The 56,871-nt window shown below is 66.3% G+C and carries 52 protein-coding genes and 1 pseudogene (2 of these 53 running past the window's edge); 28 read left to right on the forward strand and 25 right to left on the reverse strand.

What is annotated here, in order from left to right; genetic code table 11:
- The 5 genes from KQ910_RS23050 to KQ910_RS23070 all read right to left on the reverse strand — a co-directional run.
- Nucleotides 1–152 carry the 5' portion of a GNAT family N-acetyltransferase gene (locus KQ910_RS23050; RefSeq protein WP_216965637.1) on the reverse strand. It extends 1,027 nt beyond the left edge of the window, so only the first 152 of its 1,179 coding nucleotides appear in the window; its start codon is at nt 150–152; its stop codon lies off the left edge, out of view.
- A gap of 54 nt (nt 153–206) precedes the next feature.
- Nucleotides 207–3,320: an efflux RND transporter permease subunit gene (locus KQ910_RS23055; RefSeq protein WP_216965638.1), complete on the reverse strand. Its 3,114-nt coding sequence runs from the start codon at nt 3,318–3,320 to the stop codon at nt 207–209.
- A 10-nt stretch (nt 3,321–3,330) separates the two neighbouring features.
- Entirely contained in the window at nt 3,331–4,461 is a 1,131-nt protein-coding gene (locus KQ910_RS23060; protein WP_216965639.1) for an efflux RND transporter periplasmic adaptor subunit, read from the reverse strand.
- The gene (locus tag KQ910_RS23065; RefSeq protein WP_216965642.1) at nt 4,458–5,105 is read right to left on the reverse strand and encodes a TetR/AcrR family transcriptional regulator; all 648 of its coding nucleotides are present in this window, start codon (nt 5,103–5,105) and stop codon (nt 4,458–4,460) included. Before KQ910_RS23065 ends, KQ910_RS23060 begins: the two co-directional genes overlap by 4 nt.
- Before the next feature lie 385 nt (nt 5,106–5,490).
- Nucleotides 5,491–9,186 (reverse strand): vitamin B12-dependent ribonucleotide reductase, encoded by a 3,696-nt coding sequence (locus KQ910_RS23070; protein ID WP_216965644.1) that lies wholly within the window; start codon nt 9,184–9,186, stop codon nt 5,491–5,493.
- Between the two features lie 298 nt (nt 9,187–9,484).
- On the opposite strand from KQ910_RS23070, the gene KQ910_RS23075 reads away from it, so the two are divergent.
- From KQ910_RS23075 to KQ910_RS23090, 4 genes are read left to right on the forward strand one after another with little or no spacing between them, the layout of a single operon-like run.
- Nucleotides 9,485–9,835 carry an NADH:ubiquinone oxidoreductase subunit NDUFA12 gene (locus KQ910_RS23075; protein WP_216965646.1) on the forward strand — a complete coding sequence of 117 codons (351 nt, stop codon included), beginning with the start codon at nt 9,485–9,487 and terminating at the stop codon, nt 9,833–9,835.
- 26 nt (nt 9,836–9,861) lie between these two features.
- Entirely contained in the window at nt 9,862–10,311 is a 450-nt protein-coding gene (gene mlaD, locus KQ910_RS23080; protein ID WP_216965649.1) for an outer membrane lipid asymmetry maintenance protein MlaD, read from the forward strand.
- Nucleotides 10,311–10,538 (forward strand): TetR family transcriptional regulator C-terminal domain-containing protein, encoded by a 228-nt coding sequence (locus tag KQ910_RS23085; protein ID WP_216965651.1) that lies wholly within the window; start codon nt 10,311–10,313, stop codon nt 10,536–10,538. The genes mlaD and KQ910_RS23085 overlap by 1 nt, the downstream gene beginning before the upstream one ends.
- 2 nt (nt 10,539–10,540) lie before the next feature.
- Nucleotides 10,541–10,996 carry a DUF2155 domain-containing protein gene (locus KQ910_RS23090; RefSeq protein ID WP_216965653.1) on the forward strand — a complete coding sequence of 152 codons (456 nt, stop codon included), beginning with the start codon at nt 10,541–10,543 and terminating at the stop codon, nt 10,994–10,996.
- Here KQ910_RS23090 and aat read toward each other — a convergent pair.
- From aat to KQ910_RS23115, 5 genes are all read right to left on the reverse strand, one after another.
- Nucleotides 10,933–11,583, reverse strand: a complete 651-nt coding sequence (aat, locus tag KQ910_RS23095; RefSeq protein WP_216965655.1) for a leucyl/phenylalanyl-tRNA--protein transferase — start codon at nt 11,581–11,583, stop codon at nt 10,933–10,935. The two genes, KQ910_RS23090 and aat, sit on opposite strands and share 64 nt — an antisense overlap.
- A 7-nt stretch (nt 11,584–11,590) precedes the next feature.
- Nucleotides 11,591–12,934, reverse strand: coding sequence for an acetyl-CoA carboxylase biotin carboxylase subunit (gene accC / locus KQ910_RS23100; RefSeq protein WP_216965864.1), 1,344 nt, complete (start codon nt 12,932–12,934; stop codon nt 11,591–11,593).
- Nucleotides 12,935–12,948: 14 nt separating this feature from the next.
- Nucleotides 12,949–13,419, reverse strand: coding sequence for an acetyl-CoA carboxylase biotin carboxyl carrier protein (accB, locus tag KQ910_RS23105; protein WP_216965657.1), 471 nt, complete (start codon nt 13,417–13,419; stop codon nt 12,949–12,951).
- 22 nt (nt 13,420–13,441) lie between these two features.
- Nucleotides 13,442–13,912: a type II 3-dehydroquinate dehydratase gene (gene aroQ, locus KQ910_RS23110; RefSeq protein WP_255560301.1), complete on the reverse strand. Its 471-nt coding sequence runs from the start codon at nt 13,910–13,912 to the stop codon at nt 13,442–13,444.
- Nucleotides 13,913–13,977: 65 nt separating this feature from the next.
- Entirely contained in the window at nt 13,978–14,439 is a 462-nt protein-coding gene (locus KQ910_RS23115; RefSeq protein WP_216965659.1) for a MarR family winged helix-turn-helix transcriptional regulator, read from the reverse strand.
- Nucleotides 14,440–14,479: 40 nt separating this feature from the next.
- Between KQ910_RS23115 and hppD the strand changes: the two genes are divergently transcribed.
- The 5 genes from hppD (at nt 14,480) to KQ910_RS23140 (ending at nt 20,018) form a co-directional block, all read left to right on the forward strand.
- Entirely contained in the window at nt 14,480–15,571 is a 1,092-nt protein-coding gene (gene hppD / locus KQ910_RS23120; RefSeq protein WP_216965661.1) for a 4-hydroxyphenylpyruvate dioxygenase, read from the forward strand.
- A gap of 154 nt (nt 15,572–15,725) precedes the next feature.
- Nucleotides 15,726–16,874, forward strand: coding sequence for a homogentisate 1,2-dioxygenase (locus KQ910_RS23125; RefSeq protein ID WP_216965664.1), 1,149 nt, complete (start codon nt 15,726–15,728; stop codon nt 16,872–16,874).
- An 11-nt stretch (nt 16,875–16,885) separates the two neighbouring features.
- Entirely contained in the window at nt 16,886–17,878 is a 993-nt protein-coding gene (locus tag KQ910_RS23130) for a fumarylacetoacetate hydrolase family protein (protein ID WP_216965665.1), read from the forward strand.
- 29 nt (nt 17,879–17,907) lie between these two features.
- Nucleotides 17,908–18,549 carry a maleylacetoacetate isomerase gene (gene maiA / locus KQ910_RS23135; RefSeq protein WP_216965667.1) on the forward strand — a complete coding sequence of 214 codons (642 nt, stop codon included), beginning with the start codon at nt 17,908–17,910 and terminating at the stop codon, nt 18,547–18,549.
- Nucleotides 18,546–20,018, forward strand: a complete 1,473-nt coding sequence (locus KQ910_RS23140; RefSeq protein ID WP_216965670.1) for an aq_1923 C-terminal domain — start codon at nt 18,546–18,548, stop codon at nt 20,016–20,018. Before maiA ends, KQ910_RS23140 begins: the two co-directional genes overlap by 4 nt.
- On the opposite strand, the gene KQ910_RS23145 is transcribed toward KQ910_RS23140, so the two are convergent.
- Both KQ910_RS23145 and KQ910_RS23150 read right to left on the reverse strand, forming a co-directional pair.
- Nucleotides 20,015–20,791, reverse strand: a complete 777-nt coding sequence (locus KQ910_RS23145; RefSeq protein ID WP_216965672.1) for a DsbA family protein — start codon at nt 20,789–20,791, stop codon at nt 20,015–20,017. The two genes, KQ910_RS23140 and KQ910_RS23145, sit on opposite strands and share 4 nt — an antisense overlap.
- A 21-nt stretch (nt 20,792–20,812) precedes the next feature.
- Entirely contained in the window at nt 20,813–22,186 is a 1,374-nt protein-coding gene (locus tag KQ910_RS23150) for a M48 family metalloprotease (protein WP_216965674.1), read from the reverse strand.
- Here KQ910_RS23150 and KQ910_RS23155 point away from each other — a divergent pair.
- The 3 genes from KQ910_RS23155 to KQ910_RS23165 are packed head-to-tail and all read left to right on the forward strand — an operon-like array spanning nt 22,173 to nt 25,696.
- Nucleotides 22,173–23,549, forward strand: a complete 1,377-nt coding sequence (locus KQ910_RS23155; RefSeq protein WP_216965676.1) for a gamma-glutamyltransferase — start codon at nt 22,173–22,175, stop codon at nt 23,547–23,549. The genes KQ910_RS23150 and KQ910_RS23155 overlap by 14 nt on opposite strands.
- A 6-nt stretch (nt 23,550–23,555) precedes the next feature.
- On the forward strand, nt 23,556–24,707 hold the full coding sequence (locus KQ910_RS23160) for a pyridoxal phosphate-dependent aminotransferase (RefSeq protein WP_216965678.1): 1,152 nt from the start codon (nt 23,556–23,558) through the stop codon (nt 24,705–24,707).
- Nucleotides 24,704–25,696 (forward strand): DUF3298 domain-containing protein, encoded by a 993-nt coding sequence (locus KQ910_RS23165; RefSeq protein WP_216965680.1) that lies wholly within the window; start codon nt 24,704–24,706, stop codon nt 25,694–25,696. The genes KQ910_RS23160 and KQ910_RS23165 overlap by 4 nt, the downstream gene beginning before the upstream one ends.
- A gap of 7 nt (nt 25,697–25,703) precedes the next feature.
- Here the strand turns inward: KQ910_RS23165 and KQ910_RS23170 are convergent, their stop codons facing one another.
- On the reverse strand, nt 25,704–26,180 hold the full coding sequence (locus tag KQ910_RS23170; protein WP_216965682.1) for a YybH family protein: 477 nt from the start codon (nt 26,178–26,180) through the stop codon (nt 25,704–25,706).
- Between the two features lie 49 nt (nt 26,181–26,229).
- On the opposite strand from KQ910_RS23170, the gene KQ910_RS23175 reads away from it, so the two are divergent.
- The 3 genes from KQ910_RS23175 (at nt 26,230) to modA (ending at nt 29,434) form a co-directional block, all read left to right on the forward strand.
- On the forward strand, nt 26,230–27,414 hold the full coding sequence (locus KQ910_RS23175) for an acyl-CoA dehydrogenase family protein (protein ID WP_439653334.1): 1,185 nt from the start codon (nt 26,230–26,232) through the stop codon (nt 27,412–27,414).
- 12 nt (nt 27,415–27,426) lie between these two features.
- Nucleotides 27,427–28,482: an acyl-CoA dehydrogenase family protein gene (locus KQ910_RS23180; protein ID WP_216965684.1), complete on the forward strand. Its 1,056-nt coding sequence runs from the start codon at nt 27,427–27,429 to the stop codon at nt 28,480–28,482.
- A gap of 157 nt (nt 28,483–28,639) precedes the next feature.
- Nucleotides 28,640–29,434 (forward strand): molybdate ABC transporter substrate-binding protein, encoded by a 795-nt coding sequence (gene modA, locus KQ910_RS23185; RefSeq protein WP_216965686.1) that lies wholly within the window; start codon nt 28,640–28,642, stop codon nt 29,432–29,434.
- An 86-nt stretch (nt 29,435–29,520) separates the two neighbouring features.
- On the opposite strand, the gene KQ910_RS23190 is transcribed toward modA, so the two are convergent.
- Nucleotides 29,521–29,868 (reverse strand): winged helix-turn-helix domain-containing protein, encoded by a 348-nt coding sequence (locus tag KQ910_RS23190; protein ID WP_229600857.1) that lies wholly within the window; start codon nt 29,866–29,868, stop codon nt 29,521–29,523.
- Nucleotides 29,869–29,960: 92 nt separating this feature from the next.
- Entirely contained in the window at nt 29,961–31,301 is a 1,341-nt protein-coding gene (locus tag KQ910_RS23195; protein WP_216965689.1) for an FAD/NAD(P)-binding protein, read from the reverse strand.
- Between the two features lie 150 nt (nt 31,302–31,451).
- Here KQ910_RS23195 and KQ910_RS23205 point away from each other — a divergent pair.
- Nucleotides 31,452–32,447, forward strand: a pseudogene (locus KQ910_RS23205) (aldo/keto reductase).
- A 15-nt stretch (nt 32,448–32,462) separates the two neighbouring features.
- Here KQ910_RS23205 and KQ910_RS23210 read toward each other — a convergent pair.
- Nucleotides 32,463–33,422, reverse strand: a complete 960-nt coding sequence (locus KQ910_RS23210) for a Bug family tripartite tricarboxylate transporter substrate binding protein (RefSeq protein WP_216965695.1) — start codon at nt 33,420–33,422, stop codon at nt 32,463–32,465.
- 14 nt (nt 33,423–33,436) lie between these two features.
- Complete coding sequence (locus tag KQ910_RS23215) at nt 33,437–36,328, reverse strand: Rne/Rng family ribonuclease (RefSeq protein ID WP_216965697.1); 2,892 nt, start codon at nt 36,326–36,328, stop codon at nt 33,437–33,439.
- 479 nt (nt 36,329–36,807) lie between these two features.
- On the opposite strand from KQ910_RS23215, the gene KQ910_RS23220 reads away from it, so the two are divergent.
- The 10 genes from KQ910_RS23220 to KQ910_RS23265 all read left to right on the forward strand — a co-directional run bounded on the left by KQ910_RS23220 (nt 36,808) and on the right by KQ910_RS23265 (nt 47,168).
- A complete protein-coding gene (locus KQ910_RS23220; protein ID WP_216965699.1) occupies nt 36,808–37,641 on the forward strand; it encodes an N-acetylmuramoyl-L-alanine amidase family protein in 834 nt (277 codons plus the stop codon).
- Between the two features lie 55 nt (nt 37,642–37,696).
- Complete coding sequence (locus tag KQ910_RS23225; protein ID WP_216965701.1) at nt 37,697–40,150, forward strand: penicillin-binding protein 1A; 2,454 nt, start codon at nt 37,697–37,699, stop codon at nt 40,148–40,150.
- A 21-nt stretch (nt 40,151–40,171) separates the two neighbouring features.
- Nucleotides 40,172–41,294, forward strand: a protein-coding gene (gene prfB / locus KQ910_RS23230; protein ID WP_216965703.1) for a peptide chain release factor 2 whose coding sequence is annotated in 2 segments (ribosomal slippage) — nt 40,172–40,240 and nt 40,242–41,294 — 1,122 coding nt in all. Because the reading frame shifts where the segments join, the coding sequence is not laid out codon by codon here.
- Nucleotides 41,295–41,307: 13 nt separating this feature from the next.
- Nucleotides 41,308–41,517, forward strand: coding sequence for a hypothetical protein (locus KQ910_RS23235; protein WP_216965705.1), 210 nt, complete (start codon nt 41,308–41,310; stop codon nt 41,515–41,517).
- A gap of 55 nt (nt 41,518–41,572) precedes the next feature.
- Nucleotides 41,573–42,877, forward strand: coding sequence for an NtaA/DmoA family FMN-dependent monooxygenase (locus KQ910_RS23240; RefSeq protein WP_229600858.1), 1,305 nt, complete (start codon nt 41,573–41,575; stop codon nt 42,875–42,877).
- Between the two features lie 77 nt (nt 42,878–42,954).
- Complete coding sequence (locus KQ910_RS23245; RefSeq protein WP_216965709.1) at nt 42,955–44,112, forward strand: MFS transporter; 1,158 nt, start codon at nt 42,955–42,957, stop codon at nt 44,110–44,112.
- A gap of 118 nt (nt 44,113–44,230) precedes the next feature.
- Nucleotides 44,231–45,226 carry a Bug family tripartite tricarboxylate transporter substrate binding protein gene (locus tag KQ910_RS23250; RefSeq protein ID WP_216965711.1) on the forward strand — a complete coding sequence of 332 codons (996 nt, stop codon included), beginning with the start codon at nt 44,231–44,233 and terminating at the stop codon, nt 45,224–45,226.
- Nucleotides 45,227–45,259: 33 nt separating this feature from the next.
- Nucleotides 45,260–46,207, forward strand: coding sequence for a hypothetical protein (locus KQ910_RS23255; protein WP_216965713.1), 948 nt, complete (start codon nt 45,260–45,262; stop codon nt 46,205–46,207).
- Nucleotides 46,208–46,215: 8 nt separating this feature from the next.
- The gene (locus KQ910_RS23260) at nt 46,216–46,455 is read left to right on the forward strand and encodes a hypothetical protein (protein WP_216965715.1); all 240 of its coding nucleotides are present in this window, start codon (nt 46,216–46,218) and stop codon (nt 46,453–46,455) included.
- On the forward strand, nt 46,452–47,168 hold the full coding sequence (locus tag KQ910_RS23265) for a DUF7168 domain-containing protein (protein ID WP_216965717.1): 717 nt from the start codon (nt 46,452–46,454) through the stop codon (nt 47,166–47,168). Before KQ910_RS23260 ends, KQ910_RS23265 begins: the two co-directional genes overlap by 4 nt.
- A gap of 85 nt (nt 47,169–47,253) precedes the next feature.
- Here KQ910_RS23265 and KQ910_RS23270 read toward each other — a convergent pair whose 3' ends face one another.
- The 7 genes from KQ910_RS23270 to KQ910_RS23300 form a co-directional block, all read right to left on the reverse strand.
- The gene (locus KQ910_RS23270; RefSeq protein WP_216965719.1) at nt 47,254–48,870 is read right to left on the reverse strand and encodes a GMC family oxidoreductase; all 1,617 of its coding nucleotides are present in this window, start codon (nt 48,868–48,870) and stop codon (nt 47,254–47,256) included.
- A 42-nt stretch (nt 48,871–48,912) separates the two neighbouring features.
- A complete protein-coding gene (locus KQ910_RS23275) occupies nt 48,913–49,629 on the reverse strand; it encodes an ABC transporter ATP-binding protein (RefSeq protein WP_216965721.1) in 717 nt (238 codons plus the stop codon).
- Between the two features lie 3 nt (nt 49,630–49,632).
- Nucleotides 49,633–50,391, reverse strand: a complete 759-nt coding sequence (locus KQ910_RS23280; protein ID WP_216965724.1) for an ABC transporter ATP-binding protein — start codon at nt 50,389–50,391, stop codon at nt 49,633–49,635.
- The gene (locus KQ910_RS23285) at nt 50,384–51,337 is read right to left on the reverse strand and encodes a branched-chain amino acid ABC transporter permease (RefSeq protein ID WP_216965726.1); all 954 of its coding nucleotides are present in this window, start codon (nt 51,335–51,337) and stop codon (nt 50,384–50,386) included. The genes KQ910_RS23280 and KQ910_RS23285 overlap by 8 nt, the downstream gene beginning before the upstream one ends.
- A gap of 4 nt (nt 51,338–51,341) precedes the next feature.
- Nucleotides 51,342–52,229 carry a branched-chain amino acid ABC transporter permease gene (locus KQ910_RS23290; RefSeq protein WP_216965728.1) on the reverse strand — a complete coding sequence of 296 codons (888 nt, stop codon included), beginning with the start codon at nt 52,227–52,229 and terminating at the stop codon, nt 51,342–51,344.
- Between the two features lie 64 nt (nt 52,230–52,293).
- Nucleotides 52,294–53,430 carry an ABC transporter substrate-binding protein gene (locus tag KQ910_RS23295; RefSeq protein ID WP_216965730.1) on the reverse strand — a complete coding sequence of 379 codons (1,137 nt, stop codon included), beginning with the start codon at nt 53,428–53,430 and terminating at the stop codon, nt 52,294–52,296.
- A gap of 48 nt (nt 53,431–53,478) precedes the next feature.
- Entirely contained in the window at nt 53,479–54,723 is a 1,245-nt protein-coding gene (locus tag KQ910_RS23300) for an acyl-CoA dehydrogenase family protein (protein ID WP_216965732.1), read from the reverse strand.
- A 155-nt stretch (nt 54,724–54,878) separates the two neighbouring features.
- On the opposite strand from KQ910_RS23300, the gene KQ910_RS23305 reads away from it, so the two are divergent.
- Nucleotides 54,879–55,325 (forward strand): VOC family protein, encoded by a 447-nt coding sequence (locus KQ910_RS23305; RefSeq protein ID WP_216965734.1) that lies wholly within the window; start codon nt 54,879–54,881, stop codon nt 55,323–55,325.
- Here the strand turns inward: KQ910_RS23305 and KQ910_RS23310 are convergent.
- A complete protein-coding gene (locus KQ910_RS23310; RefSeq protein ID WP_216965736.1) occupies nt 55,322–56,020 on the reverse strand; it encodes a TetR family transcriptional regulator in 699 nt (232 codons plus the stop codon). The two genes, KQ910_RS23305 and KQ910_RS23310, sit on opposite strands and share 4 nt — an antisense overlap.
- Before the next feature lie 100 nt (nt 56,021–56,120).
- Between KQ910_RS23310 and KQ910_RS23315 the strand changes: the two genes are divergently transcribed.
- Nucleotides 56,121–56,871, forward strand: the 5' portion of a protein-coding gene (locus tag KQ910_RS23315) for an aldo/keto reductase (RefSeq protein ID WP_216965738.1). 224 nt of this gene lie beyond the right edge of the window; 751 of the gene's 975 nt are visible here — the first part of the coding sequence; it begins with the start codon at nt 56,121–56,123; the stop codon falls past the right edge of the window.

Consider the following 56,871-nt stretch of genomic DNA (forward strand, 5'->3'; position numbering starts at 1 on the left):
TTCGAATCCTCCAGCGCCTTCAGGAAGCGATGGCTGAGGAATGGATTGCCCGCCGATCCCGGGGCGAGGGCGCAGGCATCCCATTGGTCTGCGTCGACCGCGGCGAGCGAATCAACGACGCGCAGACCGACCGTCGGGGTGTCATCCGGCATGTCCCCAGCATAGCGCAAATCATGCCAGTACGATGATTATTCGCTCCTGAGATTCTACTCGGCAGGCTTGTGCGTGCGGGCGACCTCGTCTGGCGAACGGCTGAAGCGCGCCTTGGCCCAGAGGCTCAGCCGGTCGATATAGACCAGCACGACCGGCACCACGACCAGGGTCAGCAGCGTCGAGCTGATCAGGCCGCCGATGACGGCATGCGCCATCGGTGCGCGCTGGGTGGCGCCTTCGCCCAGGCCCAGCGCCAGCGGCATCATGCCGAACACCATGGCCAGCGTGGTCATCAGGATGGGCCGCAGGCGGATCGAGCCGGCCTCGAGTAGGGCCTCGTTGACCGGCGTGCCGCGCTCGCGGGACTGATTGAAGAAGTCGACCAGCAGGATGGCGTTCTTGGTGACCAGGCCCATCAGCATGATGAAGCCGATGGCCGAGAAGATGTTCAGCGTCGTGCCGGCGATCAGCAAGCCGAGGAATACACCGATCAGCGACATCGGCAGCGACATCATGATGGCGATCGGCTGCAGGAAGCTGCCGAACTGCGACGCGAGGATCAGGTAGATCAGGATGACGGCCATCAGCAGCGCCTGGCCGGCATAGGCGGCGCTCTCGGCGATGTCCTTGGTCGAGCCGCCGAACACGAAGCGGTAGCCGGGCGGCAACTTGATCTCGGTCAGGATCTTCTGCAGGTCACCCGAAACCTCGCCGGCCGACCGGCCATGGACGTTGGCGGTGATCTGGACCTCGCGATTGAGGTCGCGGCGGTTGATCTGCGAGGCGCCCACATCGGTCACGACATCGGCGATCTGCGCGATATGGACCATGCGCGGCAGGCCATTGGGCTCCGTGCCGGCGGTGAACCAGACGCGATGCAGGTCCGCGACGCCGGTGCGGTCTTCGGTCGGCAGGCGGACCATGACCATGTAGTTCTCGCCGTCGGGCGCCCGCCACAGGCTGGTCTCATCGCCGGCGAAAAGGGGACGCAGCGACTGCGCAACGGCAGCGCTTCCAAGGCCGAGGTCGGACGCTGCGTCGCGGCGCAGGCGCACTGACAGGATCGGCTTGGCGGCCTTGAGGTTACGGTCGAGGTCGACCACGCCGCGGATGGCGGCGGCCCGCTTCATGACGTCCTGTGAGAGGGCGTCGAGCGTGTTGGTGTCGGGACCCTGCAGCGAAAGCTGGAGCTGTTTCTGGATGCCGCCGCCCGGCCCGCCGGGGATGTTGATGGAGACGAGGATGCCGGGAATGTTGGCCAGGCGCTCGCGGATCGGCTGGGCAAGCTGATCGGGGGAGCGCTTGCGGTCCTTCAGCGGCTTAAGCTTGAGATAGAGGCTGCCCTGGTTCTTGCCGTTGGCGTAGCCGGTGTTGACCGTGCCGTAGGTGTAATCGATCTCCGGAAACTCGCGCAGCGCGGCGTCGACCTGGCGCAGCTTGGCCTCGGTATATTCCAGCGAGGAGCCGACCGGCGTCTCGATGCTCACGACCTGTTCGCCGAGATCGGCCTGCGGTACGAACTCGAAGCCGATGTACTTCGGCAGCGCGAAGCTGCCGACGAAAGTGCCCAGCGCGATCAGCAGGGTGAATTTGGGCCAGCGCAGCGCCCAGCCCAGGACCACGCGATAGACGCCGTTGGCCTTCTCCTGCGCGCCGTTGACGATGCGGGCGAAGCGGCCATTGCCGTGGGCCTGCGGATCGTACCAGACCGACGACAGCATCGGGTCGAGGGTGAAGGACACGAACAGCGAGATCAGCACGGCGGCCGAGACCATCACGCCGAACTGGAAGAAGAACCGGCCGATGATGCCGCCCATGAAGGCCACCGGCAGGAACACCGCCACGATGCAGAAGGTGGTGGCGAGGACGGCCAGGCCGATCTCGTTGGTGCCGTCGATGGCGGCCTGGCGGTGCGTCTTGCCGAAGCCGATGTGGCGCATGATGTTCTCGCGCACCACGATGGCGTCGTCGATCAGGATGCCGATCGCGAGGCTGAGCGCCATCAGGGTCAGCACGTTGAGCGTGAAGCCGAAGGCGGCCATCACCATGAACGCACCGAACACCGAGATCGGCAAGGCGAGGCCGGTGATGACGGTGCTGCGCCATGAATGCAGGAACAGGAAGACGATGGCGATGGTCAGCAGACCGCCCTCGACCATCGTCTGCTGGACGTTGTTGACCGAGTTCTGGATGCCGCGCGAGCTGTCGCGGACGATTTCCAGCTTCACGTCGGCGGGCAGGGACGATTGCAGCTCGGCCACGGCGCGACGGACGCCGCGCGCCACCTCGATCGTGTTGGATCCCTGGGTCTTGACCACGTCGATGGCGAGCGCCCGCTCGCCGTTCAGCATGGCGACGTTCTCCAGCTCCTGCTGGCCGTCGACCACGTTTGCTACCTGGCGCAGATAGACGGGGGCCTGGCCGCGGCGGGCCACGATCAGGTCGGCGAAATCGCCCGGCTCGGCGACGCGGCCCGTGACCTCGATGACGCGGTCGTCGTTGCCGCGCTGGACGTTGCCGGCGGGGAAGTTCTGGTTCTCGTCCTTGATTGCCCGCATTATGTCGTTCACGCCGACGCGAAGAGCGTGCATGCGACCGGGATCGAGTTCGATGTTGATCTGGCGCTTGAGGCCGCCGGCGATGGTTGCCCGGCCGACGTCGCGCACAGTCTGCAGGCGCTTGATGATGATCTGGTCGGCCAACGTCGTCAGGTCGCGAACCGAACGGACGTCGGAGCGTACCGCGATCGACACGATCGGCTGGTCGTCCGGATTGAATCGCTGGATCAGCGGTTCCTTGATCTCGGGCCGGAAGGACGCCCGGACCATCTGGACCTTCTCGCGGACGTCCTGCATCGCGACAGCCGAGGGCACCGACAGCTCGAACTCGGCGATGACGATCGACCGGCCCTCGAGCGAGCGCGAGGTCAGCGTCTTGAGGCCGGCGATGGCGTTGACCGATTCCTCGATCTTGCGGCTGATCTCGCTCTCGACCGTTTCCGGCGACGCGCCGGGATAGTCGGTCGTGACCACGACGATGGGGAAATCGACGTTGGGGAACTGGTCGATGCCGAGTTGGCGGTAGGAGAACAGGCCCATCACGAGCAACGCCACCATCATCATGGTGGCGAAGACCGGATTGTCGACCGCGATCTGGGTGAGCTTCATGGTCGGCGTCCTAGCGGGTCTCGACGATCTTGACCGGTTGCCCGGCCTTCAGGCCGGGCAGGGGAGCGGAGACCACCGTCATGCCCGATTCCAGGCCTTTCACCTCGACCAGTTCGCCGCGCGACCAGGTGCGCACGGCTCCGACCGGCTTGCGTACCAGCACGCCGTTCTCGACCACCAGGACATAGTCGCCCTGGTCGTCCTTGCGCATCGCCGACGCGGGCACCGCCAGGGCGTGGCCCTTCTCCTGCACGGTGACGCTGCCGGTGCCGAACAGGCCGCCGCGTAGCGCCTCGTGGCGGTCGGTGATCTCGACATAGACGGGGATCGAGCGCGAGCCGGCCTGAGTGGTCGGGCTGATGCGGGTGATCTTGCCGCTGAAGATACGGTCGCCAAAGCCTTCGAGCGTCACGTTGGCGACCTGCCCGACCTTCATGCGGATCACGTCGGCTGCCGGCATCTGGGCCGCGATCTCGACGTGACTGGTGTCGAGCAGCGCCAGGATCTTGCCGTCGATCGGCAGAGACTCGCCCTGGTTGGCAATGCGCTCGCCGACCACGCCGTCGAAAGGCGCCTTCACCTCGGCATCCGCCAGGTTCTTCCGGGCGACATCGAGCTGGGCCTCGCCGACGGCCACCATGGAGGCGCGGTTCTCGGCGGTGGCGCGCGCCTGGTCGGCGGCGGACTGCGAGACGATGTTGCGATTGGCGAGCGTCTCCTTGTCGGATCGGTCGCGGGCGGTCCAGCGGGCATCGGCGCGCGCGGCCTCGAGCGCCGACTGCCGCTCGTTCAACTTGGCCTGCAGCTCGGTCGTTTCGAATCGCGCCAGCACCTGGCCCTCCGTGACACGGTCGCCCTCGCGGACGAGCACCTCGGCAAGCCGGCCCGCGACACGGCCCTTGACGATGGTCTGGTCGATCGGCTGGGTGGTGCCGGTGAAACGGACGACGTCGAGAAGGCCGCGCGGCTTGATCGTGTGGACTTCGGCGGGGATCAGCTCGAGGGCGCGTTCCGGCGCCTTCGCGACGGTGGCGCCATTGCCGGCGGGCGGCGATAGCTTGCCGCTCTTCCAGGCGAACGCGCCGCCACCCAGCGCCAGCACCGCAACGACGGCGACGAGTATCTTGCCCTTGGTCTTCATGACCGTAGTCCTTTGATAACGAAATCGAGGTAGGCGGCGTAGTACTGGTCGCTGTCGACCTTGCCGGGATCGAAAGGCGCCAGCGAACGCTTCCATACGGAGAACATGGCGAGCGGCTGGACGACGATGATGGCCGTGGCCTCGAGGTCGGCGAGGGGGCGGAACTCGCCATTGTCTACGCCACGGCGAAGCGTGCGGGCGAAGAGATCGCGGCCGCGTACGTCGAAGCTCGTGCAGTAGAAGCGCGCCACGTCGGGGAAGTTGCCGGCCTCCGCCAGGATCAGCTTCACGACGCCGCCGGCCGGGCTTTCCTCGAAGGCGCGGAAGCCGGCGACCAGCTGGCGCAGCAGCTCCTCGCTCGTGCCCTCGAACTGGTCGATCATCTCGGTCGCCACGGCCAGGGGACCGGCGATGGCTTCGGTGATGACCGCCTTGAAGAGCTCTTCCTTGTTCTTGAAGTAGAGGTAGGGGAGGCCCTTGCTGACCGAGGCGGCCTTGGCGACATCTTCCAGCTTGGTCGCCGCGAAGCCGCGCGTAACGAACAGATCCAGCGCTGCCCGGGCGATCTCGGAGGCGCGATCCTCCGGCCGCCGAACTCGGCCTGGAGCGGCAGGAGCCGTATTGACTGACCGGTCAGTATCCATGATCCGCCATGTAATGCGGAACCCGGACAGCTTCAAGCCGGAAAGAAAAAAGTCCGGCAGACCTGAGGTCGCCGGACGCTTTGGTAGTTTCGCCTTTCCGCCTCCATGAACGAAGGCGTCGGATCGGCTTGATGCTCGTCTTCTATAATGTGGCCTCCGGTGGGGCCCCCAGAAGGGGGCACCCACACGGAAGCCGAAAGGCGTTGGTTAGAGGGGTCAAAGTGAACTTTGACCTACGCCCTTTCCTGATTACTGCTTCTTCTTCTTAGCAGCCTTCTTCTTCGCAGCCTTTTTCTTAGCAGCCATAACTGTCTCCTATGGTTAGCTATGAGGTCCCCAACCGTGAGGCCCCCCGGGGTACGCTGGTACGCTACGCCACGCATGCTCAACTGCAGCCAGTGGTGCCGCCGCAGGTCGTGCATTTGAGGCACGTCCCGTTGCGGACCATGGTGAAGTTGCCGCACTCCGGACAGGCATCCCCTTCGAATCCCTTGAGCTTTGCCACGAGGGCTTGTCCCAGGGAGGAAGGAGAGGCTTCTCCGACCGCGACGCCGACGGCGGCCGCCTTGGCGATGTGCGCCGAAGCGACGGCTGGTCCGTCCGTCAGTCCGTTGGGCAGGGCGGCGCCGACGATCGCTTCATGGGCGATCGCGGCATTGCCGGCGGTCCTGCCGTTCAACACGTAGAGATTGCTGCGCATATAGCCGACGCTGGCGATACGGCTCACGGCCGCCGCCGCGGCATGCGCGGCATCCGTACCGGGCATGGGAAGCTCGCCCTGGACTTCGCCGCGGCCGACGCCGTCCGGACGAAGGTCCGCCTGTTCGACATGCGCGAGGTCGTTGCGCCCGAGATAGGAGATAGCGAGCTCGCGGAAGATATAGTCGAGCACCGAGGTCGACATCTTGATCGCGTCGTTGCCCTCGACCATTCCCGACGGCTCGAAGCGCGTGAACGTGTAGGCCTCCACGAACTCCTCGAGCGGCACCCCGTACTGCAGGCCGATCGAAATCGCGATGGCGAAGTTGTTCATCAGGCTGCGGAACGCCGCGCCTTCCTTGTGCATGTCGACGAAGATCTCGCCGACACGGCCGTCTTCGTACTCGCCGGTCCGCAGGTAGACCTTGTGACCGCCTACGTTGGCCTTCTGAGTGTAGCCCTTGCGGCGCTGCGGCAGCCGCTCGCGGCCGGCGCGGACCTCGCGTTCCACAATGCGCTCGACGATCCGTTCGGCAATGACCGGCACGCGCGCAGCGGGAGGAAGGTCGGCCAGATCGTCATTGGCCGCGATGTCGTCGCCAAGGGCCATGGCAGACAGCGGCTGCGACAGCTTGGAGCCGTCACGATAGAGAGCGTTTGCTTTCAAGCCGAGCTTCCAGGACATCTCGTAGGCCTTGCGGCAATCCTCAACCGTAGCTGCGTTTGGCATGTTGACGGTCTTGGAGATGGCGCCCGATACGAAGGGTTGTGCTGCAGCCATCATGCGTATGTGACTCTCTGCAGACAAGCAGCGCTTGCCATCTCGTCCACAGGGATTCGCACAATCGAACACAGAAAGATGTTCGCGCTTGAGGTCGGGAGCGCTCTCGATACTCATCGTGCCGCACGCATGGATGTTCGCGGCGGCGATGTCACCGCGTGAGAATCCGAGACGGGAGAGAATGTCGAGCTTCGGATCGACGAGCGTTTCGTCGTCGAGGCCGAGCGCCTCGCGGCAGAAAACTTCGCCCAGTGTGTAGCGCGAGAAGGCAAACCGGATGTCGAAGGCCGTGCCGATGGCCTGGTCGACCCGCTCGAGGGTCGCGGCGTCGAAACCGCGCGACGACAGGCTTTCGTGGTTGATGGCGGGGGCCGATGCGAGCGAACCGTGCCCGACGGCATGGTCGACGATGCGCCGGATCGCCGGCTCGTCATAGCCCAGGGTGCGCAGCGCCAGCGGGACAGTCTGGTTGATGATCTTGAAATAGCCGCCGCCGGCCAGCTTCTTGAACTTCACCAGGGCGAAATCCGGCTCGATGCCAGTCGTATCGCAGTCCATCACCAGGCCGATCGTGCCGGTGGGAGCAATGACGGAGACCTGTGCGTTGCGATAGCCGTGACGTTCGCCCAGCGCCAGTGCACGGTCCCAGACGCGGCGGGCCGCTGCGATGAGCCTCGAATCGCTGCAGTTGGCGGCGTCCAGGGCCTGCGGGGCGATGGACAGGCCCTCATAGGCCTCGCCCGATCCGAAAGCCGCGCGACGATGGTTGCGGATCACCCGCAGCATGGGTTCGCGGTTGGCGGCGAAGCCCGGGAACGCGCCCATCAGGCCCGCCATCTCGGCGGACGTCGCGTAGGCGGTGCCGGTCATGATGGCGGTGAGGGCGCCCGCGATCGCGCGGCCCTGGGCGCTGTCGTAGCCGAGGCCCGAAGCCATCAGCAGCGCACCGAGATTGGCGTAACCGAGACCCAGAGTACGGTACTGGTAGGAGAGCTCTGCGATCCGGCGCGAGGGGTACTGCGCCATCATCACCGAGATCTCGAGCACGACGCTCCAGAGACGGCTGGCATGCTCCAGCGCCTCGACGTCGATCGAGCCGTCGGCCCGCCGGAACCGCATGAGGTTCAGCGAGGCGAGATTGCACGCCGTGTCGTCGAGGAACATGTACTCCGAGCACGGGTTCGAGGCGTTGATGCGCCCCGACTCCGGGCAGGTATGCCAGTCGTTGATCGTGGTGTCGTACTGCACGCCCGGATCGGCGGAATTCCAGGCGGCCTCGGCGACCTGATCCCAGAGGAGGCGAGCGCCGATCGTCCTGCAAACCTTGCCTGTCGTCCGCTCGGTCAGTGCCCATTGCCGGTCTTCCTCGACCGCACGCAGGAAGGCGTCCGTGACCCGCACGGAGTTGTTGGCATTCTGTCCGGAAACCGAGGCGTAGGCTTCCGACTCCCAATCCGTGTCGAAGGTCGGGAATTCGATGTGCCTGTAGCCCTGGCGCGCGAACTGGATGACGCGCTGGATGTAGTTCTCCGGCAGTTCGGCCTGACGGGCGGCCACGATCTCGCGCCGCAGCTTCGGGTTCCGGCGTGGATCGAACGCGGCATCGCCCTCGTCCTCGCCCTCGAGGCAGGCCTGCATCACCGCGTTGAGATGGCGGTTGGCGAGCTTCGACCCCGCGACCAGCGCGGCGACCTTCTGTTCCTCCAGCGACTTCCAGGAGATGAAGTCCTCGATGTCGGGATGGTCGATGTCGACGGTCACCATCTTTGCGGCGCGACGGGTGGTGCCGCCCGACTTGATGGCGCCGGCCGCCCGATCGCCGATCTTCAGGAAAGACATCAAGCCGGAGGAGGAGCCGCCGCCGGAAAGCCTTTCGCCCGCGCCGCGGACCTTGGAAAAATTCGAACCGGTGCCGGACCCGTACTTGAAAAGGCGCGCCTCGCGGATCCACAGATCCATGATGCCGCCTTCATTCACCAGATCGTCGGATACACTCTGGATGAAGCAGGCGTGCGGCTGCGGGCGCTCGTAGGCAGACGCGGATGGATGGGCCCGGCCGTCCTCGTGATCGACGAACCAGTGGCCCTGGCCCGGACCGTCGATACCGTAAGCCCAGTGCAGGCCGGTGTTGAACCATTGCGGCGAATTGGGCGCGCAGATCTGGGCTGCGAGCATGAAGCACTGCTCGTCGTAGAAGGAGCGAGCATCTTCCTCGCTGTCGAAGTAGCCGCCCTTCCATCCCCAATACGCCCAGGCGCCGGCCATGCGATGGAAAACCTGACGCGCGCTGGTCTCGCCGCCGAAGCGCTCCGCTTCGGGCAGCGCTGTCAGCGCGGCTTCGTCTGGAACGGACCGCCACAGGAATTCCGGCAGGTCGTCGTCGCGTACGCGGATCAGGCGGGCGGGAACCCCGGCGCGGCGGAAGTATTTCTGGGCAAGCACGTCGGAAGCGACCTGGGACCAATCGGCCGGTACGTCGACGTTCTTCAGCTGAAAGACGATCGAGCCGTCGGGGTTGCGAATTTCCGAGTCGGCAGCACGAAACGCCATTCCCGCGAATGGCGATTTTCCTGCTTGTGTGTACCGACGCTCGAAGCGCATCGACGATCCCCCGTGCCCTTTCCCGCTTTTTGGTTCCCTGTCGCGGGGGCTGTTCGATCAATGTCGAACACGCACATATGGGCACGCGATGATAGTAAATTACAAAATCTTGTGTGCGCAACTATATTTTGTAGACCACCATGTTGATGATACTAGATGATGCAAGAGCGCAACAGATCGTCAAATCGCTCGGTCGTCGCGGCTTCGAGCGACAGGAGTCGAGCGTCGTTCGCGTCGCGTTGCACGCGATGGAGCGCCCGCGTACAAGCGGCGCAGTCACTTTAAACGTGGTTGGTTCATGATCATCGGCACCTGGCTCTTCACCAAGATGCGCGGCGAACTCGTCGGCACGGATGCTGAGGGCAACCGCTACTTCCAGGACAAGCGCATCGTCCCCGGTACGCGTCGCAAGCGCTGGGTGATGTACAACGGCGTCGCGGAAGCATCGCGCATTCCGCCCGAATGGCACGGTTGGCTGCATTACATGCTGGCCGAGCCGCCGCCCGCCGGTGGCCTGCCGCGCATGGCCTGGCAGAAGGATCATCAGCCCAACCTCACGGGCACGGTTCATGCCTACCGGCCTCCGGGTCACACGCTGTCCGCGGGCGAGAAGCCCAAGCGTTCCTATGAGGCGTGGCGTCCAGGCTGACGCTGCAGGCAGCGGGGGAGACGCGCGTGGGCCGCAATATTGTCGAGACGATCGTGGGCGCGCTGGTGCTGGTGGTGGCCGGCCTGTTCGTCTTCTACGCTTTCTCGAAATCGGATCGGACCGGACCTGACGGCTACGAACTCGTGGCTCGCTTCGGCCGCATCGACGGATTGAAGCGCGGCGCGGACGTGACGCTGAGCGGCGTCAAGGTGGGCAGCGTCACCGGCTTCAGTCTCGATCCCAAGACCTATCAGGCAGTGGTGCGCCTCGCAGTGGCGGCGAACGTCAATCTGCCGGCCGACACACACGCCAAGATCGTGAGCGAGTCGCTGCTGGGAGGCATGGTCGTCGTGCTGGAGCCGGGCAACGACAAGCAGATGCTGAAGAGTGGCGGGGAGATCGAGCATACCCAGGATTCGATACCGCTCACGGAACTGATCGCCAAATTCATGTTCGGCAGCACGGGAAGTAAGTGATGGGCACCCAGTCCCCGAAGGAGCCGCCGGTCTGGCGACAGCCGGACGGCAAGCCTGTGTCGTGCCTCGAAAAGATCAAAGTCCTGAACCAGAACATCCAGGAGATCGAAACCCTCTGCGCCGATGCGCTGGAGGACGGAGTCCTGATGGGATGCGATGCGACTCAGATCAAGCAGGCGCTTCACGAATTGATCGACGGGTTGACGACACCCCACGCGAAGGGGTGAGCATGCGAGCGCTGCTCGTTGTCGCCGTTCTGGCGACCTGTATCGGTGCGGCGTCGGCGCAAACGCCCCAGCAGCAGCAACAGCCACCGCGTCCCGGCAACGCCAACCTGCGACCCGTGCCAGACGGCCCCGGTATCCGGTCGGCGGAGTTGCAGGGCCTCGACAAGGTGACGGCTAGAACCCAGCGCTTCTATGTGCCGGTCGGCAAGTCGACGCGCTTCGGCACGCTCGAGATCACCGTGGGCGATTGTCTGGTGAACGTGCCGGAAGCTCCGCCGGAATCGGTGGCCTATCTCACCATCGTCGATCACAAGCCGGGGCAAGCGGAGGAAAGGCTTTTCTCCGGCTGGATGTTCGCTTCGACGCCGTCCCTGTCGGCGCTCGACCACGGCGTTTACGATGTGCGCGTGCTCTCCTGCACGATGGCGCAGGGATCTTCGCCGCCCAGCTCCCGCTGAAACGTTGCCGGCCGGTCGATCGCGTCGGCCAGCAGCGTCTTGAAGGAATCGCGCGGGATCTCGACCGCCCCGAAGCTGCGCAGGTGCTCGGTCATGAACTGGCAGTCGAGCAGCTTGAACCCACCGCGGATCAGTCGCGCCACCAGATGGACGAGAGCCACCTTCGAGGCGTCGCGCTCGCGGCTGAACATGCTTTCGCCGAAGAAGGCGGCGCCCACGGAGACGCCGTACAGGCCGCCGACCAGCCTTCCGTCGACGCGGCATTCCAGACTGTGGGCGTGGCCGCGCGCATGAAGTTCCGAGTAGAGCGCGACGATGGGCTCGTTGATCCAGCTCTCGGGATGGCCGGGCCGCGGCTCGGCGCAGGCGCGCACCGTCTCCGCGAAGGCCGTGTCGGCTGAAACCTCGAATTGGCCGCTGCGCACGGTGCGCGCGAGCCGATGCGACAAATGAAACCCGTCGAGCGGCAGTACCGCACGCATCCGCGGATCGAGCCAGTAGAGCTTTGGATCGTCGCGGCTTTCCCCCATGGGAAAGACGCCGATACGGTACGCCTGGAGCAGGAGGTCGGGCGTGATCTCCAGCATCGGGGCGTTACTTCTTCAGGCCGACCAGCTTCTCCAGCCAGTGGATGTCGTAGTCGCCGTCGATGAAGGCCTGCTCGCCGATGATGCGGCGGTGCAGCGGAATCGTCGTGTCGATGCCGCCGACCACGAACTCCTCGAGCGAGCGGCGCAGGCGCATCAGGCATTCGTTGCGACTGCTGCCGTTCACAATCAGCTTGGCGACCATCGAATCATAGTAGGGCGGGATCGAGTAGCCGGCATAGAGGCCGGAATCGACGCGCACGCCCAGGCCGCCCGGCGCGTGATAGTCGGTGACGAGACCCGGGCAGGGTACGAATGTCTCGGGATTCTCGGCGTTGATTCGGCACTCGATGGCGTGGCCCTGGATCACGATGTCGTCCTGCGTGAGACCCAGGGGAGCACCCGAGGCGATGCGGATCTGCTCGCGCACCAGGTCGATGCCCGTCACCGCCTCGGTGATCGGATGCTCGACCTGCAGGCGGGTGTTCATTTCGATGAAGTAGAACTCGCCGTCCTGGAACAGGAACTCCATTGTGCCGGCGCCACGATACTTGAGTCTGCGAACGGCGTCGGCGGCCAGTTCGCCGATCCGGTTACGCTGCTCGGCGTTCAGAGCGGGCGAGGGCGCTTCTTCCAGCACCTTCTGATGGCGCCGCTGCAGCGAGCAGTCGCGTTCGCCGAGGTGGATGCCGGCGCCGAGCCCGTCGCCCAGCACCTGGATCTCGATGTGGCGCGGCCGGCCGAGATACTTCTCGACATAGACCGAGTCGTTGTTGAAGGCGGCCTTGGCTTCGGTGCGCGCCAGCGAGAAGGCTTCGGAGGCTGCCTCGGCATTCTGCACGACCTTCATGCCGCGACCGCCGCCGCCGGCGACGGCCTTGATCAGGACCGGCCAGCCGATCTTTTCGCCGAGTTCGATGATGTCCTCTACCGACTCGACCGGACCCGGCGATCCCGGCACCAGCGGCAGCCCGAGTTCCAGCGCCGTCTGCTTGGCCACGATCTTGTCGCCCATCATCGAGATATGCTGCGGCGTCGGACCGATGAAGGTGAAACCGTGTGCCTCGACAGCTTCGGCGAAGCGCGCATTCTCCGACAGGAAGCCGTAGCCGGGATGGATGGCGTCGGCGCCGGCGATCGTCGCGGCGGAGAGGATGGCGGGAATGTTGAGGTAGCTCTCGCGGGCCGGCGGCGGGCCGATGCACACCGATTCGTCGGCCAGCCGGACATGCATCGCGTCGCTGTCGGCGGTCGAATGGACGGCGACGGTCTGGATGCCCATCTCGCGGCAGGCGCGGTGGATACGGAGCGCGATCTCGCCGCGGTTGGCGATGAGGACCTTGTCGAACATCGGCACCGAGGCCCTTACTCGACGATCATAAGCGGTTCGCCGAACTCCACCGGCCGGGCGTTCTCGATCAGGACCTGCATGACCGTGCCGGCCTTGGGCGCCTTGATCGGGTTGAACGTCTTCATGGCCTCGATGATCAGCAGGGTCTGGCCGGCCGTGACCTTGTCGCCCACGGACACGAAGTTTGGCTTGCCCGGTTCGGGCGCCAGATAGGCGGTGCCAACCATCGGCGACTTCACCGCGCCCGGATGCTTCGAGAGATCGCCCGCCGCGGTGGGGGCCGCGCCGGCAGCGACGACGGGAGCGGCCGCCGCAGCGGGGGCCCCGGCCATCATTACAGGCGCCGGCTGTACGACGGATGCTGTCGGACGGGCGACGCGGATGCGACGGTCGCCGTCGGCCAGCTCGATCTCGCCGAGTTTGGTTTCCTCGAGGATCGCCGCCAGCTTGCGCACGAACTCGGTATCCAGCTCGAACTTTGACATGGAGAAAAGCTCCCGATGTTGATCAGCGTGCCAGCAGACGCGCCAGCGCCTGAAGGGCAAGGAGATAGCCTTGAGTGCCGAGACCCGCGATCACGCCGACCGCAGCCGGGCTGATGTACGAATGATGGCGGAAGCTCTCACGCTTGTAGATGTTGGAAAGGTGGACCTCGATGGCCGGCAACTCGGCCGCGTTCAGCGCGTCGAGCAGGGCCACCGACGTATGGGTGTAGGCACCGGCATTTATGACGATGCCGGAATTGGCCTCGCGCGCCGCCTGGATACGGTCGACGAGCACGCCTTCGTGGTTGCTCTGGGCAAACTCTACCGCGAGGCCGAGGCGCTCGGCCTCGACGCGGCACATGGATTCGACGTCCGCCAGGGTTTCGCGGCCGTAGATCTCGGGCTGACGCTTGCCCAGCATGTTGAGGTTTGGCCCGTTGAGCACCAGCACCGGCTTGGCGGCCGATGGGCGCCGGGCGGCCTTTGCGGCCAATCCTGCCTCCCAGATTCACCAGAGGCGGGCGTTATAGCATGGGGCGTCGGGCCGACAAGGCAGGCTCAGGGGCCGCTTCTCAACAGTTTGGCGTGGGCGAACAGCCTGTCACACAAGCTGTTGAGAGCCTGACGCTCTTCCGCAGACAGGGCCTGGTAGAGGTCGGCCTCGTATTTCAGGGCCAACGGGACAATCTGCGCATGAACCGTGCGGCCTTTTTCAGTCAGGCGCAGCGAGGCCCGGCGACGATCGTCCAGATCGGTGGCGCGCTCGACCAGGCCGCGCTTCATCAGGCTGGCGACCGCCCGGCTGACGGCCACCTTGTCCATGACAATGCGCTGGCCCACATCGGAGGCGGTGAGGGGCGCGAAGCGTCCCAGCGCAGCCATCACACGCCACTGGGTGACGCTCAACTCGAAGGGGCCGGCGTAAAGGTCGTGAAGCGATTCGCTGACAAGCTGGGCGAGGACGGACAGCCGGTACGGGAGGAATTTCTCCAGTTCGAGGGCTTGCGCTTCGGTCGGCATAATAGTTACATTTGAAACTAATTCAGCCGGGAGGTCAAACATGGCGAGCGTTACCGACCGCAACGTGGTGGAGATCGACGAGATCAACCCGATGGGCACCGACGGGTTCGAGTTCGTCGAATACACCGCTCCCGATCCCGCGGCGCTGGGTGCCCTGTTCGAGAGCATGGGCTTCACGAAGGTGGCGAAGCATCGCTCCAAGGACGTCTCGCTCTACCGCCAGGGCGACGTGAACTTCATCGTCAACGCCGAGAAGGAGAGTTTCGCGCAGGGCTTCGCGCGCGTGCACGGCCCCAGCGTCTGCGCCATCGCGCTGCGCGTGAAGAATGCGGGCGCCGCCTACAAGCGCGCGCTGTCGCTGGGCGCGTGGGGCGTCGAGGGCAAGGTCGGCCCGATGGAACTCAACATCCCGGCGATCAAGGGTATCGGCGATTCCCTGCTCTATCTCGTGGACCGATACGGCGAACGCGGCTCGATCTACGATGTCGACTTCGACTGGCTGCCCGGCGCCGAGCGAAACCCCAAGGGCGTGGGGCTGACCTATATCGACCACCTGACGCACAACGTGCATCGCGGCCGCATGGCCGAGTGGGCCGATTTCTACGAGCGGCTCTTCAATTTCCGCGAGATCCGTTACTTCGACATCGAGGGCAAGCTCACCGGCCTCAAGTCCAAGGCGATGACCAGCCCATGCGGCAAGATCCGCATCCCGATCAACGAGAGTTCCGACGACAAGTCGCAGATCCAAGAATATCTCTCCGCCTATCACGGCGAGGGCATCCAGCACATCGCGCTGGGCACCGGCGATATTTATGAGACGGTCGAAACGCTGAAGACCAAGGGCGTACCGTTCCAGGATGTGCCCGACACCTACTATGAGCAGGTCGATGCAAGGCTGCCGGGCCATGGAGAAGACCTCCAGCGGATGGCCGCCGACCGCATCCTGATCGACGGGGCTCCGACCCAGGGCGGCGGGCTGCTGCTGCAGATCTTCACCCAGACGGTGATCGGTCCGATCTTCTTCGAGATCATCCAGCGCCGCGGCAACGAAGGCTTCGGCGAGGGAAATTTCCGCGCGCTGTTCGAATCGATCGAACTCGACCAGATCCGCCGCGGCGTGTTGAAGGTATAATCACATGCCTCCCCCGTCATCGGGGGAGGTGCCCCGCTCAGAGCGGGGCGGAGGGGTCATCGGCGCCCGGTTTGACGCTCCTGACTCCTCCGTCGGCGTATGACGCCGACACCTCCCCATTTGAATGGGGAGGCATTCAGAAAGGGAGGGAACCATGGCCAAAAACTGGATTCCGCTGCGCCAGGTCGAGGGCACCGCCTCGCGCCAGGCGCATGTGCGGCTGCCGGAAGGAACTTACGAGCGCGAGATCAGCAAGGAAGGCTTTTTTGGGCCTTCCGCCCAGTTCCACCACAGGCACAAGCCGACCGACTGGGTCGAATTCGACGGCCCCATCCGTCCGCGAGCCCTGGATCTCAACAAGCTGGCGACGGCGCACGCCAATCCGTGGGACGCCGAACTGGTCATGGGCAACAGTCACCTGCAGATGCGCTACTGGCGTCTGGAGAAAGCGATGCCAGGACTCGCGCGCAACAGCGACGGCGATCAGCTCCTCTTCATCCACGAGGGCAACGGTGCGCTGTTCTGCGACTATGGCCATCTCGACTATGCCGAAGGCGACTATCTCGTGATCCCGCGCGGCACGATGTGGAGACTGGAGCCGGCAAAGCCCACCACGTCGCTGATGATCGAAGCGACCAACGATCACTTCACCCTGCCGGAGAAGGGTATGGTCGGCCGCCACGCGATCTTCGATCCGGCGATGCTCGACACACCGCGGATCGATGACGCCTTCCGCGCCCAGCAGGACGAGCGCACCTGGAAGGTATCGGTGAAGCGGCGCAATGCACTCTCCACCGTGACGTACCCGTTCAATCCGCTCGACGCGATCGGATGGCACGGCGACCTGAGTGTCGTGCGCATCAACTGGCGTGACCTGCGGCCGCTGATGAGCCATCGCTTCCACTTGCCGCCGTCGGCTCATACGACCTGGGCCACCGGCCGCTTCGTCGTCTGCACCTTCGTGCCGCGCCCGCTCGAAAGCGATCCGGAAGCGTTGCGCCTGCCGTTCTTCCACAACAACGACGATTTCGAGGAAGTGATATTCTATCACAAGGGTAGCTTCTTCAGCCGCGACAACATCCATCCCGGCATGATGACGGTGCACCCCACCGGCTTTACCCATGGCCCGCATCCCAAGGCTTTCAATGCGGCAACGAAGGGCGGCAAGACCGAGACCGACGAGGTCGCGGTGATGATCGACACGCGCGATGCGATCGATGTCGCGGCGATGCCGGCGGGTGTGGAATTCGAGGGTTACGTGAAGTCCTGGCGGCCGCAGGACATGAAGCAGGCAGCGGAGTAGGGAAGCGCACAATGAAACTTGGATCGCTCAAGGAAGGCGGCCGCGACGGCACGCTGATCGTCGTAAACCGCGACCTGACGCGTGGCGTCCGCGCCACGACCGTGGCGCCGACCCTGCAGAAGGCGCTTGACGACTGGGCCACCAACTCTCCGAAGCTGCGGGTGCTGGCCGAGCAACTCGAGGACGACAAGGCGGTCGGCTCGTTCGAACTGGATACGGCCGCGCTGGCTGCGCCGCTGCCGCGCGCCTACCAGTGGGCTGATGGCTCGGCCTACGTCGTGCACGTGGAGCTGGTACGCAAGGCGCGCGGCGTGGAGATGCCGCCGTCCTTCTGGACCGACCCGCTGATGTACCAGGGTGGCTCCGATTCCTTCATAGGGCCCAACGACGAGATCGAGATGGCCGACGAGGCCTGGGGCATCGATTTCGAGGGCGAGATCGGCGTGATGGTCGACGACGTGCCGATGGGCATCTCGCCGGAGGCCGCCCGCAAGCACATCAAGCTGGTGACGATCCTGAACGACATCTCGTTGCGCAATGTGATCGTCGGCGAACTCGCCAAGGGCTTCGGCTTCTTCCATGGCAAGCCCGCCACGGCCTTCGCCCCTGTCGCGGTCACGCCGGACGAGCTGGGCGACGACTGGAACGGGGCCCGGCTCGACCGGCCGCTGATCTCCACCCTGAACGGCAAGGAGTTCGGCCATCCCAATGCGGCCACCGACCTGACATTCGATTTCGGCCAGCTCATTGCGCATGCGGCGCGCACACGGCACCTCGAAGCGGGGACGATCGTCGGCTCGGGGACGGTCGCGAACCGCGATTCGGCCGTCGGCTGCTCCTGCATCGCCGAGCGCCGCGTGCGGGAGACGATCGAGGGCGGCAAGCCTGTGACGCCGTTCATGAGCTTCGGCGACCACATCCGTATCGAGATGTTCGACCGGGCCGGCAAGTCGATCTTCGGGGCCATCGACCAGAAGGTCGTGCGCTACACGCCGCCCGCCTGAGCCGTGCTAGAGTGACCGCGGAGGCGGTCATGAAGCTCATCGGCTATTTTCGGTCCTCGGCGGCGTTTCGCGTCCGCATTGCCCTGAACCTCAAGGGCATTGCGGTCGAGCATGCGTCGCGGCATCTGCGCAGGGGCGAGCAATCGTCTTCCGACTATGCCGCGATCAACCCGCAGAAGCTGGTGCCGGCCCTGGTGCTCGACGACGGGCAGGTGCTGACCCAGTCGATGGCCATCATGGAGTATCTCGAGGAGATGCATCCCGAGCCGCCGCTGCTGCCGAAGGATTCGGTCGGTCGCGCGCGGGTGCGGTCGCTGTCGCTGATCGTAAGCGCCGACATCCATCCGATCCAGAACCTGCGCGTGATGGCCTACCTGCGCCAGAAGTTCGAGCAGACCGAGGAAAGCGCCTTCACCTGGTCACGCCACTGGATAGAGACCGGCTTCGACGCTTACGAGGCGACGTTGAAGCAGGGTGGAACCGGCACGTTCAGTCATGGCGACCAGCCGACGATGGCCGACATGTGCCTCGTGCCGCAGGTCTTCAACGCTGCCCGCTTCAAGGTCGACATGCAACGCTATCCCCTTATCCAGGGAATCCATGAAGCCTGCATGCGGCTTCCGGCGTTCGATGCGGCTCAGCCCTCCCGCCAGCCGGACGCCGAACCGTGAGGAAATCCTTCGTCGCCATCGGCGCCGTCCTCGTCCTGATCGGGGTCGGCGCGGCATCCCTTCCGTTCGTCGAGAGCTTCGCCGCGACCAGATTGAGGGCGGCCCTCGAACGGGGTGGCTTGACGGCGGAGACGGTCAAGGTGGGTCTGCTGGATCGCAGCATCAGGTTGCGCGGTATTTCCGGCGGTGCCCACAGCGAATTGAAGATCGATGAGTGGGAAGCCGGCGGCCTCGCCTGGCCGCTGGGCGAGCTTGTCCGGGGAAGGGTGCCGCTCGGTGGATTGAGCTGGGGAGATCCGCTCCAGGTGGCGCGGTTTCACATGCGCAATTTCCGCCTGGCCACGCCCGATACCGGCGACTCGTGGGCGATCGGCGAATTGACGGCGGTGAACTTCGACCTGCCTCGCTACGACGCCGTCTATGAAGGACCGTTCCGCAACGAGGTGATGCTTGCGCGCCTGCTCGGCGCCCTGTCGGTCGAACGGCTCGAACTGAGCGATGCGAGCCACGTGACTTTCGAGCAGACGAGCTATTCCGCGTCGCGCCTCTCCGTCGCCGGCTATCGCCGCGGGCTCGTCGCCTCCGTCGAGATGAAGGACTTCCAGGTAAAGCCGGCCAGTGCCCGCATGGCCGGCCTCACGATCGCCGACATTACCGCGCGCGACGTCGATGTGCGCCGGCCGATCGCCGTGGGGTCGTCGCTCGACTGGGAGCCGGGCACGCCGATCGGGCGGGTTCCCGTTGCCCAGGGCCGGATGACCGGTTTCGGCGGCGATCTCATGGCCCGCTACGGCATGTCCCTGGCAAGCGTCTCGACCGAGACGGTAGCCGAAGGATCGGAGACAAGCCGCTCGCGCCTGAGGATCGAGGACTTCACGCTCGCTCCGTCATTGCGCAGTGTCGAGGCGCTGGGCATGCGCATGGTCCTTCAGTCGATGAACCTCAAGGAAGTTCGATTGGGTTTCGACTGCAGCAGCGTCGAGGATCGCGCCCGCCATGTGGTGACGGTCGAGGATTGCAAGTTGAGCGGCCCCGAACTCGCGGACGTCTCGTTGGCCGCTCGGGTGGTGGATACCGACGACGAATTCTGGCGCGCGCTCGATGAGGCCGACTTCTTCGCGTTGCTGGGGACAAAGGCGGCGCTCAAGTCGGCCAGACTCGTCGTTGCCGACAAGAGCCTGCTGCAGCGGAGCCTGCAGGCGAAGTCGCGACTGAGCGGCCAGCCGGCGGCGGCGGAACGGGCAGCGCTGGCGGCCGAGATCCGGCGCTACCAGCCACCCGGTGTGCTGATCACGCAGGACATGTCGAAGCTGCTCGACTCGATTGCCCGCTTCGTGGAGCAGGGCGGTACCCTTACCGTCGAGGCCTCGCCGCAGCCGGCGCTCGGCCTCGAGAAGATCGACTACCTGCTGAGGCCGGGCGCCGATCTCGTGAATGCGCTCGGTCTCACCGCGACGGTATCGCGTTAGCGCTTGCGGGCGTCGGCGATCAGCGCTTTCAGGGACTCGGCGTCGACCGCACCGGGGACGAACTGCTTGCCGATGACGAACGCCGGTGTGCCGCGCACGCCGAGCGCGGCGGCAAGGGCCATGTTCCGGTCGATGATCTGCTTCAGCTTCGGATCGTCCATGTCCTTCTCAAGCTGGGCGACGTCGATGCCCACCGACGCAGCCGTGGCGAGAATCTTTTCGCGGTCGAGCTTGCCGTTGAACTCCATCAGCGCGCTGTGGAGCTCCTTGTGCTTGCCCTGCTTCATCGAAGCCAGCGCTGCCAGGGCGGCGACCCTCGAAGCCTCGCCGAGGATCGGCAGGTCCTTGTAGATGATCTTCACCTTGCCGTCGGCGCCCGTGACCGACTTCACGGCCTGGTAGGCACGCTTGCAGTAGGGGCACTGATAGTCGTTGAACTCCACGATCGTGACGTCGCCGGCCGGGTTGCCTCCGATCGGGCTTTCGGGATCGCGGAACAACTCGGCCTCGTTCTGGCCGATTGCCTTGATGGCCACGGAATCGCGCTGGTTGTCCTGCTTGCGCTCCAGTTCCTGCATCGCCTCGACGAGGACCTCCGGATTGGCCATCAGATAGGCCCGGATGCTCTTGCCGAGATCGGCCGGAACTGTCGGCATATCGGCCGCAGCAGAGGATTCCGGCGGAGCAGTGATCTTGGGGAGTGCGGTCCGCGTCGCGGCCGCCGCGCCAATGACGATCAGGCCGACGAGGGTCGCCAGAAGAAGGGAACGCATGCTGTTGTTCTCCAGGGCCGGCTACTTGCGCGGCCGGCTGTTGATGTAGGCCTTGAGGTCCTGTGCGCGTTGCCACGCCGGAGTGCCGGCGGTGAGCTGGCGCGCCGCGGCCTCGGCATGGGTCTGTGCCTCGCTCCGCTGCCCCCGGAGGGCCGCCATTTCCGCCCGGGCCAGCGACGTCATACCCGGATCGTTGAGTTTGGAATAGCCCGATGCCATGAGGCGCCAGAGCTCGAAGTTTCCCGACTCCTGCTGCATCGCGAGATCGAGATTGCGCATGGCATCGCGGTCGTTGCCGGGGCTGTTGACGTCGAGCAGGGCGCGCGCGAGGTCGATCTTCAGGATCGCTGCGGAAGGGGCAAGCTGGACGGCGCGGCGATAGGAGGCCAGGGACTCGGCGGCGCGGCCATTCTCGTAGAGCATCTGGGCCCGCACTTCGTGGAAGTACGGATCGTTGGGATTTTCCTTGAGAAGGCCGTCGATCGTCAGCAGGGCCGATCCCAGGGCGCCCTTTCGATAGAGGGCGATGGCCCGTGCATAGCGGGCGGGCAGCGATCGGTCAGCCTCGGAATATCGTTGCAGCGCGGCGTCCGGCGCGACGAACCCGTAGAGCTTGGCGACCATGCGCTGGTGGAGCATGAGGAACTGCGGCGTGTCGGGCGTATTGGCGTAGGGCGAGTTGGCCGCGGCCTGCTCGAACGCGGAAATCCGCTCCGGCGTCAGGGGATGGGTCGTGAGGTACGGATCGCGCCGGTTGATCGCCAGCTTCTCTTCCCGCTGCAAGTAGCGCAGGAACTCGATCGTGCCCTTGGGCGACTGACCGGTGCGTTGAAGGTAGGTGATCGCCGCCTGATCGGCCGCGCTCTCCTGGGTCTGGGTGTACTTCAGGAAAGACATGAGCGAACCCGGCGCCATCGGTCGTGCGGTGCCGCCGCTATGGCCTCCGCCGCCGCCGGTGGCGGCGCCGCCCAGGGCGCCTCCCGCCATGGCACCTCCCGCCAGGATCGTCTCCAGGATCTGAAGGGTGGACAAGCCGCGCAACTCTTCCTGCATGCGCGCCAGATGGCCACCGGCGATATGGCCGCTTTCATGGGCCATGACTCCGATCAGCTGGTTCGGCCGCTCGGTGCGCATGATCAGGCCGGTGTTGATGAAGATGCGCTGGCCGCCCGCCACGAAGGCATTGAGCGAGCCATCCTGGACGAGCATGATCTCCACGCCATTGGGATCGAGCCCCGCCGCCTTCCAGATCGGAATGGTGAAGGTTCGGATCGTGCTCTCGATCTCGGCGTCGCGGATGAGATTGAGGCGTTGACCTTGCTGAGCCGTCGCGGCACGAAACGGCGCCAGCGCGAAGAGCGTCAGACAGAAGAGGGTGGCGATGCGTTTGAACAAGGTCGGCACGGGACTGCAGCAGGCTAGGAACGGGCGGTGGCCACGTCAATTGTGCAACGCAGCCGTGGCTGGCCTATTTCTGCTGACAGGTTGTGGCTTTAGTGAGACGGACCGGCAGCGCGATCGGGACGAGAACGCCGCCAATCCCGCTAACCTCGCACCCAACCAGCGGACCATGTCGCGCGTCACGAAGAGCACTTCGTTCGCGGCGGTCACCGCGGAAGAGGGGCGCGCCGCGGAAGTCGGGCGCGAAATTCTCCTGGCAGGAGGCAACGCGACCGATGCGGCGGTCGCGATGTATTTTGCACTTGCAGTGACCCTGCCGTCGGCGGCGTCGCTCGGCGCGTCTGGTGCCTGCATCGTCCACAACGAGAAGACGAAGAAGGCCGAATCCTTCGTATTCCCGCCGATCGCGGCGCCGGGTGCTGTGAAGGGTACGCCGTTCTCGGTGCCGGTAGGCGTGCGGGCGATCACCCTGATGCACGTCCGTCATGGACAGCTTCGCTGGGAGCAGACCGTCTCGCCGGCCGAGCGATTGGCGCGCTTCGGTTTCCCGGTTTCGCGCGCTTTGGCCCGAGACCTCCAGGCGGGCGGCGCCCTGATCGGCGCGGATGCCGAGGCGCGCCGCATCTTCGGGGCCGCAGGCGAGGGCACCCCGCTGCTTCAGCCCGACCTCGCCACGGTACTCGGCAGCATCCGCCAGCGCGGCGGGGCCGAATTCTTCCAGGGAGCGTTGTCCCGGACCTTTTCCGAGCAGGTCTCGCAGGCGGGCGGCAGCCTGCCGGTGGATACGCTGCGGAACGCGGTTCCCATTTCCTCGGCGCCCCAGTCGGTAAGCCACTATCGCAGCCGGGTGTACGTCGCGCCGGCACCGGCGGCGGGGGCGGCCGCGCTGGCGGGATGGAACGGTGCGCCGCCGGCTGGCGGGACGCCTGCCGATTCGGGAGGCTTCGCTGGGTTTGCGGCGGTCGATTCCAAGGGCGGAGCGGCTGCCTGCGAGCTGTCGATGGGGCAGTTGTTCGGCGCGCGCGTGGTGGTTCCCGGCAGCGGCATCATGCTCGGCTCTCCGAATCCGGAGGCTGCTTCGGTCAGTCCCCTGATCATCGCCAATCCCGGTAACGGCGAATTCACCTTCGCCGGCGCCGGCGGCGGCGGCCCGAACGCAGCCCAGGCGGTGGGCTTCGTGGCTCGCGAAGTGATCGACAAGGGCAATAACCTCGCGGCCGTGCTGGCAAGCAGGCAGGCGCAGGGTGGCTTCGTCAATGCCATTGCCTGTCCGTCGGGTCTGCGCGGCTCTCCGCAAGCCTGCCGGACCGGGGCCGATCCCGCCGGGGCCGGCCTGTCGACGCTCGCGACTGAATAGCGCGAAATGTCCGGCAAGCTCTCTCGCCGCTCCGGCGGCGTCGACCCGTTCATCGTCATGGATGTTATGGCGGCGGCCGCGGAGAAGGAGGCGGCGGGCGACGTCGTGATCCATCTCGAGGTCGGGCAACCCAGTACGCCCGCGCCCAAGGCCGCGCTGGCGGCCGCACATGCGGCCCTCGATGCCGACCGGCTCGGCTATGTGGCGGCGCTCGGCATGCCGGCTCTGCGCGAACGCATCGCGCGCCATTATCACGAGACCTACGGCGCCGACGTTTCTGCCGAGCGTGTCGTGGTCACGACCGGGTCGTCGGGCGGCTTTCCTTTGGCTTTCCTGGCGAGCTTCGACGCTGGCGATCGCGTGGCGCTCGCCGCGCCCGGCTATCCGGCCTATCGCAACATCCTCGCCGCGCTCAATCTCGAGGCGGTCGACCTGCCGACGTCGGCGGCCGACCGCTTCCAGCCGACCGTCGCGGCGCTGGAGAAGGCAGGGCGTCTCGACGGGCTGATCGTGGCGAGTCCCTCCAATCCGACCGGCACGATGGTGACGCGGGACGAGCTGAAGGCGCTGGCCGACTGGTGCAACGCCAACGGCGTGCGGTTGATCTCCGACGAGATTTATCACGGCATCGTCTACGAGGGCGAAACCCACTCGGCGGCCGAGGTGTCGGATACCGCGATCGTCGTGAACAGCTTTTCGAAGTATTTTTCGATGACGGGCTGGCGTGTGGGCTGGTTGGTCGTGCCGGCCGACATGGTGCGATCGATCGAGCGGCTGACGCAGAACTTCTTCATCTCGGTGCCGACGCTCAGCCAGCATGCCGCGCTGGCGGCCTTCGACTGCCGGGAAGAACTCGACGGGCATGTGGAGCGCTATCGCGCCAACCGCGATCTCCTGATGGCCGGCCTGCCGGCCGCCGGTCTCGACCGGCTCACGCCCGCGCAGGGCGCTTTCTACATCTATGCCGACGTCTCGCACCTCACCAACGACAGCCGCGAATTCTGCAGCCGCATGTTGCGCGAGGCCGGCGTGGCAACGACGCCCGGGGTCGACTTCGACCGGGCGAGGGGCGCGGGCACCTTGCGGATCTCGTTCGCGGGCTCGACCGCGGAGATGGAGGAGGCGGTTCGCCGCCTCAAGGCGTGGAGGCGGGCATGAGAAGGTTCGCCGTTGCGGCGTTGAGCGCGCTTCTTCCCGCAGCCGCGGCGGCTCAGAGCGGTCCGAGCTTCGATTGCGCCAAAGCGTCGAATGCCTCCGAGCGCGCAGTCTGCAAATCCCCGGATCTGGCGAAAGTCGATCGGGAGTTGGCCGGCCTCTACGCGGCCCTGCTCGGCAGGCTCACGGGGCCGGCCAAGGAGAGTCTCGAGAAGAGCCAGGTGCGCTGGATCGTCGGACGGAACCGTGCCTGCCAGCCGAACGAAGATTCCGATGTGATCGAGCGTTGCCTCACGACGCGGTATGCCGACCGCATCGCCGATCTCAAGGCGTCCGCCGCTGGCCCTTATCCGTTCGTCGAGGATCAGGCGATCGAGAAGACGGGCAAGGTCGGCAAGGTGAAATACGCGCTCGACCTTCGGTATCCCCGTTTCGCCGGGAAGACGGCGGACTTCTCCGCCCTCAACCGATCCTATGCCGATTCGGCGGCGAAAGCCGCCCGGGAGACGACTCCCGGCGCCGACGCCGGCGTCGATCGCGAAGAGCAGTGGGAAGCGGTGCAGAGCTACGCGCTCCATCGGCCGGGACCCGACGCCATCACCGTTGCGCTGACCTTCTGGGCCTATACCGGGGGCGCCCATGGCTACGGAAGCTTGAGTTGCACGCTGGTCGACCTGCGCACCGGCAAGCCCGTGCCGCCGGCCGGTGTGTTCGCCGAGGGCTCACCCTGGCTTAAGGAGGTCGTCTCGATCGTCGCCGCCGACCTCAAGAAGCAATTCGTCGAGAATCCGGGCTTCGAGGACGCGCTGGAGCCGCGGAAGCTCACCAAGACCGTGAACAGCGCCGACCGCTTCTGCTGGCAGGCCGACAGGCTGCAGGTCTATTTCAACCAGTACGAGGTCGGCCCCTATTCTTCAGGCCCCTATACGGTCGACATTCCCTACAGTCGGCTGAAGCCGCTGCTGCGCGCCGGCGGCCTGGTCGCTCGCTGAACGTTGCCTAATGCAGCTTGCGCCGGTCACGCGCTCCGACCGGGGTGCCGGCGGGAGTCGCGCGCTCGGTCGCTACGGGCGGCACCGGGCCGGAGTGGTGGCTCGCCATGTGCCAGCCATCGGTCATGCGGACATAGAGATTGCTCGCCATGAGCTGGCCGTTGGGCAGGATTTCGCGGCAGGTGACCAGCGCGAGGCCCGGGCGGCCGAGCACCCATTCTTCGGTGCATCGCACCCGGGGCGCCTCGGGGTGCTTCATGATGGCCCGCCAGCTCGCCATGATCTCCGCCCGGTCGTAGAGCGCCTGCTGCCCGGGATGCAGGCAGATGACCGAGCCGGTCGGCGCCCAGACGAGGTCCATGGCGGCGGGGTCTCGATCGTTGAACGCCCGGTAGAAGGCGCGATTGGCGGCGAGGACGGCGTCGCGCTCGTCATCATCGAATTCTGCCAGGAGCGGCGGCAGGCGTGGGGCACGGCGGGGCATTCGACCCTCGAAACTCACGGGTTGCGCGTTACAGGATTAGCCGACACAGATGAGGCATCCAACCATCGAGATCATGATGTCCATCCCCAAGCTCGAGTTTCCGCCGTTTCATCTGCCCGCCGAGGCCGAGGCCTTGCGCGAGGAAGTCCGCGCGTTCCTCAAGGAAACGCTGCCCAAGATCAAGACCGAGGACCGGTTCGCAAGCTGGAACACGGCGTCGCCCGAGTTCAGCAGGGCGCTGGGCGCCAAGGGTTGGCTCGGCATCACCTGGCCCAAGCAGTATGGCGGCGCCGAGCGGACCTTCCTCGACCGGCTTGTCGTGACCGAGGAACTGCTCGGCAACAGCGCGCCCGCCGGCTCCCACTGGGTAGCCGACCGCCAGTCCGGTCCGCTGCTCCTCAAGTTCGGCACCGAACAGCAGCGCCAGGCGATCCTGCCGCGGATCGTACGGGGCGAATGCTATTTCAGCATCGGCATGTCCGAGCCGGATTCAGGATCGGACCTGGCCTCGGTCCGCACACGCGCCGAGCCGGTGCCCGGCGGCTTTCGCGTGAACGGCACCAAGGTCTGGACCTCCGGCGCGCACCGCAACCACTACTGCATCACGCTGGTCCGCACGTCGGGACAGCATGGCGACCGTCACAAGGGGCTGAGCCAGCTCCTGGTCGATCTCAAGACCCCGGGCGTGACTATCCGCCCGATCATCAACCTCGCCGGTCGTCACGACTGGAACGAGGTGACCTTCTCCGACGCGTTCATCCCCGAGGATTGCCTGATCGGCAACGAGGGCGACGGATGGCTCCAGGTCACGAGCGAGCTGGCTTTCGAGCGCTCCGGCCCCGAGCGCTTCATGCAGAACGTCTACGTGTTGCGCGAGCTTGTGCGCGTGCTCGGCCGCCAGCCGGCCAAGCGCGCCAGCGCCATCCTCGGCCGCCTGATCGCGCGGCTGTGGACCCTGCGCCAGATGTCGACGGCCGTCGCCGGCATGATGCAGGGCGGCAAGTCGCCGGCCATCGAGGCGTCGCTGGTGAAGGATCTCGGCACGATCTACCAGCAGGACCTGCCGGAGATCGCGCGTACGCTGGCCGAATCCGACGCAACCACCGAGGACGATCTCGCCGACTTCCTCGATGTCGCTCAATACGCGTCGATGATGGCGCCGAGCTACACCATCCAGGGCGGCACCACCCAGGTCCTGCGCGGCATCGTCGCCCGCGGCCTCGGTCTGCGCTGAAGGAGGACGATCATGGACCGCGATACCCGTGACATGCTGCTGGAGACGGCGACCCGCTTCTTCGCCGAGCGTTCGGCCAAGGACGTCGTCAACGGCGTCGAGAAGGGCGTTTGGCCTGCCGATCTCTGGAAGGAGATCGAGGAAATGGGCCTGCCGCTGATTGCCGTGCCAGAAGAACTGGAAGGCGTGGGCGGCACGCTGGCCGACCTGATGGCGCTGCTGCGCGTGGCCGGCGAGCATGCCGTGCCCGTGCCGGTCGCGGAGACGGCGCTGGCCAACCTCCTCGTGGCCGCCGCCGGCGGCAAGCCCGCAACGGGCCCCTCGACGCTCGCGCTGGGAGACCTGTCCTTCCAGGGCGGGCGCGTGAGCGGCAAGGTCGCGCGGGTGCCGTTCGCCGGCGTCGCCGAACGCTTCGTCTCGATCGTGACGGCGGGCGGCAAGTCCACGCTGGTCGTGGTCCGGCGCGACGCCGCGACGATCGAGGACTCGCCGAGCCATGCCGGCGAGCCCTATGGTTCGGTATCGTTCGATGGCGCCGCGCCGGAGTTCTCGGCGGCCTCCACGATCAGTGCCGACCGTGCGTTCGAACTCGCGGCCCTCGCCCGTTCGATGCAGATGGCGGGTGCGGCCGACAAGGTGCTGGTGACGGCCACCGAATACTGCAAGCAGCGCGTCCAGTTCGGTCGGCCGATCTCGACCTTCCAGGCGGTCCAGCACATGCTGGCGGAACTCGCGAGCTGCGTGGCCGCGACCATCGCCGCGGCCGAAGCTGCCTCGCGCGATGCCGACGAGGGCGGCCTCGTCGACGGCGGCAGCTTCTCGATCGCTGCGGCCAAGACCCAGTGCTCCGACTTCGCGCACCGCATCGCCGCCATCTCGCACCAGTCGATGGGCGCGATGGGCTTCACCCACGAGCACATCCTTCATCACTACACGCGCAGGCTCTGGGTGTGGCGCCGCGACTTCGGCAGCGAGAGTTTCTGGGGCGAGAAGATCGGCCAGTCCTTCGCCAGGGCCGGCAAGGACGAGCTGTGGCCGGCGCTCGCGGCGAGCCGCTACGCCGCGTAAAAGGCCTACCGCGCCTCTCGCGTCCGAACCGGTCGCGAGGGGGCCCGCATATCTCCATTCCAATGCAGCGGCGACGTCCAACGTCGCCGTTTTGCTATTGCGTTGGACCTTCGTTATATTCAGTGAGATATACCGAAGCCTCGAAAAAGGAGATCGCATGCCGGGCACCCGCCGGTCATTCGTGTCGGCATTCGGCGTTGCCGCCTTCCTTGTGACGTCGGGCGGGATCGCGCGGCAGGCGTTCGCGCAGGGCAAGGATGTCGTCATCCTCGCCGCCGCCAGCCTCAAGAACGCGCTGGACGAGGCCTCGGCCGACTGGGCCAGGAAAACCGGCAAGACGACCAGGGTCTCTTATGCATCGAGCTCGGCGCTGGCCAGGCAGATCGAGGGCGGCATTCCGGCCGATATCTTCATCTCGGCCGACGTGCCGTGGATGGACTATGTCGCCGAGCGCAAGCTCATCAAGCCGGCCAGCCGCTCGGACTATCTCGGCAATCAGATCGTCCTGATCGCGAGCAAGGATTCGAAGACCGATCTCAGGATCGACAAGGGCTTCAACCTGCGTGGCGCGCTGGGCAATGACGGCCGCCTCGCGATGGGCAGCGTCGAGGCGGTGCCGGCCGGCAAGTACGGCAAGGCGGCGCTGGAATATCTCGGCGTGTGGCCTTCGGTCGCCGACCGCGTGGCGCAGGCGGAGAACGTCCGCATGGCGCTGACCTTGGTCTCGCGCGGCGAGGCGCCGCTCGGCATCGTCTACAAGACCGATGCCGCCTCCGATCCGTCCGTGCGCATCGTCGGCGCCTTCCCGGCCGACTCGCACCCGGCGATCATCTACCCGATGGCGCTGCTGTCGACGTCGACCAACCCGGACGCGCAGGCGTTCGCTGACTACCTGAAGACGCCGGCCGCCAGGCCGTTCTTCGAGAAGCAGGGCTTCACCGTATTGAAATAGTGCAGGGTCGACTCCGACAATTCGCTGTATTCGATGGGATACAAAGAAGATGGAGGAGGCGGGTCTCGAACAGGCTTCGCGGGTTCCTAGAGCGGTTTGACGGCCGGCGGCGTGAGCAGGCGGGCCAGCGCGCGGATTTCCGGCGAGGAGACGCCATAGGCGCGGCGCTCCATCTCGCGATAGAGGCGCACGATGTCGTTGCCGGTCTCGGTCACCGATGCACCGCCGCCGCCGCCGCCGCCGGTCTGCGCAGCCACCACCGGATCCCGGAACATCTGGTTCATCTCGTCGACGAGCAGCCAGGCCTGGCGGTAGGACATGGCGAGCGCCCGGCCGGCGGCCGAGATCGAGCCGGTCTCGTTGATCAGTTCGAGCAATCGGACCTTGCCCGGCCCGATCGAGCGTTCGCCGCCGAAATCGATCCGGAGGTGCAAGGAGGTCTTGTCAGACCGCCTGGCCGCTGTCTTGGCTGGTCTGCGTCCCATGCCGGAGAGTATGCGGCGCCGCCGCGCGCAAGGCCAGGTGGCTACCGCAGCGCAGCGATCAGCCCATTGGCGACGTCCGCTGCCTGCAGCCGGATATCCGGTATCGCCACGATTTCAGTGTAACGGCCGCGCGTGGGAGGGCCGAGGACGTAGAGGCGGTCCGATGGTGCGCCGTCCCGTCCGATCAGGGCTTCGTCGACAGCGACGTCGAGGCCCTGGTTGAGCGGATCGGGTCGCAGCTTGCCGTCCTTCACCAGCTGCGCATGAAGGGGCACCTGCACGTCGACCTCGTTGCGCGGACCGCGGCAGTCGACCACGCGATCGAAGCTGCGCGTCTCACGGACATCTGAACCGCGCCGGACGATCGTGACCTCGACCTTGTCGTCCGTCGTCTGTCCGATCTCGACGCGGCCGGAGACGATCGAAAGCTGTCCACGCGCCTTGGCGGCATCGATCTGCTCGCCGATCTGCGGGGCGACGCGATGACGATGGATGTCCCACCATGGTCGCAGATGACGCAGGAAGCGCTTCCGCTGATCGAGATCGAGCGCATGCCAGAGCTCGTTGTTGTGCGGTCGCAGGAGTTGCATCAGGCCCGGCCAGTCGAGGGCGGCGCGCAGCCTGGCGCGGAAACGGTTGGTCCGCTGCGACAGGCTGCCGGTGAAGAGGTCGCTCGTATCGGCTTCGGGCGTGGGGATCGGCGCGCTTGGATGGCGATGCGGCACCAGTCCGCGGCGGGACAAGGCGACGATCGGGCCTTTGTGGCCCTGTTCCAGCAGCGAGAGCAGCACGTCGATCATCGTCAGGCTGGTGCCGATCAGCAGGATCGATCCTTCGGGCGCGAGTCCGGCGATCGCCTCGTCTCGCCAGGGATTGCCGTGATAGGCGCCGGAATCCGTCGAAGGAGGGCGGTGGCCGGTCGCCAGCACGGCCTTGCGGGCGCGGAGCGGGGACTGACCTTCGACATCGAGCTCGACGCCGTCCTGCCGGTCGCGGATCGCGACGACGTCGCCGGCTACCACCCGAAGGCGACCGTCGGAGCGCTTGACCGACTCGGCGAGCAGGTCCTGCAGGTAGCGGCCGTAGATTGCGCGGGGAACGAAATCGGCGCGGCCATAGCCGCGGTCGCCACGCGCCAGCCATTGCACGAAATGGTCCGGCTCGTCGGCCAGGGCCGTCATGTCGCTGGCACGGACATTGAGAAGATGATGCAGGCAGTGGGTCGAGTAGGCGACGCCCAGTCCCAAATGCGGGCCACGCTCGATGAGTGCGACGCGCAGCCGGCTCCTACGGACGAGCTGGGCGGCAAGCAGCACGCCGCTGGCGCCGCCGCCGACGATTGCGATGTCGACAGGCGAAGATGACGGTTCGGAATGCTGCATTTCCGAAGTATGGCAGATGCGGTGCTGCCGATGCCAGCCATCGAAGTGCGGCGCCTCGGCGCTGCTGCGTCAAGGCGATCTGGCCCAGCAGCACCTGGCCCCGTTACCATGCCTGGCACGTCGGTCATGAAGGGTGGTCGAGGAGGGATCATGCAGCACACGAAGTTTGGCCGAACCGGCCTTAGCGTCTCGAAGCTCTGCCTCGGCACGATGACCTTCGGTCTGCAATGCGACGCCGTGCAGAGCAACGACATCCTCGACGCCGCCGCAGCCGGCGACATCGACTTCCTCGACACGGCCAACGTCTATCCGCTGGGCGGCATGCGCGACACGGTGGGCCGCACCGAGCAGATCGTCGGCAACTGACTGAAGGGCAAGCGTCACCACTACATCGTGGCGACCAAGTGCGGCGGCGTCATGGGGCGGCATCCCTGGGAGCAGGGCACGTCGCGCAAGCATGTGCTGGAGGCGATCGAGGCGTCGCTGAGGCGGCTCGGCACCGACTATGTCGACCTCTATCAACTTCATCGCCACGATCCGGGGACACCGCTCGACGAGACGATGGATGCGCTCGACACGGTCGTGCGGCAGGGCAAGGCGCGCTACGTCGGCGTCTCCAACTGGCCGGCGCACAAAGTGGCGCGCGGGATCGGCCGCGCCGAGGTGAAGAACACCGTCCGCATCGATTCGGTGCAGCCGCGCTACAATTTATTGTTCCGCAGCTACGAACGCGACCTGCTGCCGTTGTGCGAGGAGGAAGGGATCGCGGTGATCCCCTACAATCCTCTGGCCGGCGGTCTTCTTACGGGCAAGTACAATGGCGAGGCGCCCCCGCCGCAAGGCTCACGCTTCCAGCTCGGCACCGCAGGCGCCCGCTACCAGGAGCGTTACTGGCACCGGCGCGAGTTCGAGACCATCGAGGCGATCCGTGGCGTCGCGGCCGAGGCGGGCATGAGCATGGCCGTCCTGGCGATGCGCTGGACGCTTTCCAATCCGGCGATCACCACGCCTATCATCGGCGCGTCCAAGCCCGAGCAGCTTGCCGACAGTTTCGCCGCGGCCGAGCAGGGGCCGCTGCCCAAGGACCTCAAGGCCATACTCGACCAGCTCACGCACGAATGGCGCGCCGTCGATGCCGAGCGTTGATATCGGCGGGCCAGGCTACTCCGGCTCGATGCCGGCAACTTTCATCATCTCGCGGTAGAGCGCGATCTCGGCGACCATGATGCGCCGCATCTCCTCGGGCGTGCACGGCGCGATTTCCGAGCCGCCCTGGGCCTGTCGTTCGACATAGGCCGGATCGGTGATGGCCTTGAGCATGGCCTCGCGCAGCTTCGCCATGACCGGCTGCGGCACGCCGCTCGGCATCAGGATGCCGGTCCAGGTCATCAGCTCGAAGTCGGGAATGCCCTGTTCGATCAGCGTCGGGATGTCGGGTGTGAGCGGATAGCGGCCGCGGCTGCCGACACCGAGGCAACGCACCGTCCCGGCCTTGACCTGCGGCAGGCTGGTGACCGGATCGGCGAAGCACATCTGCACGTGGCCGGCCATCGTGTCCTGCAGTGCTGCGGGTGTGCTCTTGTAGGGCACGTGCATCATGTCGATGCCGGCCTTGGCCTTGAGCAGTTCGCCCGAGATGCGCGTCGAGGCACTGCCCGAGCCGAAGTTTATCTTGCCCGGCTGGCGCTTGCACAGCGCGACGAACTCGCCCGCCGTCTTCGCCTCGACCTTCGGGTTCACGATCATGAACACCGGCGCGCGGCCGATGATCGTCACCGGTTCGAAGTCCTTGAGCGGGTCGTAGGGCAGGGACTTCATCATCGCGACATTCGACGCCGCGGCGGTGTTGGAGCAGACGAAGATGGTCTGGCCGTCGGGCTTCGCCTTGGCGGCGACTTCGGCGGCAATGGCGCCATTGGCCCCCGGCTTGTTCTCGACGACGGCCGGAACACCGAAGACCTTGTTCAAGCCCTCGGCGACGTTACGGGCGCTCTGGTCGGTCGCCGAGCCCGGACCGAACGGCACGATGATGCGGAACGGGCCGTTCGGAAAAGTATCCGCCTTCGCTGCGCTGCCGAAGGGCAGCGCAGCAGCACCGACGATCAGGGAACGGCGGCGCATGCTGCGAGTCCTGCCTAGCGCCGCCACCAGCCGCGCTTGGGCTTCTCCGGCGGCGCGTCGATCACGGGGACCGGCGGCGGCGCAGGAGCGGGCTCCGGTTCCGGGATCACGATCGGCTGCGGCGCCGACGCGACCACCGGTGGGGCCGGGGGCGGGGGCGGCGGAGCGGCTTCAACGTTCACCGGCTCACCGGGATCGAAGGGCGCGCGTTCCACCGGCATGTGCTCGACCGGCATGGCTTCCAGCGGCGTCGGCGGCGAGGCCGGCGGCTCGTGAGCGCTATTCGGCTCACTCGTGTCATGACCGTTCTCGGCGCGTTCCTCGCCTTGGGAGCCGGCTTGGTCTTCGTTGGCATGACCGTCCGCTGCCTGGCCTACTCCCTGCAGCGGCTCGCCTTCGCCGTTCTCGCGACGGCGGCGGCGGCCACCGCGGCGACCGCGTCGACGGCGGCCGTTGCGATCGTCGCCGTTGGACTCGCCTTCCGGACGATCGCCCTCGGCGCCGTCATCGTCGGCGCGGGCGCTATCGGGTTCACCTTCGGGCGCATCGCCCTCGGCATCTTCCTCGGCCGCACCGTTGAGGCGTGACTCTCCGCCCTCGCTGGCCTCGCCGGCAGCCTGTGGCTGGTCGGAGCCTTCGCCGTCCTCGCGGCGCCCACCACGACGGCGACGACGGCGACGGCGACGGCCGCGACCCTCGGCACCTTCCTCGTCCGCGCCACCCTCTTCGCCGCGCTCGTCAACCTCGCGGGCCTCGACGGTCTCGCCCTCGTCGGACGAAGCCTCGTCGCCGGATGCTTCCTCATAGCTGGCGCGCGCCAGTTCGGGCGCCGGCCGGCTGTCGTTGCGATGGTCCTCGCGACGGGACCGCACGCGCTCGATCTCGCAATCGGCGGCGTGGAGTTCCTCGTCGGCCTCGACGATGACCGTGAAGCCGTAGCGCTGCTCGATCTCCGACAGCGAATGGCGCTTCTGGTTGAGCAGGTAGAGTGCCACGTTCGGCGGAACGCTGACCGCGATCTCGCTGGCGCGGCGCCGCACGCCTTCCTCCTCGATCGCGCGCAGCGCATGGAGCGAGGCGGATTCGAGCGAGCGGATGCGGCCGGTGCCGGCGCAGTGCGGGCAGACCTCGGTCGAGTGCTCCAGCAGGCTGGGACGCAGCCGCTGGCGCGACATCTCGAGCAGGCCGAACGCGGAGATGCGTCCGATCTGGATGCGCGCGCGATCGGTGCGCATCGAGTCCTTCACCTTGTGCTCGACCTGGCGCTGGTGACGCGTCTCCTCCATGTCGATGAAGTCGATCACGATCAGGCCGGCGAGGTCGCGCAGGCGGACCTGGCGGGCGATCTCCTCGGCCGCCTCGATGTTGGTGCGCAGCGCCGTCTCCTCGATGTTCCGCTCCTTGGTGGAGCGGCCCGAGTTGACGTCGATGGCGACCAGCGCCTCGGTCGGATTGATGACGATGTAGCCGCCGGAGCGGAGCTGCACCGTCGGCGAATGCATGGCGTCGAACTGGTTCTCCACCTGGTAGCGGTGGAAGAGGGGAATCGGCTCCTTGTAGAGCTCGACCTTGTTCGCCTGGTGCGGCACCAGCTGGCGCATGAACTCCGCGGCACCCTGGAAGCCCGCCTCGCCCTCGACGAGCACCTGCGCGATGTCGGTGTCGTAGATGTCCCGCAGCGACCGCTTGATGAGATCGCCTTCCTCGTAGATCAGCGCCGGCGCCGTCGAGCGCATCGTGATCTCGCGGATCGAATCCCAGAGCCGCGACAGGTATTCGTAGTCGCGCTTGATGTCGATGTTGGAGCGTTCCAGCCCTGCAGTGCGCAGGATCACGCCCATGCCCTGCGGCACGTCGAGGTCGCTCAGCATCTCCTTCATCCGCTTGCGGTCGGCGGGGTTGGAGATCTTGCGCGAGATGCCGCCGCCACGACCGGCGTTGGGCATCAGCACGCAGTAGCGGCCGGCCAGCGAGAGGTAGGTGGTGAGCGCCGCGCCCTTGTTGCCGCGCTCTTCCTTGACGACCTGCACCAGCAGGATCTGCCGGCGCTTGATGACTTCCTGGATCTTGTACTGGCGGATCGGGTTGCGGCGACGACGCTCGCGCGTCTCGCGTTCCTCCACGACCTCGTCGCCGCCCAGCGTCTCGACCGTGACGTCCGGCTGCGGCGCCTCGGCCGGATCGGTCGAAACCGCGCCGTCCGTTTCGACGGGCTGATCGGTGCCTTCCGTGGTCGCGACGGTCTCGCCTTCGGCTGCGGGTTCGGAGGCCGGGGCGGCTTCCGCTGTCTCGACGGGGGCCGTCTCTACAGCCGTTTCGGAGAGGGCAGGCTCGACGTGAACCGGTCCATCGAGGCGCTCGACGGGAATTTCCGCGGGCTGGGCCTGCGATTCCGGTTCGATGGTGGTCGTCTCGACCGCGACGGTTTCCGTAACGGCCGTTTCGGCGGACGCCGCCTCGAAGCCCGGCGCCTCGGGGCCAGGCTCGCCCGCAACCGCGTCGGTCGGGGCGTCGGGGGCGGGGACCGCTTCCGAGGCGGCCGCTTCGCGGGCCTCTTCGATGTCGGTGCGGTCGACGCGATTGCGCCGGCGCGGCTCGTCCTCTTCAGCCTCGGCGTGCAGGCGATGCTGTTCGGCGATCAGCCGTTCGCGGTCAGCGACGGGGATTTGATAATAGTCCGGGTGGATTTCCGAAAAGGCCAGGAAGCCGTGCCGGTTGCCGCCATACTCGACGAACGCCGCCTGCAGCGACGGTTCGATGCGGATGACTTTCGCGAGATAGATGTTGCCCTTCAGGGGCTTGCGGCTCGCGGTTTCGAAGTCGAATTCTTCAAGTCTCGTTCCATCGACCACAACGACCCGGGTCTCTTCCGGGTGACTTGCATCGATGAGCATACGCCTTGCCATGGGCTCGCTCCGAGGCGTCCGATCCCTACCGGTGCGAGCGACCGGCGGCCATGTCGCCTCCGTCGTGCGAGGGGAGCGGTGCGTCATCGACCCGCCGAACGGCCAACTCTGGCCAAGACGGGGAAGCTTCACGCCGCCGGACCACGACTGGGTCCTGCCAACCTCGAGTTTCCTGATAGCCACCGCCTGCCTGACAGTCTCTCCGCAGACCGGCCGCGCCCCCATTTCTGCAAAGGCGCGAGCCCAGTCTGGCTCGGAAACTGCCGTCGGAGCGCGACCCTAAGGCGCGCTACGAACGACGGCGACTGCTCGCGGAACGCAACATACGGGGTTGCGAACGGGCCTACAATCAAAAGATTGTGTCGCATGAATTTGATCTTTTAAGGCATTGAAAATATTTGGAATTACAGTCTCTTTTCTGATATTGGTTTAATAATATTCAAACAAATTTCATCCCTCTTTGACCCTTGGCGTTCGCCATGTCCGATTTCCGCCGCCGTCATTTGCTCGCCGTTCTGGCCGGCGTGAGTGTGCTTGGAATGGGGGCAGGGGGCGCCCTGGCGGCACCCTCGAAGCGCCAGAAATCGGTCAAGAAGCCGACGCCGACCGTGCCGATGGCCCGGCCTAAACTGGTGTTTCTCGACCCCGGCCATGGCGGCCGCGATCCGGGCGCCCTGGGCGGCCGAGGGACCCAGGAGAAGAGCGTCGTTCTGGCGATCGCGCGCGACCTGCAACGCGAACTGCTGGCCGGCAACCGTTACAGGGTCCTGCTGTCGCGGAACACGGACAGTTATGTCGCGCTACGTGAACGTGTCGCTCGCGCCCAGGCCGCCAAGGCCGATCTCTTCCTTTCGCTCCATGCGGATGCGCACAGCGACAACGATGTGCGGGGTGCATCGGTGTACACATTGTCGGAGGAGGCGACGGACCGCGAAGCGGCTGCATTGGCCGCTCGGGAAAACCGTGCCGGCATGGTCGTTTCAGGCATGAGGCTGTCCGATCAGCCCGACAATGTGGCCCAGACGCTCGTGGCCATGAGCCAGCGGGGGACTGTGAACGACTCCCGTCGTCTTGCGGACACGGTCGTCGCCACCTTCGCCCGCAACGGCGTAAGGCTGTTGCCGCGCACCCACAGGCAGGCGGGCTTCGCCGTGCTGACCTCCCCCGACATTCCGGCCGCGCTGGTGGAATTGGGCTATCTCTCCAATTCGCAGGACGAGAAGCTTCTGACCGTCCGTCAGCACCAGTTGGCCCTTGCCCGGGCGCTGCGGGCGTCCGTGGACGCCTATTTCGGCGCCACAAGAAAGGCATAAGTGCGAGGCATTCTGCGACATTGAAGGCCCTTTGGGTGCCGCGTAGAAAGTGACCGTGCTCAACTTCATAAAGATCAGCCTGGCGTTCGCCACTGCCGTCCTCATTGTCGGTACCGGGACCGTCGCAGGCCTTTTCTGGCATTTCAGTCACGGGCTGCCCGATCACAAGCAACTGGCCGACTACCAGCCGGCGACCCTGACCCGGCTCTATGCCGCCGACGGCAAGCTGCTGGCCGAGTATGCCCGCGAGAAGCGCGTATTCGTTCCGGTCGCTGCCATGCCCAAGCGCGTACTCGAGGCCTTCGTCGCGGCCGAGGACCAGCGATTCTTTACCCATCCGGGCATCGACTTCATCGGCGTGGTGCGCGCCATGGTCGCCAATGTCGCCAACCCGGGCAAACGCCCCGAGGGCGCGTCCGGCCTGACGCAGCAGGTCGCGAAGAACTTCCTGCTCACCAACCAGGCGACACTCTCGCGCAAGATCCGCGAGGCCATTCTCGCGTTCCGGATCGAGGAGACCTACTCCAAGGAACGCATCCTCGAACTGTACCTGAACGAGATCTATCTCGGCTCGGGCAACTATGGCGTAGCGCAGGCGGCGCTCAACTATTTTGACCGTTCGCTGGATGAGCTCTCGCTCTCGGAAATCGCCTACCTCGCGGCGCTGCCGAAGGCGCCGAACCGCTACAACATCGTGCGTAACGAAAAGGAAGCCTACGCCCGGCGGGACTATGTGCTTCATCGCATGATGGAGGACGGCTACATCACGGCCGCCGAAGCGCAGGCCGCCAGGGCCGAGAAGCTCCAGTATCGCCGCCGCAGCACCACCGAAGTGGCGCAGGCCGACTTCTTCGCCGAGGAGGTGCGCCGCAATCTGATGGCCGCCTATGGCGAGAAAGGGCTTTACGAAGGCGGCCTGACCGTCAGTACGACGCTCGATCCGGCGATCCAGAACGTCGCCGACAACGCGTTGCGCGACGGGCTGATCGCCTATGACCGCCGTCACGGCTGGCGCGGCGCTTACGCCAAGATTCCCGACATGAGCGTCTGGGAGGAAGAGTTCGCCCGCATCGCCCAGCGCCGGCCGCTCGCCGGCCCGCCGACGTGGCAGCTTGCCGTCGTGAACAAGGTCGATGCGCAGTCGATCCAGATCGTCGGCCTACCGGACGGCGAGGGCACTGTGCCCTTCGCCGAGATGAGCTGGGCGCGTCCGACCCTGCAGAACCAGACGGTGGGCGCCGCTCCGCGCGGCCCGCGCGACGTCGTTGCCGTGGGCGACGTCATTGTCGTGGAGAAGGTCGAGAAGCCGGCCGGCGCCAATGCCAAGCCCTATCCGCCGAAGACCTACGCCTTGCGCCAGGTGCCCAATGTCGAGGGCGGCGTGGTGGTGATGGACACCCAGACCGGCCGCGTTCTCGCGATGTCGGGCGGCTGGTCCTATGGTCGCAGTCAGTTCAACCGCGCCGTCCAGGCCGCGCGACAGCCGGGCTCCGCCTTCAAGCCGTTCGTCTATCTGGCGGCGATGGACGCAGGCTTCACGCCGGGCTCGATCGTGCTCGATGCGCCGTTCGTCTACGATCCGGGCCACGGCCAGCCGCTGTGGACGCCGAAGAACTACGGCGGCGACATGCTGGGACCGACCACGGTGCGTCGCGGTCTCGAACTGTCGCGCAACCTGATGACGGTTCGCATGGCCCAGCAGATCGGCATGAAGCGCGTCGTCGACGTCGCCAAGGAATTCGGTGTCACGGACGGCATGGGTGCCTACCTGCCGATGGCGCTCGGCGCCGGCGAAACGACGCTGCTGCGCATGACGATGGCCTACGCGATGCTGGCCAACGGTGCCCTCGAGATCACGCCGTCGCTGGTCGATCGCGTGCAGGACCGCAATGGCAAGACGGTCTATCGCCACGAGCCTCGCACCTGCCGCGGCTGCGGCGAGACGGCGGGAAACGCCAGGCCGGCCGCGCCTGAACTGATCGATTCGCGCAAGCCGTTCCACGATCCCGCGTCCGTCTACCAGGTCGTCAGCATGATGCAGGGCGTGACGACCCGCGGCACGGCCGGCCGTTTGGGCGCGCTCGGCCGTCCGATTGCGGGCAAGACCGGCACGACGAACGACGCGCACGACAACTGGTTCCTGGGCTCCACGCCCGACATCACCATCGGCGTCTATATCGGTTTCGACGAGCCGCGCACGCTGGGTTCGCAGGAAACCGGCGGCAGCAACTCGGTGCCGATCTACGAAGCGATCGCCAAGGAGATCTTCAAGGGCAAGCCGCCGACGCCGTTCCGCGTGCCACCGGGCCTGCGCATGGTCCGTTTCAGCTACGAGGGCGGCACGATCGACGAAGTGTTCAAGCCGAACACCGAGCCGGGATCGGAGGGCTACATGGTCACACCGCTTGACGGATCGGCCCCTTATTCCGCTATAGACCCCACGCAGGGCCCGCAGCAGGCGGGCAGCCCCCGGCGTCCGGGTCTCTCGGGCACCGGCGAGACCTATTAGTCAGTTTGAAACGGATTCGTGATGCGCGCCGAAGCCCAAGCGATGGTGAACGAGATCGAGGAGTCGCTCGAACTCCTCAGGAGGCGTCTTTGACTACGACCGTGCGGTCGTCCGTCTCGATGAGCTGAACGCGCGCGCCGAGGATCCGGCGCTTTGGAATGACCCGAAGGAAGCCGAGAAGGTGATGCGCGAGCGCACCAAGCTCGAAGCGGCGATCGGTGCGATCAAGCGCCTGCGCGCCGCGGTCGACGACAATGTCGGTTTGATCGAGATGGCCGAGGCCGAGAAGGACGAGGCCACCATCGCCGAGTGCGAGAAAGCGCTGCGCGAGGCCACGGGGGAGACCAGGGCGGCGCGTCTCGAGACGCTGCTGTCGGGCGAGGCCGATGCCAACAACGCCTATATCGAGATCAACGCCGGCGCCGGCGGCACCGAGGCCCAGGACTGGGCCGAGATGCTGGCGCGCATGTACACGCGCTGGGCCGAGCGCCGCGGCTTCAAGGTGAGCTGGCTGGAAGAGAGCGCCGGTGAAGAGGCCGGCATCAAGTCCTGCGCCTACAAGGTCGAGGGGCCCAATGCCTATGGCTGGCTGAAGACCGAGAGCGGCGTGCACCGGCTGGTGCGCATCTCGCCGTTCGACGGCAATGCGCGGCGCCAGACTTCGTTTGCCTCGGTCTGGGTCTATCCCGAGGTCGACGACAACATCGAGATCGAGCTCGTCGACAAGGACCTGCGTGTCGATACCTATCGCGCCTCGGGCGCGGGCGGGCAGCACGTCAACAAGACGGACTCGGCGGTGCGCATCACCCATCTGCCGACCGGCATTGCCGTCGCCGTGCAGCAGGAGCGCTCGCAGCACCAGAATCGCGCCAAGGCGATCCAGATGCTGAAGGCGCGCCTCTACGAGGTCGAACTGCAGAAGCGCGAGGCCGAGCGTCTCGAGGCCGAGGCCAGCAAGACCGACATCGGCTGGGGTCACCAGATCCGCTCCTATGTGTTGCAGCCCTACCAGATGGTGAAGGACCTGCGCACCAACGTGGAGCGCTCGGACCCGCAGAAGGTGCTGGACGGCGACCTCGACGAATTCATGGCCGCCTCGCTTGCCGCCCGCGTGGGCGAGGGCAAGGACAAGGAAGCCGCGTAAGGAGTGGGCTGCCATGTGGTTCGTGTTCGAAGCCGAGTATGAGATCGAGGATCGCCGCGCCAACTGGAACAAGCCGGTGCGGGACACGATCGCCTGGCACGGTCCCTTCGACACCGAGAAGGAGGCCGACGAGGTCGCCTTGGCGCGCATGTGGGCGAAGATCGACCTCTACGCGCACAAGGCGCGCACCATCGACATGACGGTAAAGCCCGAAGCGTCCTGATCAAGCTGGTCCGTCGATTGCATCTCCGCCGGGGTCAATGGCGGAGAGGCACAACTTGGCTGTACGGCAATTCCATCTCGGCTGGTTCCTCGGCAACAGTTTCGGCGTTCACGGCTGGAACCAGCCCTGGTCGGGTGTCGATGCGCGCGAGTGGGCGCAGCCCGATCTTCACATCGAACTGGCCGGGGCGCTGGAGCGCGCCTGCTTCGACTGCCTGCTGCTCGAGGACTCGCTGTTCGTCCCCGACAACTACGGCGGCTCGATGGATTTTTATCTCGAACGAGCCCTGCGCGCGCCGAAGAACGATCCGCTGCCGCTCGTCCCGCTGATCGCGCAAGCGACGAAGCATCTCGGGATCGTTCCCACCATCTCCACGAGCTTCTATCCGCCCTATCTGCTCGCGCGCCTGATCGCGACGCTCGACCTCATGTCGAAGGGGCGGGTCGGCTGTAATTTCGTAACTTCGACCGCCGAGCGGGCCGCGCAGAACTTCGGTCTCGATGCTCATCTCGAGCACGATCTGCGCTACGAGATGGCCGACGAATTCGTGGACCTCGTGACGAAGCTCTGGTCGTCCTGGGATGCCGACGCGGTCGTTGCCGACCGGGAGACGGGCATCTTCGTCGATCCCGCGAAGGTTCGGGCCATCGACTTCAAGGGACGGTTCTTCTCCTCACGCGGCCCGCTCAACACCGCTCAGCCGCCGCAGGGACGGCCAGTGCTGGTGCAGGCGGGTGGTTCGCCGCAAGGCAAGGCCTTCGCCGCCCGGCACATGGACGTCGTGGTCGCGGCGCTGGGTACGGTCGCGGAGATGAAGGCGTTCCGCGACGACATGCGCAAGCGTGTCGCGGCAGAGGGAAGAGACCCCGACAGCTGCAAGGTGCTGTTCGTGGTGTCGCCGACGCTCGGCGAGACCAATGAGGAGGCCGAGGATCGCGCGGCGCGTCGACAGGCGCAGCGCGAGGCCGCGCCGGAAGTATCGCTGGCGATGATGGGCAGCCTGACGGACATCGACTTCTCGACCTTCGACCTCGATGCACCGCTGGCAGAGCTCACGACCAACGGCCAGCAGGGAACCTTGAAGCGTTTCCTGGCGCAGGGCCGGACTTTGCGCGAAGTCGCGGCGAACTACCGTTTCGGATTCGAGGATGCCGTCGTCGGATCCGTCGAACGTGTCGCTGACGTGATGGAGGAGGCGATGGAGCAGGTGGGCGGCGACGGCTTCATGTTCAACGGGCCGCTCAGTCGTCGCTACGTCGCCGACGTTACCGATGGACTCGTGCCGGCGCTGCAGAAGCGCGGCCTCGTTCGCACTGCGTACGCCCACGCGCATTTTCGCGACAATCTGTTTGCATTCTGATCCTGTCAGGCCACTCTCGATCGAGGAACAGCCGGAGCCGCCTCATCGCCAGTCCTCTCTATGTCGCGCTCGGCGCCATGACGGTTCAGCAGACCTTCGCCACGCTGGGACGCTCGACCGTTCCGCTGATCGCTGCCGCCATCGTGGTCGATCTCGGCATCGAGGCCGCGCTGGTCGGCGTCTATCTCGCCATCGGCTCGGTCGCGGCCTTCCTGACGACCATCGGCTGCGGCGGCTTCATCCTGCGCTATGGCGCGGTGCGCATGACACAGGTCGGCATGCTGGCGCTGGGCCTGGGCCTCGCCATCACCACTGCGGGCTGGTTGCCGCTCTTTGCGGCCGGCGCCTTCATCGGCGGGCTGGGGCAGGCGGTGTCGACGCCCTCCAGCTCGCACCTGCTCGGGCGACTCGCGCCTCGGAACCTGGCGCCGCTGGTCTTCTCGATCAAGCAGTGCGGCGTGCCGGTCGGCCTGATGCTGGCGGGCGTCGTGGCGCCGGCACTGGTGGTCGAAGCGGGCTGGCGCGTGGCGCTGCTGGTCATCGCGCTCTCCTGCGTGCTCATTGTGCTGGCCCTGCAGCCGCTGCGCGCGGGCTTCGATGCCGATCGCAATTCCGCCCAGCCTCTGTCGCCCGCGGACATCCGTGCCAATGTCTCGGGTGTGCTGCGCAACCCTGCGCTGCGCATCCTGTGCATCGCGATGTTCAGCTTCGTCGGCCTCCAGTCGCTCTTCACCGGCTTCTTCGTGCTCTACCTGGTGCGCGGCCTGGGCTACGACCTCGAGCGTGCCGGGCAGGTCTTTGCCATCGCCATCGTCGTGGCGGTGCCGGCGCGAATCGGCTGGGGCTGGCTTGCCTCACGCTTCGTGGCGCCCGCGACGCTGCTGGCTCTCCTGGGGATCGGCATGGCCGCCGCCGCGGTCCTTACGGCCTCGATCGCTCCCGAGTGGCCGACCTGGGCCGCGGCCCTCATTGCCACGGCGTTGAGCGTCACCGGCGTGAGCTGGCACGGCGTGCTGCTGGCCGAGGTGGCGCGCCTTTCGCCGGTCGGCCGCATCGGCGCGACCACGGGCGCCGTGCTGGCGTTCGGCGATGCCGGCGCACTCGTCCTGCCGCTGCTGTTCAGTGCGGCCCTGTCGCTGACAGGCGGCTACGCCAGCGGCTTCCTGATCGGCGCGGCCCTGGCGCTCGGGGTCGGCCTGTTCGGCCTGTGGCAGCGGGTCAGCCGGCAGCGTTAGGCGCGACCAAGCTCTCGACGGGAGAGTCCGTAACCCGACATCCGCCTGCCGCGACTGGTCTTTCCCGGCGCTTGGTGTAGCCTCCCGGCAAAACAGGTGCCTGGGAGGGCAGACGACCATGGACAACCGCAGGAAGAATCCGGCGAAGGTCGGACGGCGTCATTTTCTCGGCGGCACGGCTGCCGGCCTCGTCGCGGCGCCGGCCATCGTGTCGGCGCAGGGCGACTGGCCGAACAAGCAGATCCGCGTCGTCATTCCCTATCCGCCGGGCGGCCCGTCCGACGTCACGACACGCATCGTTCTGGAGCGCGCGGGATCGATTCTGGGACAGAGCATCCTGTTCGACAACAAGGCCGGCGCCAGCGGCGCGATCGGCGCAGAGCACGTCATCAAGAGCGCGCCGGCCGACGGCTACACCTTCCTGACCACGACCACGGCGATGGTCTGCATTACCGAGCACCTGCAGCCGCTGCCCTACGATACGTCCAGGGACCTCGTGGCGGTGGCGCGCACGGCCACCTCGTGGATGGGCATGGGGATCAACCCGCAGGTGCCGGCCAATAACCTGCAGGAGTTCATCGCCTACGCCAAGGCCAACCCCGGGAAGATCAACTTCGGCTCGGCGGGCCTTGCGACCATCACCCAGCTCTACGGCGAGATCTTCAACATCGAGGCCGGCGTGACGATGGTGCATGTGCCCTACAAGGGCAGCGCGCCGGCGACCAACGACCTACTGGCGGGCCAGATTCAGGTGCAGTTCGATCCGACCACGCTCCCGCACATCGCCGCCGGGCGCCTGAAGTGCTTCGCCGTGCTGGGGGAGAAGCGTTGGCCAGGCAAGCCGGACGTGCCGACCCTCAAGGAGCAGGGCCTGGGCAAGATCGGCGGCGATGCCTGGTACGGCATCGTGGCCGCCAAGGGTACGCCGCAGGCGGCCATCGACAGGATGGCCGCCGCGATCGGCGAGGCGGTCAAGGACCCGGCGCTGAACGAAAGGCTCGTGGCCAGCGGCAACTATTCGAGCTTCCAGGACACGAAGACCTTCCAGGCGACGATCGAGCGCGAACGCGTGTCGTTCGGCGAGATCATCCGGAAGGCCGACATCAAAGTCTGAGACTATACTAGGGCCGGCTGAGGAGGGTTGAAGATGACCAAGCCGGAAACTAGGACGTACGACCGCAGCGCCGAGGACCTCGGCAACATCGTGGCGCTGGAGCACGTCAATCTCGGGATCGCCGACCAGGGGCTGGCGACGGTCTTCTACATGAGCGGGCTCGGTCTCACGCGCGATCCCTACATGATGACCAGCATCGACAATATGTGGGTCAATGTCGGGCGCAGCCAGTTCCACCTGCCGACGATGGCCAAGGCCCAGCACCTGCGCGGACGGGTCGGGCTCGTGATCCCCGACCGCGAGGCGCTGCTGCAGCGGCTCGGGCGCGTGAAAGGCATGCTGGGCGACACGCGCTTTGCCTTCGTGGAGCACGAGGACCATGTCGAGACGACCTGTCCGTGGGGCAACCGGATCCTCTGTCACGATCCATCGTCGCGCTTCGACGGCATGGGGCTGGGCATGGCCTATGTCGAGTTCGACGCGCCGCGTGGGACGGCGAGCGGCATCGCCGCCTTCTATCGCGATGTCTTCGCAACGGGCGCGCGCGTCGAGAGAGACGCGGCGCATATTTCGGTCGGGATCGGGCAGGAGCTGATCTTCCGCGAGGGAGATGCCGCGGCGGAGGCCTATGATGGGCACCATATCCAGGTCTACGTCGCGAACTTCTCCGGCCCGCATGCGCGGCTGGTCGAGCGCGGCCTGCTGACTGAGGAAAGCAACCAGCACCAGTATCGCTTCCAGCAGATCGCCGATCCCACGAGCGGCAAGGCGCTGTTCGAGATCGAGCACGAGATCCGCAGCCTGCGTCATCCGCTGCATGCGCGACCCCTGGTCAACCGCAACCCGCTGCAGACGAATCGCGCCTACGTTCCCGGACGCGACGGCTGGGTGCCCGAGCCGACATTGCCGGAGATGGACGATCCGAGGGTCGAGATGCGCCGCAAGCGCTTCGAGGAAGCGACGCGGCGGGCGGCCAACTGATGCTGGGCTTGGCTTTGCGGATCTTGGGCTTCGGCCTGCTCGGTTTCGTCGTGACTCCCATTGTCGTCGGCATCACGGTTCTCGTCCTCGCCTATAGTCTCGATTCTCGCTGCGGCACGCCGGGCGATTCGGGGGGCTGTGAGATGGGGGTAGCATCCATCGCCATCGCCTCGGCGCTGCCGGGCCTGGCGATCGGCGTCGCCTTCGCGCTGTATCGCCATTTCCGGAAGAAGCGCGTGAAGCCGTGACGGTCGGCGACTCTTCGGCCTTCGACAAGCTGAAGGCGCGTATCCAGGCACTGCGCGCCAAGACTATCGACAACGGCTGCACCGAGGGCGAGGCGCTGGCGGCGGCGGCCAAGGTCGCTGAACTGCTCGATCGCTACGAGCTGTCGCTCACGGATGTCGAGATCCGCGAGACGCAGTGCGAGGAGCGGGTCTACGAGACCCATCTCAGGAAGCGCATCCCGATCGACGAATGCATCGGCGCCATTGCGGCGTTCTGCGATTGCCGCGTCTGGCGCGAGAAGAACGCGGCCGGCGAGGCGCGCTATGTCTTCTTCGGCCTGCCTGCCGATGTAGAAGTCGCGCACTACCTGACCGAGCTGATCGACGGCGCGGTCCGTGCCGAACTCGGCCGCTACAAGGTTTCGGCCGGGTACAAGCGCTTCATGCATCAGGAGCGTCACCTCGCGAATGCGTCCTTCACACTCGGCATGTGCGCGTCCATCGCCGACCGGTTGGTGACGATGAAGGCGGAACGCGACGGGGTGCTCCAGAGCAGCGGCCGCGGGTTGATGGTACTCAAGGCCGCCGTCGTCGATACCGAACTCGAGAGGCTCGGATTGAAGCTACGGACCGTGGAAGCGGGGCCAGGGCGCTTCATCTCGCCCGATGCCTACGATGCTGGTGGGGCGGCCGGCGAATCGGTCGCCCTCAATCCCGGCATCCGCCGCCGGTAACGCGCTGAATCAAGGACCCTTCGCTGCGCTCAGGATGACAAGAAGAGTGTCATCCCGAACGAAGTGAGGGATCCTTTGCGTCTTCTCAGCCTGCCGCAGCGGCGCGGACCATGTCGGCACACTTCTCGCCGATCATGATGGCTGGCGCATTGGTGTTGCCGGCGACGATGGAGGGCATGATCGAGGCGTCGGCCACGCGCAGGCCTGCGATGCCGTGGACCCTGAGCTGCGGATCGACCACGGCGTCGACCTCACGGCCCATGCGACAGGTGCCGACGGGGTGAAGGTTCGAGACGCCGCGGGCGCGGATGTCGGCCTTGAGGTCGGCGTCGCTGGTGACCCCGGCGCCGGGCAGGATCTCCTCGACGATGAAGGGCTTCAGCGCCGGCTGGCTCGCGATCTCCCGGCAGATCCGCATGCCGTGCAGCAGGGCGTCGAAGTCGGAGGCGTTCTTCAGGAAGTTGAACCTGATCTCCGGTGCGGCGAGCGGATCGGCCGATTTCAGCCGCACCGTGCCGCGTCCCGAAGGCGTCAGATGCACCGGGCTGAGCCCGAACGCCGAGAAGGGCTGCGGGACGATGCCCGACTTGTTCCGGTCCTTGATCGCCCAGGCGAACATGTTGATCTGCAGGTCGGGGCGCTCGAGCCGCCTGTCGCTGCGCACCAGCGCGCCGACGAACAGGCCCATGCTGGCCAGCGGCCCGGTGCGGCCGAACGCGTACTGCGCCGCCGCCATCAGCCGGCGCGGCAGGCTGAGCGTCAGGTCGTTCATGGTGACGGGCTGGCTGCAGCGATAGGCGATGTAGGTGTTGAAATGGTCATGAAGGTGACTGCCGACGCCCGGCATGTCGCGCACGACCTCGATGCCGTGCTGCTTCAGGTGTTCGGCCGGCCCGAGCCCCGACAGCATGAGGAGCTGCGGCGAACCATAGACGCCCCCCGAGACGATCACCTCGCGGTTTGCGCGGGCACGCACGAGGCCGCCCGGCGTGCGATACACGACGCCGGTGGCGTGGCCGTTCTCGATCAGCACCCGGGTTGCATGCGCGGAAGTGGCGACCGTCAGGTTGCGGCGACCTTTGGCGGGACCGAGATAGGCGCGGGCGGAGGACCAGCGGCGCGCCCGGTTGATGGTGGTCTGGTAGAAGCCGACGCCGTCCTGCGTCGCACCGTTGAAATCTGGATTGACCGGAATGCCGGCCTGCACGGCGGCGTCATGCATTGCGCGGGCGAGCGTCGGCTGCCAGCGATGGTCCTGGACCTTGAGTGGACCGCCGGTGCCGTGGAATTCGTCGGCGCCGCGCTCCTGATCCTCGGCGCGCTTGAAGTAGGGAAGGACGGACTGATAGTCCCAGCCTTCGCAGCCGCGCTGGCGCCACTCGTCGTAATCCGCTGCGTTACCGCGCATATAAACCATGCCGTTGATCGAGCTGGTGCCGCCCAGCACCTTGCCGCGCGGCTGATACATGATGCGGTTGTTGAGCTCGGCTTCCGGCTCGCTGTCGAACATCCAGTTGACCTTCGGGTTATTGAAGGTCTTGTGATAGCCGAGCGGCACATGGATCCACGGATAGGTGTCGCGCGGCCCGGCTTCGAGCAGCAGCACCGAGAAACGGCCATCCTCGCTCAGCCGGCCGGCGACGGCGCAACCGGCGGAGCCCGCGCCGGTCACGATGAAATCGTACGAAGCTTCGCCTTGCACGCCGTTTCCCCCGTTCGTTTCCGGGAGCGTAGCGCGCTCTCGTCAGCCGAGATAGGCCTTCACCAGCCGTTCGTCGGTGAGGAAGGACTGCCATTCGCCCGGGCCGATCTCGTGGACGATGCTGCCGACCGACATGACGTAGGCGCGGTCGGTTATTTCCGAGGCGATGCCGACATTCTGCTCGATCAGCAGCAGCCCCATGCCGCGCTCGCGCAGTGCCTTGATGACCAGCAGGATGTCCTTGACGACCTTGGGCGCGAGGCCGGTCGAGGGTTCGTCCATGATCAGCAGGTCGGGCTGCAGCAGCAGGGCGCGGGCGATCGCCACCATTTGCTGCTGGCCGCCGCTCAACAGCTCGACCGGAGAGGCGAGACGCTCCTTCACGACGGGAAAGAGGGCCGTCACCTCGTCCCACGAGAAGCGCATGTCGGCGCCGCGCGCCTTGCGGCCGACGGTCTCGGCCAGGATCAGGTTCTCGCGCACCGACAGTTCGCCGAACAGGCGACGGTTCTCCAGCACGACGGCCAGCCCATGCTGGGCGAGGTTGTGCGCCGGCGTGGCCGTGATGTCGGTGCCGTTCTTGACGATGCGGCCGCCGCGGGCGCGCAGCAGGCCGCAGACGGTGCGGACGAGGGTGGTCTTGCCCGCGCCGTTGGCACCGACCAAGGCCACGGCCTCGCCGTCGCCGACCTTGAGCGAGACGTCGCGCAGGACGGTGAGGGCGCCGTAGCCGGCGGAGACGGAGGTCACTTCCAGCACGGCTCAGACCCCGAGATAGACTTCGCGGACCCGAGGGTCGCGCTGGATGGCGGCCATGTCGCCGCTGGCGATGATCTCGCCGAAATAGAGCGTGTGAACGGTGCGCGCCACGGTCATCAGGCCCATGTCGTGCGACACCAGCAGGACGGTGATGCCTTCCTCATTCAGCCGCACGATCCAGTCTCGCAGATCGTCGATCTCCTGGACGTTGAGGCCCGACGAGGGCTCGTCGAGCAGCAGCAGGCGCGGTTCGCCGACCACGGCGCGGGCGATCTCGAGAATGCGGCGCTGGCCGGCGGTCAGGCTGGCGGCCGGCAGGTCACGCAACGCCGTGAGGCCGAAGCGCTCGCAGCCGGCCTCGGCGCGTTCGCGGATCTCGCGCATCTGGCCGCGCGAGGCGGGCGTGCGCAGCAGGTCCTGAAGCATCGTGGTGCGCGTGAGCTTGGTGCAGCCGACCATGACGTTCTCCAGCACCGTCATCTGCTCGAAGACCTGCGGCGTCTGGAAGGTGCGGACGAGGCCGTTGAGGCCACGCTGCTGGATCGTGTCGCGGCCGAGCGCGGCTCCGCGATAGGTGACGGTGCCGGCGAGGGGGCGGATGTAGCCGGTCACGATGTTGAACAGCGTGGTCTTGCCCGAGCCATTGGGGCCGATGAGACCGATGATGCCGCCTTCTGGCACGTCGAAGGTGACGGAGCGCAGCACTGAGAGGCCGCCGAACGAATGGCCGACCTCCTTGAGGGCGAGAAGGGGATCAGCCATTGCCGCTACCCCGCTTGGCGAGACGGGTCCGCAGCTTGCCGAACGCGCCGACAAGTCCCTCCGGCATCAGGACGACGACGGCGACGAGCGCGAGGCCGAACAGGATCTGGTGGATGTCGCCCAGCTTGCTCAGAAGTTCCGGCAGGAAGGTCACGAACAGCGCGCCGACGACGATGCCGGGGATCGAGGTCGCGCCGCCGATCACCGGGATCAGCAGGAAGCTGATCGATCGGTCGACGGTGAAGCTCTGCGTGCTGACGAACGAGGCATGATGGGCGAACAGGCTGCCGGCCAGGCTGCCGAACAGGGCGCAAACGACGAAGACCCGGGTGCGCAGCGATTGGAGGTCGATCGAGAGAGCTGCCGCCGCGGTGCTTGAGTCGCGCATGGCGCGCAGCATCAGGCCGGTGCGGCTGTCGACGAGATTGTGCGCCACCGCCATGCAGGCGAAGGCCACGATCCAGACAAAGAAGTAATAACGTGAGGGTCGGTCGAGCAGGAAGCCGAACAGGTCGAGCTTGGGAATGCCGCCGATGCCCAGGGTACCTCCGGTCAGCCAGTCCCATTCGAAGAACAGGGCGCTCGCGATGGCGCTGAGGGCCAGCGTGCCCAGCGCCAGGAAGTAGCCGGTGAGGCGCAGGATGGGACGGCCGATGACATAGGCCAGCGCCATGCTTATAACGGCGCCGACGATGAAACCCACGATGCTGGGCAGGCCCATCATGACCGTGCAATAGGCGCTGGCATAGGCGCCGAGCCCGTAGAAGGTGGCCTGTGCCAGGTTGACGATGCCGCAATGACCCAGCAGCAGGCCGATGCCGAGGCCGGCGACCGTATAGATGCCGGTGAAGACCAGCAGGTCGGCCATGTAGCGCGGCACGACGAAGGGCAGCGCGGCCCAGACGACGAGGCCAAGGGCGAGCCAGGGGAGGGTGCGCGGCTTCATGCGCTCAGCCTCCCCGCCGGCCGGCGCGGCCGAGGATGCCCTGAGGCATCAGGATCATGATGATGATCAACACGGAGAAGGCGACGACGTCCTTGTAGCTCGACGAGATGCCGATGATGGCCAGCGATTCGACCAGGCCCAGGGTGAGGCCGCCTACGGCCGCGCCCAGCGGATTGGTGAGGCCGCCCAGCACGGCGGCGGCGAAACCCTTGAGGGTGAGGTTGAGGCCGAGCTGGTAGTCGACGCCGATCAGCGGCGTCACGAGGATGCCGCCCAGCGCACCCAGCAGGCCGCCGAGTACGAAAGTGAAAGTGCGCATGCGGCCGACGTCGATGCCGGTGGTCGCCGCACCGTCGGCATCGATCGAGGCCGCCATCATCGACAGGCCGATCGTGGTGCGGTGGTAGAAGGCGCGCAGCGCCAGGGTGGCGCCGATGCCGATGGCGATCAGCCACAGCGCGTGGAACTGGATGACGGCGTCGAGGATGATCAGCACGCCCTCGCCGCCAAGTGGCGGCAGGAGGTGACCATCGCGGCCGATGAAGAAGAGCACGCTGGCCGACAGGGTGAGGGCGAGGCCGATGGTCAGCAGCAGGAAGCTATCCTCGCTCGCGTTCTTCCTGGCCATGTAACGCACGAAGGCGACCTCGATGAAGGCGCCGACCAGGGCGCCTGCAATCGCGCCGCCAGCGATGGCGGCCGGGTAAGGCCAGCCTGTCTTGGTCAGCAGCAGCACGGTGGTCATGGCGCCGATGACGGCGAACTCGCCCTGCATGGCGTTGATCACGCGGCTGCCCTTGAAGATGGCGGAGAGGCCCATGCCGACGAGCGCGTAGACGATGCCATTCGTCACGCCCGCGAAGATGGCCTGAAGGACCAGGCTCAATGTCATGAAGGGATGCTTCCGCGCGAGAGGGCAGCGCAGGTCCGGGAAGGGACCTGCGCCGCTGGTTTCGCTACTGCGTGACGCGGAACGGCGTGCGCGTGTACTTGCCGCCGACCAGCTTCGAGAAGATGAAGCTCGAGATCGGAATGCCGGTCATGTCGTCGGCGGAGAAGTCGTAGTTGGCCAGGACGCCGGAGTAGGGCGCCTTCATCGCCTCGCAGAGCTTCTCGCCCGTGGCGTCGGCGCCGGCCTTGTTGAGGGCCGCCGCGATGATTTGGGCGGCATCCCAAGCCGCTGCCTCGTAGTTCTTCGGCGTGGAGTTGTAGGCCTGCTTGTAGAGCTCGACGAAGGCCTTCTGGTGAGGCAGCGGATCCTCGCCGACCACGAATTCCGGGATCGCGATGTTGTCCGCGGCCGGTCCCATCGCGTTCACGTACTCATAGGACGAGGAGCCGATCGCGGCGATCACCGGCTGGGTGATCTGGATCTGCTTGACGTTGCGGAACGGCGTGGCCGAGGTGGCGATGATGAACACCGCCTCCGGCTGGGCCGCCTTGACCTTGGCCGCCTGCGTCGTGGTGTCGGTGGCGCCGATCTCGAACTTCTCGACCGCGACCAGCTTGATGCCGTACTTGTCGGCGAGCGGGCGCAACTCGGCCATCACGACGTTGCCGTAGCCCGCGTCGTGCAGCACGCCGACCTTGGTCGCCTTGATGCTCTTGGCATATTCGAGCAGCGCGGTGGCGTTCAGGCGCTGCGGCGGCAGCACATGAGCCACGCACTTGCGCTCGCGCTCGACCGCCGGGCCGATGCCGGTGAAGGCGATCTGCGGGATCTTGTTGGCATGCGTCACGCCGCCGACGGCGACGGTGCTGGCGGTCAGCGACGGTCCGAGCAGGGCCTGGACCTTCTGTCCGAAGATCAGGTCGTTGGCCTTGCTGAGCGCGGTGTCGGGATTGGAAGCATCGTCTTCGACGATGAACTTGATCGGCCGGCCCTTGATGCCGCCCTTGGCGTTGATGTCCTTTTCGGCCAGCAGCAGGCCGTTGCGCTCGGGCACGCCGAGGCCGGCGCCGGCGCCGGTGACGGAGACGATGGCGCCGATCTTGACCGGCTCACCCGAGGTCTGCGCCTGGACGGCGAAGGCCGATAGTCCGACCAGCGCCGTGGCGCCGGCCAACTTTGCAATGAACGATGACAGTGACATTCTTCTTTCCTCCCACTCGTTGAACTTCTTTGTGGCCGTGGCTTCTGGTTAGAGCAGCGGCGGCGGTCCGGCCATGCCGAGCGCGTGTTGTCCGAACAATGAACCCTGAACGTCGGTCGAGAACATGACGTGTGCGTTGGCTGCGTGCGCATCGCGGAACAGGCGTTGCATGGAACCGCCGAGGTACAGCCCGCTCGATCCGGCGATTCCCATCAGGATGTCGACGGACTCGAGGCAGAGCCGGGCCGAGAAGAATGCGTCGCGGCGATAGCGCAGCTTGTCCTCATGCGTCGGCTCGGCGCCCGAACGCGCGACGGTCATGGCGTGCTCGCAGGCGCGACGCATCATCATCTCGGCGGTGTCGATCCGCACGCTGGCCTCGGCAACCTTGATCTGCACGGACTGGCTGGCGCCCACCGGCTGGCCCGTCGTCGTCGCGTTCCGCTTGCGCGCCGCGCCGACCACCGTCTCGTAGGCGCCCTGGGCGCAACCCAGCAGGACGCCCGACAGGACATAGGGGCCGAGCGCCAGCATGGGCAGGCGGAACAGGGGCGACGTATTGACGGCGGAACCCGGGTGCGGCTTGCCGTTCAACGACCGGGCCGAGAGCGTGCGCTGGTCGGGCACGAAGAGGTTCTTGACCGCCACGTCCTTGGAGCCGGTGCCGGAGAGGCCCATGGCATGCCAGGTGTCGACGATCTCGTACTGCGAGCGATGGATCAAGGCGAAGCGCTGGTCGACCGGCGGGCCGTCCTCACTCTCGCGCACCATGAAGGCCAGCATGTTCCAGTCGGAGTTGTCGACGCCGGAGGAAAGCGGCCATCGCCCCGAGACCTCGTACCCACCCTCGACCTTGCGGCCGCGACCGGCCGGGAAGATCAGCGAGGTGGCGATCAAAACGTCGGGTGAGCCGTTCCAGAGTTCGTCCTGCGCCTCAGGGTGAAAATAGCCCAGCATCCAGTGATGGCTGCTGAGATTGCCGAGGTTCCAGGCGGTCGACGGGCAGACGCGCGCGACCTCGGCGCAGGTATCGACCAGGATACCGATGTCGAGGTCCGCCCCGCCGACGCGCGCCGGCTGGACCATGCGGAAGAGGCCGGTGCGGTGCAGGTCGCGCTCGGTGTCGTCGGGCAGGCGGCGCAGCGTCTCGCAGGCCTCGGCGCGGGCGGCGATCGTCGGCACCAGCGCGCGCGCGCGGTCGAGCATTTCCGAGTAGGTTACGCCTGTGAAAGAGACCGGCGTGTTGGGCAACGTCGCCGACGGTGTCCAGTCGGCGGCCCGCTTGGTCCGCATATCGAATTCCTCCCGGCGGCGTACCGCTTGTTCTTGCTCCGACGATGCTTGCGTCACGCGGTCAGGTCAAGTGACCTAATTTGTTGGTCGATTGACCATGTCGTGTGCGATCACGATACTTCGCCTCAACGGAACAGCTCTCGGGAGGAGCGGACATGGCGATCAAGGTGCTGGAACTTCATCATCAGGGCGTGCGTATCGGCGCCGACGACAAGACGATCGAAGACCTCAAGAATTTCTACACCGGCGTGCTCGGCCTGGAGCATGACAGCGGCCGTCCGGAAATCCCGGGCATTCCCGGCATGTGGATCAACATCGGCGAGGTGGGGCAGATCCATCTGATCGGCGGCGACCTGCCGTCACCCTTCGCCCAGGGGCCCGGCAAGGATCCGACCACGCCGCACGTCGCTCTGGCCGTCGAGAACATCGTCGAGACCAAGGCAGAACTCGACCGGCTCGGCGCGGACTACTGGTCGCTCAAGGGCGCGACGGGGCCCGATGCCGAGCAGCTCTTCCTCAAGGATCCGTGCGGCAACATGGTCGAGCTCCACCAGTTCGACAAATGCCGCTGCCGGTTGAAGAGCCGCGTGAAGGCCGCTTAGCGTTCCACCGGCGCGGCGAGGCCGGCGCAGACGAACGGCACGATCTCGCGGATGGCGGTTTCCATGTCCGCGGGATCGCACCTTCCCTGGGAGATCGATTCCAGGCGGCCGGGCTGCAGCAGCGTCCAGACGTAGGCGCCCATCATGAAGTAGTAGCGCCAGTAGAGCGTCTTCGCCGGGATCTTCGGCAAGGCGCGCTGGATGGCCTCGACGTAGAGCGCATTGGTCTCGTCGTAGATGTCGGCGCGCACAATGCTGGCGGTGTCGTCAGGGTCGGTGAAGAGGCGCGCGTGCATCTGCATCGAGGTGCGGCGCTGGCTGCCGGCACGCGGCTCGGCCATCAGCAGCGGACGGACCAGCGCATCGACCAGCACGTCGAGCGGGACGATGCCGCGCGGATAGCGGGCCTGGGCCTCCAGCAGTAACTGCCGCCGCCGTTCCGTGACCTCGGTGCCGTGCCGGGCGACGACCGCCTCGAAGATCGCGCGCTTGGACTCGAAGTAGTAGTGGAGCTGTCCCACGTTCACGCGGGCACGGCTGGCGATGGCGCGGGTGGTCGTGCCGCCGTAGCCGACACGCCCGAAGAGTTCCTCCGCCACGTCCAGGATGCGTTCCGGCAGGTTGGGGCGGGTGGCGCGCCTGCGAGGTGTCGCGGCCCGTTGCGTCTTTTTCTTGCCGATCGTCTGTCTCGCCACGCTGCATCCTGCTGGAAATTGCCGGGCCTCTCTTAGAGCGAAGTCGTCGGATTTTCCATGGCGGCTGCGGAGCGGCCGGCCGGCATGCTAGACAGGAGGCATGAAAACCAAGCTCCTCGGCCGCACCGGCATCCACGTCTCGCAACTCTGCTTCGGCACCATGTCCTTCGGCGGCGACGCCGACGAGGCCACCTCGGCTTCGATGTACAAGGCGGTGCGCGACGCCGGCATCAACTTCTTCGACACGGCCAACGAGTACAACAAGGGCAAGTCCGAGGAGATCCTGGGCCGGCTGGCGAAGGATCATCGCAATGAGCTGGTGATCACGACCAAGTGCTTCAACAAGACCGGTCCCGACGTGAACGCGGGTGGCGCCAACCGCCGTCATGTCGTGCAGGCCGTCGAGGCGAGCCTGCGCCGGCTGCAGACCGACCGCATCGACGTGCTGTTCCTCCATCGCTTCGACGCGGTGACGCCGATCGACGAGATGATGCGCGGCCTCGAAGACCTCGTGCGCTCGGGCAAGGTGATCTATCCCGCGGTCAGCAACTGGTCGGCCTGGCAGACCCAGCGCGCGGTCGATATCCAGGAGCGCAACAACTGGGCGCGGTTGCAGGTCATCCAGCCGATGTACAATCTCGTGAAGCGCCAGGCCGAGGTCGAGCTTCTGCCGATGGCGGCGGCCAACGGAATCGGCGTCATTCCCTACAGCCCGGCGGCGGCCGGACTCCTGTCGGGCAAGTATTTCGGCCAGGCCACGGGCCGTCTCAAGACCAACAAAATGTACGAGGCGCGCTACGGCGAGGAATGGGCCTTCGAGACGGCCGAGAAGTACGTGGCGCTCTGCAAGG

It is taken from the genome of Reyranella humidisoli (assembly GCF_019039055.1).
Taxonomy (GTDB): Bacteria; Pseudomonadota; Alphaproteobacteria; order Reyranellales; family Reyranellaceae; genus Reyranella; species Reyranella humidisoli.

Excerpts from the sequence above, each read along its gene's own strand:
- KQ910_RS23280 (WP_216965724.1), bottom strand. The coding sequence starts at position 50,391 with ATGGCTGATCCCCTTCTCGCCCTCAAGGAGGTCGGCCATTCGTTCGGC.
- accC (WP_216965864.1), bottom strand. The coding sequence starts at position 12,934 with ATGTTCGACAAGGTCCTCATCGCCAACCGCGGCGAGATCGCGCTCCGT.
- accB (WP_216965657.1), bottom strand. The coding sequence starts at position 13,419 with ATGTCAAAGTTCGAGCTGGATACCGAGTTCGTGCGCAAGCTGGCGGCG.
- KQ910_RS23160 (WP_216965678.1), top strand. The coding sequence starts at position 23,556 with ATGTCCGGCAAGCTCTCTCGCCGCTCCGGCGGCGTCGACCCGTTCATC.
- KQ910_RS23115 (WP_216965659.1), bottom strand. The coding sequence starts at position 14,439 with ATGCCGACCGAAGCGCAAGCCCTCGAACTGGAGAAATTCCTCCCGTAC.
- KQ910_RS23175 (WP_439653334.1), top strand. The coding sequence starts at position 26,230 with ATGAGGCATCCAACCATCGAGATCATGATGTCCATCCCCAAGCTCGAG.
- KQ910_RS23090 (WP_216965653.1), top strand. The coding sequence starts at position 10,541 with ATGCGAGCGCTGCTCGTTGTCGCCGTTCTGGCGACCTGTATCGGTGCG.
- KQ910_RS23290 (WP_216965728.1), bottom strand. The coding sequence starts at position 52,229 with ATGACATTGAGCCTGGTCCTTCAGGCCATCTTCGCGGGCGTGACGAAT.
- KQ910_RS23170 (WP_216965682.1), bottom strand. The coding sequence starts at position 26,180 with ATGCCCCGCCGTGCCCCACGCCTGCCGCCGCTCCTGGCAGAATTCGAT.
- KQ910_RS23195 (WP_216965689.1), bottom strand. The coding sequence starts at position 31,301 with ATGCAGCATTCCGAACCGTCATCTTCGCCTGTCGACATCGCAATCGTC.
- maiA (WP_216965667.1), top strand. The coding sequence starts at position 17,908 with ATGAAGCTCATCGGCTATTTTCGGTCCTCGGCGGCGTTTCGCGTCCGC.
- KQ910_RS23245 (WP_216965709.1), top strand. The coding sequence starts at position 42,955 with ATGACGGTTCAGCAGACCTTCGCCACGCTGGGACGCTCGACCGTTCCG.
- hppD (WP_216965661.1), top strand. The coding sequence starts at position 14,480 with ATGGCGAGCGTTACCGACCGCAACGTGGTGGAGATCGACGAGATCAAC.
- KQ910_RS23070 (WP_216965644.1), bottom strand. The coding sequence starts at position 9,186 with ATGCGCTTCGAGCGTCGGTACACACAAGCAGGAAAATCGCCATTCGCG.
- KQ910_RS23220 (WP_216965699.1), top strand. The coding sequence starts at position 36,808 with ATGTCCGATTTCCGCCGCCGTCATTTGCTCGCCGTTCTGGCCGGCGTG.
- KQ910_RS23060 (WP_216965639.1), bottom strand. The coding sequence starts at position 4,461 with ATGAAGACCAAGGGCAAGATACTCGTCGCCGTCGTTGCGGTGCTGGCG.
- KQ910_RS23165 (WP_216965680.1), top strand. The coding sequence starts at position 24,704 with ATGAGAAGGTTCGCCGTTGCGGCGTTGAGCGCGCTTCTTCCCGCAGCC.
- KQ910_RS23155 (WP_216965676.1), top strand. The coding sequence starts at position 22,173 with ATGCGTTTGAACAAGGTCGGCACGGGACTGCAGCAGGCTAGGAACGGG.
- KQ910_RS23235 (WP_216965705.1), top strand. The coding sequence starts at position 41,308 with ATGTGGTTCGTGTTCGAAGCCGAGTATGAGATCGAGGATCGCCGCGCC.
- KQ910_RS23065 (WP_216965642.1), bottom strand. The coding sequence starts at position 5,105 with ATGGATACTGACCGGTCAGTCAATACGGCTCCTGCCGCTCCAGGCCGA.
- KQ910_RS23075 (WP_216965646.1), top strand. The coding sequence starts at position 9,485 with ATGATCATCGGCACCTGGCTCTTCACCAAGATGCGCGGCGAACTCGTC.
- KQ910_RS23215 (WP_216965697.1), bottom strand. The coding sequence starts at position 36,328 with ATGGCAAGGCGTATGCTCATCGATGCAAGTCACCCGGAAGAGACCCGG.
- KQ910_RS23300 (WP_216965732.1), bottom strand. The coding sequence starts at position 54,723 with ATGCGGACCAAGCGGGCCGCCGACTGGACACCGTCGGCGACGTTGCCC.
- KQ910_RS23295 (WP_216965730.1), bottom strand. The coding sequence starts at position 53,430 with ATGTCACTGTCATCGTTCATTGCAAAGTTGGCCGGCGCCACGGCGCTG.
- KQ910_RS23285 (WP_216965726.1), bottom strand. The coding sequence starts at position 51,337 with ATGAAGCCGCGCACCCTCCCCTGGCTCGCCCTTGGCCTCGTCGTCTGG.
- KQ910_RS23125 (WP_216965664.1), top strand. The coding sequence starts at position 15,726 with ATGGCCAAAAACTGGATTCCGCTGCGCCAGGTCGAGGGCACCGCCTCG.
- KQ910_RS23255 (WP_216965713.1), top strand. The coding sequence starts at position 45,260 with ATGACCAAGCCGGAAACTAGGACGTACGACCGCAGCGCCGAGGACCTC.
- KQ910_RS23055 (WP_216965638.1), bottom strand. The coding sequence starts at position 3,320 with ATGAAGCTCACCCAGATCGCGGTCGACAATCCGGTCTTCGCCACCATG.
- KQ910_RS23085 (WP_216965651.1), top strand. The coding sequence starts at position 10,311 with ATGGGCACCCAGTCCCCGAAGGAGCCGCCGGTCTGGCGACAGCCGGAC.
- KQ910_RS23130 (WP_216965665.1), top strand. The coding sequence starts at position 16,886 with ATGAAACTTGGATCGCTCAAGGAAGGCGGCCGCGACGGCACGCTGATC.
- KQ910_RS23180 (WP_216965684.1), top strand. The coding sequence starts at position 27,427 with ATGGACCGCGATACCCGTGACATGCTGCTGGAGACGGCGACCCGCTTC.
- KQ910_RS23305 (WP_216965734.1), top strand. The coding sequence starts at position 54,879 with ATGGCGATCAAGGTGCTGGAACTTCATCATCAGGGCGTGCGTATCGGC.
- KQ910_RS23250 (WP_216965711.1), top strand. The coding sequence starts at position 44,231 with ATGGACAACCGCAGGAAGAATCCGGCGAAGGTCGGACGGCGTCATTTT.
- modA (WP_216965686.1), top strand. The coding sequence starts at position 28,640 with ATGCCGGGCACCCGCCGGTCATTCGTGTCGGCATTCGGCGTTGCCGCC.
- aat (WP_216965655.1), bottom strand. The coding sequence starts at position 11,583 with ATGCTGGAGATCACGCCCGACCTCCTGCTCCAGGCGTACCGTATCGGC.
- KQ910_RS23145 (WP_216965672.1), bottom strand. The coding sequence starts at position 20,791 with ATGCGTTCCCTTCTTCTGGCGACCCTCGTCGGCCTGATCGTCATTGGC.
- KQ910_RS23210 (WP_216965695.1), bottom strand. The coding sequence starts at position 33,422 with ATGCGCCGCCGTTCCCTGATCGTCGGTGCTGCTGCGCTGCCCTTCGGC.